We start from the raw sequence: 52909 nt of genomic DNA, 5'->3' as shown, positions 1-52909 counted from the left end.
TCAGCAGCAGAGAAGCGAGATTATGAACCGTGTTTCGCAGCTCGTCAACAACTTTTTTACTACATCGTTGCGACTGCGGGGCTCAACTTCCTGTACCGCCGAGGCCGCTACTACCGGACCTCAACAGCACCGCTTCCCTTCCCTCCCGCGCCGCGTTTCCGTTAGCGCGAAAGAGGCGTGATTCTATGCAGCTCCTGACAATCGCGCAAGGGGTTCGACGCAACTTTTTTACGAACGCTGCAAATTCGGCCGCCCTGCCTTGCCCGGGCACGAGACCGCTTATGGTGCAAAGAACGGACTAGAATGTGAGGTTCTTCGCCTCCTTCTATATACGTCTTTAATATGCGCCAGCGAATCGCCAAACGCCTCCCCCCCGATGCCGACAAACTAGTCGGTCTGTCGCTTGCGCTCTTCGCCTCGGGCAGCCGCATCGAGGATCGCTTCTGGGAAGCGAAGCTCGATGCGCTGCTCGCCAAGATTGTCCGCAACGGCAACCAGACCACGCTCGACGCAGCGCTCGACCATCTTCAGCAGAATCATCCCGATGCCTATGGCGCACTCGCCGACATGGCGGAAACGCACAGCGAGTCGCTGGTGATCGAGCACGACGGCCAACCGTACGATGCACTGCTGGTCGCCGTTCCGGTTCTGGCCTGGACGCGCTATATGATCCCGTCGGGTCCGCTCAAGGGCGACGTCGCCGACGCGCTGCGCACCCATCTGCAGGCCCACGTGCTTGCGAACGGCACCCTGGTCGGGCTTGCGCCGTTCCTCTACAGCATCGACCAGTTGCCGCGGCACCACGTGGAAACCTACCGGCTTGCCCAGCAGCTCGCGCATGCGGCGATCAGCCAGCACACCCCGAAGCTGAGCTTCGGCGATCTGCCGGAAACCTCGCCGATCCTGGCCGACCCGCGCTTCCTGCTCGCAGTCGTCGCCGCGCCCGCCGGTGCGTCGCTGTTCCGCTGGCAAGAAGAAGAAAACGGCAGCCGGATCGAGCGCGGCCAGTGCCTCGAGCAATGGACGGCGCAGGGCGGCCCGAACCTGTCGATCGCACTGCCCGGCTGCGAGTTCGAATGCCTGCTTCCGGACGCGTACTACTCGGCCTGTCGGGATGCGGACGAGCGCATTCGTCCGCACACCGTTCGAACCGCCATTCGTTATCTTTTCGACACACTTGGTGCGGCGCCGCAGGAGCTGCGCGCGGTGGTCGCCGGCTTCGGCGAACGCCGTATCGACGAGTATCGTGTCGGCTTCACGCGGCGTGCCAGCAACGACGTGATCTACGGTGTCGTGTGGCCGCTCTACGGCCGTGAAAACGGCGACGTCTCGATGGACAGCGCGACGCTCGAGGGCGAAGCGCCGATCGAAGGGCCGCTCGAGGAAATCGTGAGCCTGCTGAAGGAATGCGGCGTAACCGACGTCCGACGGCACGCGGGCCGCTTCGAACCCGAATACTGCGACGACTGCGGCGTGCCGCTCTACGCGGATCCGCTCGGCGAAATCGTCCATGCGGAAATGCCGGAAGACGCATCGCCCGCCCAACCGCACTTCCACTGATCCGCACCGCAGGCCCTGACAGCCTGCCCGCCCGAAGCCGCTTCCGGTTCCTGCCGAAGCGGCTTTTTTCTTGTCCGATCCACCGCCGCGCGAAATTTCGAACATTTCCTAAGCCTTTCAGCCGAGCAGACATCGTGTAAGGTCTTTGTCATTATCGGGGCCAGCACATACCCGACAGCAACTCAATGACTCACCCTTACGGAGGTTGAATATGCGGTTCTTGGTGCTTAACTCAGATGCCGAGCGGCGTGACGGACTGAAGGCCCTGTTGCGGCAGATCGACCGGCACGCCAGCATCAACGATGCGCCGGACAGTTTCCAGGCGCGCCGGCTGCTGCGCACCCAGCGTTTCGACCTCGTCGCGATCGACTGGCTCGACGTGGGCCGGCTCAGCGAGCTTCAGGCGCTCTGCAGTGCGTGCTCGCCGACACCGGTCGCCGTCCTGGTCGACGAGGTGTCGCCTGAAGCGATTCAGCGCTTCTTCCACTACGGGGTCGCGGGCGTGATTCCGCATTCCACGCGGCCACACCTGATCGTGCGCGCGCTCGAGATCGTGCTGCTGGGTGGGCACTACATTCCGCCAGGCGCGCTCAGCCTGTTGCCCTCGGCGGCTGCGGCGCGACACGATGCCCATTTCCAGACGCTCGCCGGCTCGCTTCCCCGTCGCCCGCCGAGCGGCCTCCTGTCGCCGCGGCAAGCGCAGATCATGCGGTTCGTTCACATGGGCAGCACGAACAAGATGATCGCCCGTACGCTCGGCATCAGCGAAGGCACCGTGAAGATCCATCTCGCCAGCATCTTCCAGCAGCTTGGCGCCGCAAACCGCGCCGCCGCGGTCGCGATCTACAACGGCTGGCTGTCGCCCCATCTCGAGGTACTGCTGGCGAACCGCAGCCGAGCCCGCAAGCCGGCCATCGGCGAACACGGCCCGGCTCCGCTGCGTACACAACGGAACGACCGTCCCTATCCGTTGCCTGCCGCCAATACGGGCACGCAGGACTTGCCGCTCGCTGCCGAGCCGCCTGCACGATTCCGGCGCGGACGCTAGGCAAACAGTCTCGATATTGCGACGGTCGGCAAGTGCGGATTCCCACCTTTGATGCTCAACGAGTAATATGAACGCATGGGTTTTCTTTTCACACCGCTTCCGCTCTGGGTTGGCATCGGTGGCTGGATCGCTGCCGTGGCCTTGCTCGCGCTCGCGATCTGGAATCGTCCCTTCGTACGCCTGCAAGACGCCACGCTCCAGCACGTGTGGCTCGCGCTCGTCACCGCGATCGCGGTCCTCTGGGCCTCGAATGCGTGGCTCGAAGATGGCATCGTCATGCATCTGCTTGGCGCAACGCTGCTCGTCACGCTATTCGACTGGACGCTCGCACTGATCGCAATGGGCGCCGTCACGGCGGTTGCCGCGATCATCTTCGACGCGCCGTGGCAAGGCATTGGCCTGACCTATCTGATCTACGGCGCACTGCCTGTCGCTGTGTCGGCGTTGCTGCAGCGCGCCGCGCTCGCATGGCTGCCGCACAACCTCGCGTCATTCATCACCGGCCAGGGCTTCCTGTCGCCGGCCATCGCGATCGTCACAGTCGCCGCCGCGGCTGCCGGTGTTCAGCTCGCGCTCGCGGATGGCGTGCCCGTCGTGATCCCGGCCGGCTATCTGCTGAACACCGCGCTGCTCGCACTCGGCGAAGCGTGGTTCACCGGCATGGCAACGGCACTCATCGCCGTCTATCGCCCCGCCTGGGTCACGACCTTCGACGTCCGACGCTATCGCCTCGGCGGCCCGCGCGCCTGAATTTCCCTCCCGATCGGGGCACCGTCGACGCACGCCCCTTCGACGCATTCCGCAGCGCGGCAGAATACGTGATCTACTGCCGCACAACTTTTTTACGCTAAGATTGAACTCCTGTTCTTCATCGGGCATCTATACGTGCCCGATGTCTCCTTCGCTCCTCACCAATAACCAGATGGACAGCTCTCCTGCCTCGCTCCGGATTTTCCGGGCGCTCGGCAAGCTGGCAGCCTGTATCGCGGGCCTGTCGCTTGCGCTTCCCACACCGGCACTCGCCGACCTGCTCGACCAGCGCTCCGAACTGATCAACAAATTCGTCAACGAGATGCATGCCGATCCGCTCGCCGCCGATTGTGCCGCGCACGGCAGCTTCATCGCCAGCACGTCGACGGCATTCGATCGCGTCGACTTCGCACCGAACGCATTCGACAGCGGCAACGCGACGATCACGCCATGGAACGACTCGTTCGACCAGGGCAAGCAGCGCGTGAAGGTCGACAACATCGTCACGGTCGACGGGCTCGGCATCCACACCGATGGCAGCGATCCGACGCCGCTGAAATTCCGCTGCGGCTATGTCGGCCAGCAAATGCTTGCGTTCAGCTGGAACGACCCCGTTCCGCCGCTGAAGCCGCGCGTCGAGCGCTCGTCGTCGTCGAAGAAGTTCAAGGGCAAGTCGCATCGCGGCAAGGCCAAGGCGAAGGCATCGGGCCGCACGAGCAAGAAGGCCGTCGCCACGAAGAAGTCGAGCGGCCAGAAGAAAGCCGTCAAGAAAAAAACCGCGAAGAAGTCCTGATACGACGGAGCGGCAACGACAGCCGCAAAAAAGAAAGCCGGAGCATCCTGAGATGCCCCGGCTTTTTTTCATGCGCCAACGGATGCGCTTACGCGAACGTGTCGACGTGCACCAGGATCGCCGCCAGCATCGCCGCGCCGAGCGCTGCGCTACGCTCACCGTTCCAGCCGACGCGCTCGTCGGGCAGGTTCGCGTTGTCCTTGAACGGCATCTCGAGCGTCAGCGACAGGCAACCGAACTGATGGCCGATGTACTTCGACGCGAGCTTGAGCGCATCTTCCTTGTACTTGCTCGCTGCGTAGCCATGCTCGGTCTGGAAGTCGGGGCTCGCGACCTTGAACGCGTCGATGAATGCGGTCTGCTCCTTGCCCTGCTGCTCGGTGAAGCTCGGCAACATCTCCGAACCGGCGACGAACACGTACGGCAGATCCTCGTCGCCGTGAATGTCGAAGAACATGTCGCAGCCGATCGCATGGATCGCATCGCGCACGGCCAGCACTTCGGGGCTGCGCTCGGCATCGGGCGCCATCCACTCGCGGTTCAGGTTCGCACCTGCCGCATTAGTGCGCAGGTTGCCGTGCACGCTGCCGTCCGGGTTCATGTTCGGAACGATGTAGAACGTCACGTGATCGTAGAGCTTGCGCGCGACCGGATCGCCGGCCCAGCCCCCCCATCCGGCCAGCCGCTTGACGAGCCCCTCGACGAACCACTCTGCCATCGACTCGCCCGGATGCTGACGCGCGATGATCCACACCTTCTTCTTCGACGCACCATCGGCTTCCGGCGTGCCGAGCGTCAGCAGCGACATCGGGCGGCCTTCGACCGTGCGGCCGAGCTCGACGACGCTCGCCTGCGGCAACTGCTGCACCGCACCGAGAAACGCTGCGTGACGCTCCTCCGAATACGGTTCGAAATACGCGTAGTAGATGCTGTCGAACTCCGGCGTATGGTCGATGGTCATCGTCTTGCCGTCGAACGTCGTCGGCACGCGGAACCAGTCGACCCGATCATAGCTCGCCACCGCGTGGTAGTTGCGCCAGCCCGACGGATACGCGCATTCGGCCGCGTTCTCGAACGTCATCACGCATCGCTCGCCGCGCGCGCCCGTCAAGCGGTAGTAAAACCATTGCGCGAATTCCGAGCGATTGTCGCCGCGCACGCGCAGGCGGATCGCGTCGGGGCTGTCGCACGACACGACGTCGATTGCGCCTGCGTCGAAATTGCTGGTGATCGAAAGGGTCATCTGTCTCTCCTTGGGCGACCGGTTCGGGCGGTGTGCCGCCTGCCCGGCCTCATGCATGCGCCGGCCGTCTCGTGAACGGCCGGCTGGGTCACTCGCCGACGCGCCGGCGATATACGTAAGTCGAATCGTTCGACGCAGCCGCATCGAACGCATAGCCTTCCGTCGCGAATTCCTTCAGCGCCTTCGGGTCGGTAATCCGGTTCTCGACGACGAAACGCGCCATCAGGCCGCGCGCGCGTTTCGCGTGGAAGCTGATGATCTTGTAGCGGCCGCCCTTCCAGTCCTCGAACACCGGCGTGATGACCGGCGCGGCCAGCAGCTTCGGCTTGACCGACTTGAAGTATTCGGTCGACGCGCAGTTGACCAGCACGCGTGCCGCGCCGCTGCGCGTCTCGAGCTGCTCGTTCAGCGCCCGCGTGATGCGGTCGCCCCAGAACGCGTACAGATCCTTGCCGCGCGCGTTCGCGAAACGCGTGCCCATCTCGAGCCGGTACGGCTGCAGCAGGTCGAGCGGACGCAGCAGCCCGTACAGGCCCGACAGCACGCGCACGTGCTGCTGCGCGTAGTCGAGATCGGTGGACGACAGCGTTTTTGCGTCGAACCCCTCATAGACGTCGCCGTTGAACGCGAGCACGGCCTGCTTCGCATTGGCCGGCGTAAAGGTACGCGACCAGTCGGCGTAGCGCTGGAAATTCAGGCGTGCGAGCGGATCGGAAATATCCATCAGCGTCGCGATGTCCTGCGGTGAAAGCTTGCGCAGGCCGTCGATCAGCTCCGACGCGTCGTCGACGAATGCAGGCTTCGTGTAAGACTGGACGTGCGCGGGCGTATCGTAGTCGAGGGATTTGGCTGGAGAGAGAACGATTATCATAGAGGCTCGCTGGCACGCCGTGCCTTGCGGTCAGACGAAAACCACCGATTGTAACGAATGACCCGCTCTCTCGCCCCGCATGCCGCACACCGCGTCGTGCTCGACTCGAACGTCTGGATCGACATCCTCGTATTCGACGACCCCGCTACACGCCCGATCCGCGCTGCGCTGGAGCGCGGTACGCTGGCTGCCGTGATCGACAGCCGCTGCCTGACCGAACTCGAGTACGTGCTCGATTATCCGCAATTCCAGTCGCGCGCGATCGACAAGGCGGCCGCCCTCGCGACCGTTGCCCGCCTCGCAAGCCTCGTCGAACCGCCGCCCGTCGACGCAGACGCGCCGCCGCTGCCGAAGTGCAAGGACCGCGACGACCAGAAGTTTCTCGAACTCGCCCGTGCCGCGCAGGCCGAGTGGCTCGTGTCGAAAGACCGCGCGCTGCTGAAGCTCGCGAAGCGCACCGCACGCGACTTCGGCTTCCGGATCGCGCAGCCTGCGCCGTTTACCGAGGCCTGCGCACTCGACACCACGCCGGCCTGACGCATACCAACCGATTTCGACCGTATCGATGAACGCTCCTTCAGACATGCCAACGACTCCCGTTTTCCCCTCGCGCCTGCCGAACGTCGGCACGACGATCTTCTCGGTCATGAGCGCGCTTGCCGCCGAAAAAGGGGCGGTGAACCTCGGCCAGGGCTTCCCGGATTTCGATTGCGACCCGCGCATCGTCGACGCGGTCGCGGCCGCGATGCGCAACGGGCACAACCAGTATCCGCCGATGGCCGGCGTCGCGCCGCTGCGCGATGCGATCGCCGACAAGATCGCGCAGGTCTACGGCCGGCGTTACGATCCGGCTACCGAAATCACGGTGACGGCCGGCGCCACGCAGGCGCTGCTAACGGCGATCCTGTGCGCGGTGCATCCGGGCGATGAAGTGGTCGTCGTCGAGCCGACCTACGACAGCTACCTGCCGTCGATCGAACTCGCGGGCGGCAAGCCCGTGTTCGTCACGCTGGAAGCACCCGACTACGCGATCCCGTTCGACCGTCTCGCGGCCGCGATCACGCCGAAGACGCGGATGATTTTGATCAACACGCCGCACAACCCGACAGGTACCGTGTGGCGCGAGGCGGACATGCGCAAGCTCGAGGACATCGTGCGCGGCACCAACGTGCTGATCCTGTCGGACGAGGTGTACGAGCACATGGTCTACGACGGCGCGCGCCACGAGAGTGTCGCGCGCTACCCGGAACTCGCCGCACGCAGCTTCATCGTGTCGAGCTTCGGCAAGACCTATCACGTGACGGGTTGGAAGGTCGGCTACGTCGCGGCGCCTGCCGCGCTGACCGCGGAATTCCGCAAGGTCCACCAGTTCAACGTGTTCACGGTGAACACGCCGATGCAGATCGGGCTCGCCGACTACCTGCGCGACCCGGCGCCATACCTGTCGCTGGCCGGCTTCTACCAGAAGAAACGCGACTTCTTCCGGGCCGGCCTCGAGCGCTCGCGCTTCAAGCTGCTGCCGTGCCCGGGCACGTACTTCCAGTGTGTCGATTACTCGGCGATCAGCGACCTGCCCGAAGCGGAATTCTCGAAGTGGCTCACGTCGGAGATCGGCGTGGCTGCCATTCCGGTCTCGGCGTTCTATCACGAGCCGCACGAGTCGGGCGTCGTGCGCTTCTGCTTCGCGAAGCAGGAAAGCACGCTCGCGTCCGCGCTCGAACGACTCGCCCGCCTGTAAGGCCCGCACGGGCGGCCGCACGCCGCCCTGCGGAAACCGCGCTTACGAACGCGCGACGCTCGTCGCTTCGATGTACGCCTTGCGCTCGGCGGCCACGCGCTGCGCGGCCGGACGCTCGGCAACCTGCTTCGCATGCGCCTTCCAGTCGATGCCGGCGTCGAGCAGGAAATCGCGCCCGAATATGGCCTTCGTCGCCATCCCGATGACCGGCAGATGGACCCACGCGGCGATGTCCGCGAGGCCGAACGAGCCGCCGAGAACATACGGCGAAAACTGCGTCATCTGCTTGAACGCATCGATCGCACGCGGCAGGCGCTTCTCGACGTGCGCCTTCATCCCGTCGCTGACCTTGCCGCCGAAAAACGCTTCGGTATAGACCTCGCGCGCCATCCATTCGAGATACAGCTCGAGCGTCTCGACCAGTTCGCGCACCTTCGCGGCCGCGAACGGGCTCGCCGGGAAAATGCCTTTCTCGGGATAGCGCGCCGCCAGGTATTCGATGATCACCTGCGACTCGAACAGCGCGCCTTCTTCGGTCTTCAGAAAGGGAATCTTGCCGAGCGGCGAATCGGCGAGCTGCGCCGCGTCGCTGATCGGCAAACCGCATACCGCTTCCTCGAACGGAATGTCGTGCTCGAGCAGGACGAACTTCACCTTGTTGTAGTAGTTGGACAACGGAATACCGCACAGCTGTAGCATCGGAGTCTCCTTCCTTGCTGAAGCGCAGCCGCAACGGTGCCGGCCGCATCGGGATTCATCGCGCTGAAAAGCACGTTCGTGCTAGTCTAAAGCAAGTTTTGCGTTCGTCACGACAACATTACATCCGCTGCGGCTGCAGCTCCGCCTGCCCGTGCAACACACCCGGCGCCGCAGCCCCGCCATCCGATGGAGACACACTCGCATGAGTGCTGAACTGCTGGCCTCGCGTCCGCCCGAGAGCGAATCGACGCTCGTCCTCACGCTATCCAATCCCGGCGCGCGCAACGCGCTGCATCCCGACATGTACGCGGCCGGCATCGAAGCGCTCGCCACCGCCGAGCGCGATCCGGCGATTCGCGCCGTCGTACTGACCGGGGCCGATCGCTTCTTCTGCGCAGGCGGCAACCTGAACCGGCTGCTCGAGAACCGCTCGAAAGACCCGTCCTACCAGGCCGACAGCATCGACCAGCTCGCCGCATGGGTCACGGCGATCCGCGCATCGACGAAACCGGTGATCGCGGCCGTCGAAGGCGCCGCGGCCGGCGCGGGCTTCTCGCTCGCGCTCGCGTGCGACCTGATCGTCGCCGCGCACGACGCGAAATTCGTGATGTCGTATGCGCGCGTGGGCCTCACGCCGGACGGCGGCGGTTCGTGGTTCCTCGCGCGCACACTGCCGCGCGCGATGGCAGCCGAGATCCTGTTCGAAGGCAAGCCGGTCACGGCCGAACGCCTGCATGCACTCGGCGTCGTCAACCGGCTCGCCGTGCCCGGCACGGCACTGAACGACGCGCTCGCCTGGGCCGACGCACTCGCCGGCATCTCGCCGAATGCGCTCACGCGCATCAAGTCGCTGCTCGACGACGCGACGGCGCAACCGCTCGATGCGCACCTCGGCACCGAGCGCGATCATTTCGTCGCCTCGCTGCATCATGCGGACGGCCTCGAAGGCATCACCGCCTTTCTCGAGAAGCGTCAGCCGCACTACAAACGCTGATCCGCCCCACCGCCCATCGCAACGACGCAACGCCGCCGCATCCGGACGATGGGGCGCGCAGCGTCGACAGCGACCTTCCGCTGCGGCTGCACGCACCCGTCTGCCCGCTCGTTCCGGTCGCCAGCAGCCCGCGTCGATCCATGCTCTAATGGCCGCCTGTCGCGGCGCTGCCGGCGCCGTTTTCGCGCATGCCACCAAGGAGTTGACGATGATCGACGTCTATAGCTGGGCGACCCCGAACGGCCACAAGGTGCACATCATGCTCGAGGAAACTGGCCTCGCGTATCGTGCCCATCCGGTCGATATCGGTGCAGGCGACCAGTTCCAGCCCGAGTTCCTGAAGATCAGCCCGAACAACAAGATCCCCGCGATCGTCGATCCGGACGGCCCCGGCGGCCGGCCGATCTCGCTGTTCGAATCGGGCGCGATCCTGATCTACCTCGCGGAGAAAACCGGCAAGTTCCTGCCGGCCGATCCGGCCGCGCGCTATGCGACGCTCGAATGGCTGATGTTCCAGATGGGCGGTGTCGGCCCGATGCTCGGGCAGGCGCACCACTTCCGCCTGTATGCACCGGAGAAGATCGAGTACGCGGTCAACCGCTACACGAACGAAGCGAAGCGTCTGTACAACGTGATGGAGAAGCGCCTCGGCGAATCCGAATATCTCGCAGACGACACGTACACGATCGCGGACATTGCGACGTTCCCGTGGACGCGCTCGTGGCAAAACCAGGGCATCGTGCTCGACGAATTGCCGAACGTGAAGCGCTGGCACGACGCGATCGCCGCGCGACCGGCCGTGCAACGCGGCGTCGAGGTACTCGCATCGATGCGCAAGCCGCTGCAGGACGACAAGGCACGCGAGGTGCTGTTCGGCGCAACGCAATACGCGAAGCACTGACACGCGCGTGACGCGCGGAGCGGCAGCCGTACCTGCCGCTCCGCCCTTCAGAAGTAGTGCAGCGTGATGAACTCCGCCGCGCATACCGGCCGCGGCGCGTCGGGATGCTCGACCTCGATCGACACCGACCACGTCACCTGTATGCCGCCCCGCGCGGCCTCGGCCGTTTCCTTCACCGCGAACAGCGCGCGCACGCGCGCACCGACCGGCACCGGCTTCAGAAACCGCACGCGGTTCAGCCCGTAGTTCACCCCCATCTTCTGCTCGAAGCGCATCGCGTCGGTCATCAACGCGGGAATCAGCGACAGCGTCAGGAACCCGTGCGCGATCGGCCCGCCGAATGGCGACTCGCGCCGCGCGCGTTCGGGATCGACGTGAATCCATTGATGATCGCCGGTCGCATCGGCAAAGCCGTCGACGCGCGGCTGGTCGATCTCGATCCAGTTGCTCGCGAGCGGCGCCGCACCGACTCGCGCCTGCAGCGCCTGCGCCGACGCGATCAGTGGCAAGGTCGCATCGGTCATGCGTTCGCCCGTCCCGGATGGCGCAGCCCGAAGAGCACCTTCGTGTGCACGCTGATCACCGTCTCGCCGGCTTCGTTCACGCCGACCCACTCCGTCGACACGATGCCGCGGTCGGGCTTGCTCTCCGACACGCGCTTGTCGTGGACCTTCTGGTACATCGTGATCGTGTCGCCGGCTCGCACCGGCTTGAGCCAGCGGATCGAGTCGATGCCCGGCGAACCCATGCTGGTCGAATCCGGCCCGAGCTTCTTGATGAGCAGGCTCATGAACACCGAGCACGTATGCCAGCCGCTCGCGACGAGCCCGCCGAAGTGCGATGCCTTCCCGGCTTCCTCGTCGAGATGGAACGGCTGCGGGTCATAGCGTTTCGCGAACGCCTTGATGTCGTCGGGCTCGAACGTGTAGCTGCCCACTTCGGTGGTGCTGCCGACCACCAGGTCTTCGTAACTGATACCCACTTGCAATTCTCCTTGTCTGGCGCGCTCGCGCGTCGCCGTCATGCCGCGTCGGCCTGCGCGAAATCGGACAGCGCCGCGATGCGGGCCAGATGATGATCGGTATCGCCGAGCGTCGTCTCGATGATCGTCAGCCGCTTGAACAAATGCGCGGCGGCGACCTCGTTGGTCACGCCCATGCCGCCGTGCAACTGGACGGCCTGCTGGCCGACGAAGCGCGCGGCCGCACCGACACGCGCCTTCGCGGCCGACACGGCCTTGCGCCGCGCGTCGGCGTCGCCGCTCGCGTAGCGCACCGCCGCCAGATAGGTCAGCGAACGCGCCTGCTCGGCGTGAATCAGCATGTCGACCATCCGGTGCTGCAACGCCTGGAAACGCGCGATCGGCACGCCGAACTGCTCGCGCGTCTTCGTGTATTCGACCGTCGCGCGATTCAGCTCGTCGAGCGCGCCGACTGCTTCCGCGCACAGCAGGAACGTCGCGTAATCGGCAATCTGCTCGAGCGCCGCCGCGTCGCGTGCACCGCCCGACAGCAGCCGGGCCGGCGTTTCGTCGAATTCGAGCGTCGCGGCACGCTGGCCGTCGATCGTCCGGTAGTCGGCCACCTTCGCGTTCGCTGCGTCGCGTTCGACGACGAAGAGGCCGATGCCGCCGCTGTCGACACGCGCCGGCACGATCCACGCGTGCGCCTGTGCGCCATGCTGGACGACCGACTTGGTACCGGTCAGCCGGTACGTGCCGCCCTGCTCGCGTGCGTGCGTGTCGAGTTCGTACAGGTCGTAGCGCGCGCGCGGTTCGTGGAATGCAACCGCGACACGCTTCTGCCCTTGCGCGACCGCCTCCAGCAGCGCGGCATCCTCGCCTGCGCCGGAGCCGGCAACGCGCAATGCCTCGACGCCGACCGCCGTGGCCCAGTACGGCTCGATCACGAGCGCTCGGCCCAGCTCCTGCATCACGACCAGCATGTCGACCGGGCCGCCGCCGAAGCCGCCCTGTGCGTCGGGCACGGGCAACGCGGTCAACCCCAGTTCGGTGAAGGCGCTCCACTGCGTGTCCGATACGCCCGCGTCGCTGCGCACGATCGCCTGGCGCGCTTCGAAGCCGTATTGCTCGCCGAGATAACGACGCAGCGCGTCCGTGAACTGCTGCTGCTCATCGGTAAAGCTGAAATCCATGGTTGTCTCCGTTGCCTGATCACAGCCCCAGAATCATCTGCGCGATGATGTTTTTCTGGATCTCGTTCGAGCCGCCGTAGATCGACGTCTTCCGGTAATTGAAGTAGTACGCGGCAAGCGGCGCCGCATCGTCGTCGCCCGCGATGCTGTGCTCGCGCTCGCCGTCGAGGAACGGCACGTCGAACGGTGCAGCGAGCGGGCCGATCGCTTCGACCATCAGTTCGGTCAGCGCCTGCTGCACCTCGGTGCCCTTGATCTTCAGCATCGATGCTTCGGGGCCGGGCCCCTTGCCGCTCGTCTCGCGACTGACGACGCGCAGCACCGTCACCTCGAGCGCCATCAGCTCGACTTCGAGCGCCGCGACCTTCGCGGCGAACACCGGATCGGCGAGCAACGGCTTGCCGTTCTTGCGGTGGTTCGACGCCACGCGCTTCAGGAACGCGAGTTCGCGCTTCGACGCGCCGACGCGCGCGATGCCGGTGCGTTCATGACCGAGCAGGTATTTCGCGTAGGTCCAGCCGCGGTTCTCGTCGCCGACGAGATTCTCGACCGGCACCTTCACGTCCTCGAAGAACACCTCGTTGACCTCGTGGTCTTCGTCGAGCATGACGATCGGGCGCACCGTGATGCCGGGCGTCTTCATGTCGATCAGCAGGAACGAGATGCCCTCCTGCTTCTTCGCGGCCGGATCGGTGCGCACGAGACAGAACATCATGTCCGCGTACTGGCCGAGCGTGGTCCAGGTCTTCTGGCCGTTGACGACGTAGTGGTCGCCGTGGCGCTCGGCGCGCGTGCGCAGCGACGCGAGATCGGAGCCGGAACCCGGCTCCGAGTAGCCCTGGCACCACCAGTCCGAGCCGTCGAGAATGCGCGGCAGGTAATGGCGCTTCTGCGCTTCGCTGCCGTATTTCATCAGTACCGGCGCGACCATCGATACGCCGAACGGCAGCACGGTCGGCGCACCGATCCGTGCGCACTCCTCGTCCCAGATGTGCCGCTGCGTCGCATTCCAGCCCGGGCCGCCGTATTCGACGGGCCAGGCAGGCGCGGACCAGCCGCGCTGGCCGAGAATCCGGTGCCAGCTCGCGAAATCCTCGCGGTCGAGTCGTTTGTGATCGAGTACTTTGGCGCGCAGTGCGTGAGGCAGGTTGGCCTCGAGCCAGGCGCGAACGTCAACGCGGAACGCGTCGTCGGCGGGGGAATAATCCAGATCCATGCGCAGTGTCTCCTGTCGACCGGAGTTCGCGCTTTAGCGGTTACTCCGGTCCCATGCAGACGCTCGCCGCGGTCGTTCAGCCGGGCAAGGACCCACTGCGTACGTCATTGCAGCGGTTCTTTCAGCGCGGCGGGAATCGGCAGCGGCATCACGTCGATGCCTTCTTCGGCCAGGGATTGCGCATCTTCAGGCGTCGTGACGCCACGAATGCTGCGCGCGGGCGCCTCGTTGTAATGGATGCGCCGCGCTTCCTCGGCGAAGCGCTCGCCCACGTTCTCGGTCTTCTCCAGCACCTCGCGCAGTGCGCGCATCACCTGCGCCTGCAGCGCACGCGGATCGGCCGGCTGGGCCTGCGACGCGCCCGACAGGTTCAGGCGCGGCGCCGACGGCAGACGGTTGACCTCGGTCGTCCCGCACACCGGACATTCGACCAGCTTGCGGGACAACTGCGCTTCGAATTCATCGGCGGAAGCGAACCAGCCTTCGAACCGATGACCGTGCGGGCACTGTAAATCGAGGACCTTCATGTTGAATCAGGGCGTGTGACGAGTGTAGCGCAAAATGCGGTTTTGTGAACGATCGTGCTAAATCCAGATCGTGCGACGCGAACGCGCCGCATCGAGGGATTGTAACGCCGCGCCCCACCCGCCGCTGACGCGACGCTCAGGGCGTCTGGATCGGCCCGAGCGGCCACGTGCCGGACAGCACCTTGTCGAGCCACATCGTGCCGATGATCGTCTTCACGTCCGAGATCTGGCCCGTGCGCACCCATTCCTGCAGGTCGGCCAGCGTCGCGGTGAAGGTTTCGAGGAATTCGCCCTCGTCGAGCTTGCGCTCGCCGGCCGTCAGCCCGCGCGCAAGGTACAGGTCGATGAATTCGGTCGAGTAGGAAATGATCGGGTGAATGCGGGCCAAAAACACGTACTCGCGTGCCGTGTAACCCGTTTCCTCGCGCAGTTCGCGCACCGCGCATGCGAGTGCGCCTTCGTTCGGATCGAGCTTGCCGGCCGGGAATTCGGCCATCACCTTGCCGATCGGATAGCGAAACTGGCTTTCCATCAGCACGCGGCCGTCGTCGAACAGCGGGATCACCATCACCGCGCCCGGGTGCTGGACGTATTCGCGCACGGCCTTCTTGCCGTCCGGCAGACGGACGGTATCGCGCTTGAGCTTGAGGAACGCGCCTTCGAAAATCGCCTCGCTCTCGAGGCAGGTTTCGGTCAATGCGGCGTCGTGATTGGGTAGTTCGGCCATCGGCGGCTCCAAAATTGAGCGCGACGGCCAAGGGCCTGTCCGCGCTAATAACGAGCTTGCGCTGGCCGCCAGAAGGGCCGAGCGCAAGGATTGCGACGAAGCGGATACTCGACGTATTCGCAAGGAGCATGACGCCGCGATCGGCCCTTCTGGCGGCCAGCCCCGCGAATGATTTTTCCCAATCAGGGGAACGCGCCTTGCCGGCCGCCCTGCGGCGTCGATCGTCGCTTGTTTGGCGCGGCCAAACGGCGCTCACCACTCCTTGCATTGCAGCCGGCAAGGCGCATTCGCAAGCTCGTTATTAGCGCGAACAGGCCCTTGTCAGCGTCGTTTGACGAGATACTGGAACGTGAAGCCGGGGAACGCGAACACGATGAAGAGACTGAACGTGATCGCGTAAAACTGCCAGCCCTGTTCGAAGCGGTTGCCGGCGCGCGACTCGAGCCAGAAGCCGAGCGCACCGACGATGAAGTACAGCACGATCAGCTCGCCGATCCGCACCCACGCGCTCTTCTTCGCCGCGCCGAACGGCACGACGGCGAAGAGGCGTTGGTTCACGAACGGCAGGTTGGCGCACACGAGCGCCAACAGCACGATAAACCAGCCGGCTGCCGACATTACAGCGGCAACGTGTTACGGATTGCCTGCAGGCAGGCCGTCAGCAGCGGGCTCGGGATCAGGCCGAGCACGACGACCGCCAGGCCGTTCAGCACGAGAATCGTGCGCTTGCAGAAGTCACCCGAGATCGGCGTCGCATCCTGCGGCGCATCGAAGTACATCAGCTTCACGATGCGCAGGTAGTAGAACGCGCCGAACAGCGACGTGATCACGGCCAGCACGGCCAGCCACGTCAGGCCCGCGTTGACGGTAGCCTCGAGCACGGCCAGCTTCGCGTAGAAGCCGACGGTCGGCGGGATGCCGGCCAGCGAGAACATCATGACCATCATCACGAACGCGAACACCGGGCTGCGCTTGTTGAGGCCCTTGAAGTCGTCGATCGTTTCCGCTTCGAAATCGCGGCGTGCGAGCAGCATCACCACGCCGAACGAGCCGAGCGTCGTGATCAGGTAGACGATCGCGTAGAACATCGCCGAGCTGTAGGCGTTCGCCGGTGCCGACGCGTCGCCCTTCACGATGCCCGCGAGCAGGCCGAGCAGCACGAAGCCCATGTTCGAGATCGCCGAGTACGCGAGCATCCGCTTGATGTTGCGCTGGACGATACCGGTGATGTTACCGACGATCAGCGACAGCGCAGCGAGGATCACGAGCGCGGTCTGCCAGTTCTGTGCGAGCGGCAGCAGGCCCATCACCAGGAAGCGCAGGCCCCACGCGAACGCGGCAACCTTCGGACCGCCGCCGACGAACAGCGTCATCGCGGTCGGTGCGCCCTGGTAGACGTCCGGCACCCACATGTGGAACGGCACGGCGCCGAGCTTGAACGCGATACCGGCGACGATGAAGATCACGCCGAACATCAGCACGGCTGCGTCGGTATTGCCGCCGACTGCCTTGTACACCTCGCCCAGCTCGAGCGAGCCGGTCGCGCCGTAGAGCATCGAGATGCCGTACAGCACGAAGCCCGACGCGAGCGCGCCCAGCACGTAGTACTTCATCGCTGCTTCGCTCGACTGCGCGGCGTCCTGGCGCAGCGCGATGACCGCGTACAGCGACAGCGACATCAGTTCGAGACCGAGGTACAGCGTCAGGAAGTTGTTGCCCGACACCATGACCAGCTGACCGAGCAGCGAGAACATGCCGAGCAGGAACACGTCGCCGCGGAACATGTCGCGATCTTCGAGGTACTTGCGCGAGTAGACGAGCGAGACCGCGAAGCCGAACGACACGACCGCCTTCATCGTGCTCGCGAACGAGTCGACGACGATCATCTTCGAGAAGAAGTAGTACTGATGCGGGTCGAGCGCCTGCACCGAGAACCACACGCCGGCGACGACCGACGAAACGACCGCGATCAGATAGGTCAGGCGGCGGCCGGAAGCACCGGTAAAGGTATCGTTCAGCCATGCGACGACGATGGCGGCCATCACCAGCGCGTCAGGCAACAGGACATTCATAGGAGCGTTCATGATCTTGAGTTCCTCCGCTCGCGATTACTGGGCCAGCGGCAGCTTCGACTGCGCGACGTGGGAGAGGAGGTTTTCCACGGAAACGTGCATCACGTCGGTGAAAGGCTTCGGATACAGGCCCATCAGCATCGTGAACGCGGCAAGCACGGCCAGCATCAGGAATTCGCGACGGCCGATGTCCTTCAGCTTGGCAACGTGATCGTTCGCCACCGCGCCGAAGTACACGCGCTTGTACATCCACAACGTGTAAGCCGCGCCGAGGATCAGCGTGAACGCCGCGCCGAAGGCGATCCAGAAGTTGTACTGGACGGCCGCGAGAATCACCATGAACTCGCCGACGAAACCCGAGGTACCCGGAAGGCCGCAGTTGGCCATCGAGAACAGCATCGCGAACGCCGCGAACTTCGGCATCACGTTGACGACGCCACCGTAATCGGCGATCTGGCGCGAGTGCACGCGGTCGTACAGCACGCCGATGCAGAGGAACATCGCGCCCGACACGAAGCCGTGCGAGATCATCTGGATGATCGCGCCTTCGACGCCGAGCTGGTTGAAGATGAAGAAACCCAGCGTGACGAAGCCCATGTGCGCGATCGACGAATACGCGACCAGCTTCTTCATGTCGGACTGCACCATCGCGACGAGGCCGATGTAGATCACCGCGATCAGCGACAGCGTGATCACGACCGGTGCCAGGAAGTGGCTCGCGTCAGGCGTGATCGGCAGCGAGAAGCGCAGGAAACCGTACGCGCCGAGCTTCAGCATGATCGCGGCCAGCACGACCGAGCCGCCCGTCGGCGCTTCCACGTGCGCGTCCGGCAACCACGTGTGCACCGGCCACATCGGCACCTTCACCGCGAAGGCGAGGAAGAATGCGATGAACAGCAGGATCTGCGGCGTCATCGCGATCTTCGCGTTCTGCCACGTCGCGAGGTCGAACGAGTGCGTTTCCGTGTACAGGTAGATCAGCGCGACCAGCATCAGCAGCGAGCCGGCCAGCGTGTACAGGAAGAACTTGAACGCCGCATACACGCGGTTCGGGCCACCCCACACGCCGATGATGATGTACATCGGGATCAGGGTCGCTTCGAAGAACACGTAGAACAGCAGGCCGTCGGCCGACGAGAACACGCCGATCATGATCCCGGACAGGATCAGGAAGGCCGCGAGGTATTGCGCGACGTTCTCGGTGATCACCTCCCACGCGGCGATCACGACGATCACCGTGATCAGCGCGGTCAGCACGACGAACCACATCGAGATGCCGTCGACGCCGAGGTGATACGCGATGTCGAAACGTTCGATCCAGGTCGACTTCTCGACGAACTGCAGCGCAGCCGTGCTCGAGTCGAAGCCCGTGATCAGCGGGATCGTGACCGCAAGACCGAGCAGCGAGCCGATCAGCGCGACCCAGCGGGCCGTCCCCGGATTTTTGTCGTTACCCACCGCAAGCACGAGGAGGCCGAAAACGATCGGCAGCCAGATCGCGGTACTGAGAATCGGAAAAGCGTGCATTAGTTGTCCCCCGCCTTATTTGCCGCCGAGCGTTACAAACAGGGTCAGGAGCCCCAGCATGCCGATGATCATGGCGAACGCGTAGTGATAGATGTAACCGGATTGGAGGAAGCGGATCACGCCGGCGAACCAGCCGATGAACCGGGCGCTGCCGTTGACGAGGCCGTCGATCACGACGACGTCGCCTTCCTTCCACAGGCCGCGGCCGATCGCCACCGAACCACGGGCGAACACCACTTCGTTGATCTTGTCCATGTAGTACTTGTTGTCCAGCAGCGTGTAGATCGGGCCGAACGCGCGGCGGATCGACGCCGGCAGTTCCGGACGCTTCAGGTACAGGAACCAGGCGACGACGACACCGGCGAGCGCGAGCCAGACCGGCAAGCCCGACACCGAGTGCAGGCCCATGCCCACCCAGCCGTGGAACTCTTCGGCCATCTCGGCCAGCGCCGGATGGTTTTCGCCGATGAAGATCACCTTGTCGAACGCGACGCCGTGCTGGAAGAAATCGCCGAACAGCATCGGGCTGATCGCGAACGCACCGATGATCACCGACGGGATCGCCAGCAGGACCAGCGGCACCCACACGACCCACGGGGTCTCGTGCGGCTCGTGCGCGTGGTCGTCATGACCGTGGCCATGGCCGTGGTCGTCGTGGCCGTGTGCGGCCGCCATGCCCATCGGCGATTCCGGATGCTTCGGCTTGCGGAACCGCTCTTCGCCGTGGAACACCAGGAAGTACATGCGGAACGAATACAGCGCCGTGACGAACACGCTCGCGACGACCGCGAAGTACGCGAAGCCCGAACCCGGCAGGTGCGACAGCTTCACCGCGTCGATGATCGAGTCCTTCGAGTAGAAGCCCGAGAAGAACGGCGTACCGATCAGCGCCAGCGAACCGACGAGCGACGTGATCCACGTGATCGGCATGTACTTGCGCAGGCCGCCCATGTTGCGCATGTCCTGGTCGTGGTGCATGCCCATGATGACCGAGCCGGCGCCAAGGAACAGCAGCGCCTTGAAGAACGCGTGCGTCATCAGGTGGAACACGGCGACCGGGTAAGCGGACACGCCGAGCGCGACGGTCATGTAGCCGAGCTGCGACAGCGTCGAGTACGCGACCACGCGCTTGATGTCGTTCTGGACGATGCCGAGGAAGCCCATGAAGAGCGCCGTGATCGCGCCGATCACCGTGATGAACGACAGCGCGGTGTCCGACAGCTCGAACAGCGGCGACATGCGCGACACCATGAAGATACCGGCCGTCACCATCGTCGCCGCGTGAATCAGCGCCGAGATCGGGGTCGGGCCTTCCATCGAGTCCGGCAGCCACACGTGCAGCGGGAACTGCGCCGACTTGCCCATCGCGCCGATGAACAGGCAGATACAGGCAACCGTCAGCAGGCCCCAGTCGGTACCCGGGAAGTGCAGGCTGGCGAGTTCCGCGCGCTTCGCGAACACTTCGCCGTAGTTCATCGAGCCGGCGAACGCGAGCAGCAGGCCGATGCCGAGCAGGAAGCCGAAGTCGCCCACGCGGTTCACGAGGAACGCCTTCATGTTCGCGTAGATCGCGCTCTCACGCGTGAAGTAGAAGCCGATCAGCAGGTACGACACCAGACCCACCGCTTCCCAGCCGAAGAACAGCTGCAGGAAGTTGTTGCTCATCACGAGCATCAGCATCGAGAACGTGAACAGCGAGATGTACGAGAAGAAGCGCTGGTAGCCGTCTTCTTCCGCCATGTAGCCGATCGTGTACACGTGCACCATCAGCGAGACGAAGGTCACGACGACCATCATCATCGCGGTCAGCGAATCGACGAGGAAGCCGACTTCGAGTTTCAGCGAACCGACGTTCATCCATTCGTAGACGGTCGCGTTGAAGCTTGCGCCGCCCATCACGTCGAAGAAGACTTTCGCCGACAGGAGGAACGCGATCATTACGCCGAGGATCGTGATCCGGTGTGCGCCCTTGCGCCCGACTGCGTTCCCGAACAGCCCCGCAATCAGCGAGCCGGCCAGCGGAGCGAGCGGAATCGCCAGCAGCAGGTTTTCATTGAGTGTCGTTGACATAACAGCGTTGCCTGAAATTAACCTTTGAGCTGATCGAGATCCTCGACATTGATCGTGTCGAGCTTACGGAACAGGGTCACCAGAATCGCGAGACCGATCGCGGCTTCCGCTGCGGCGACCGTCAGCACGAAGAACACGAAGATCTGGCCGTGCACATCGCCGAGGTAATGCGAGAACGCGACGAAATTGGTATTCACCGCCAGCAGCATCAGTTCGATCGACATCAGGATGATGATGATGTTGCGGCGGTTCAGGAAGATCCCGACGATCGCGATCGCAAACAGGATCGCGCCGAGCACGAGGTAGTGAGCAAGAGTCAGCATGATTTTCTTTTCCTCCGCTTAGCCGTTGGTGCCCGAACCGGCTTCGCTCTGCGCCGCTTCCGGCTGCGGCTTTTCCGCTTCCATCTTCACGAGGCGCACGCGGTCGTTGCGTTGCACCTTGACCTGATCCGACACGCGCTGGCGCTTGCTGTCCTTGCCCTTGCGCTCGGTCAGCCCGATCGCGGCAATGATCGCGACCAGCAGCACGAGGCCGGCGATTTCAAACGCGAAGATGTAGTCGGTGTAGATCACCTTGCCGATCAGGCGCGTGTTCGACCAGTTGGCCATCTCGCCCGTCGCCATCGCGTGCACCGTGTGCGTGTCGCCGTAGCCGCGCCACAGGATCAGCGCGGTCTCGATCACGATGATCGCGCCCACCACGGTCGCCATCGGTACGAAGCGCTTGAAGTCGCGGCGCAGGTAGTCGATGTTGATGTCCAGCATCATCACGACGAACAGGAACAGCACCATCACGGCGCCCACGTAGACCAGCACCAGCAGGATCGCGAGGAACTCCGCTTCCAGCAGCATCCAGATCGCGGCGGCGTTGAAGAACGCCAGCACAAGGAAAAGCGCAGACGCCACCGGGTTGCGCGAAGTGATCACCTTCAGCCCTGATACCACCAGGAGCAGCGCGAAGATGTAGAACAGTACGGTCGTGAATTCCATGATTACCGGTTCATCGTTAGGCCATAGTCAGGCGCGGCTTGCGGGACGCTCTCGCGTGCCGCACCCGTCGCGGCGGCTCGGCCCGTGCTTCGGGCCGGCACTGCAAACACAATCAACGATACGGCGCGTCGGCGGCCTTCGCCGCGGCGATGTCCTTCTCGTAGCGATCGCCCACCGCGAGCAGCATTTCCTTCGTGAAATACAGGTCGCCGCGCTTCTCGCCGTGGTACTCGAGAATCTGCGTCTCGACGATCGAATCGACCGGGCAGCTCTCTTCGCAGAAACCGCAGAAGATGCACTTCGTCAGGTCGATGTCGTAGCGCGTCGTGCGGCGCGTGTTGTCCGCGCGCGTTTCCGATTCGATCGTGATCGCCATGGCGGGGCACACGGCCTCGCACAGCTTGCACGCGATGCAGCGCTCCTCGCCGTTTTCATAGCGGCGCAGTGCATGCAGCCCGCGAAAACGCGGCGAGATCGGGGTCTTCTCTTCCGGGAACTGCACGGTGACCTTGCGCTTGAACGTATAACGACCGGTCAGCGCGAGTCCTTTCAGCAGCTCGGTCAGGAAGAAAGTCTTAAAGAAGTGTTGGATAGCCGTCATGATTTCGTCCTTACTTCACCCAGATGTTCAGCGGCGACATCATCCAGAAGCCGACCACGATCACCCAGATCACGGTGACGGGGAGGAACACCTTCCAGCCCAGACGCATGATCTGGTCGTAACGGTAGCGCGGGAACGTCGCGCGGACCCAGATGAACACCGACAGCAGCGCGAAGACCTTCAGCACCAGCCAGAAGATGCCCGGGATGAACGACAGGAATTCAAACGGTGCATCCCAGCCGCCGAGGAACAGCGTCGCAGCCAGCGCCGAGATCACGATCATGTTGATGTACTCGGCGAGGAAGAACAGCGCGAACGCCATACCCGAGTAATCGATCATGTGACCCGCGACGATCTCCGACTCCCCTTCCACCACGTCGAACGGGTGGCGGTTCGTTTCGGCGATGCCCGAGATGAAGTACACGACGAACGCCGGCAGCAGCGGCAGCCAGTTCCACGACAGGAAGTTCACGCCGTGGCCCGCGAAGAAGCCGTGCTGTTGCGAACCGACGATTTCCGACAGGTTCAGGCTGCCGGCCGTCATCAGCACCAGCACCAGCGCGAAGCCCATCGAGATTTCGTACGACACCATCTGTGCCGCCGCGCGCATCGCGCCGAGGAATGCGTACTTCGAGTTCGATGCCCAGCCCGCGAGAATCACCGCGTACACGCCGATCGACGAGATCGCCATCGCGTACAGCAGGCCCGCGTTCACGTTCGCGAGGACCGCTTCGGCCTGGAACGGGATCACGGCCCACACGGCGAACGCCGGCACGACGGTCATCACCGGCGCAATCAGGTACAGCCAGCGGCTGGCGGCGCTCGGCTGAATGACTTCCTTCAGCAGCAGCTTCAGCACGTCGGCGATCGGCTGCAGCAGGCCGCCGGGGCCGACGCGGTTCGGGCCGAGACGCACGTGCATCCAGCCGATCAGCTTGCGCTCCCACAGAATCAGGTACGCGACGCACAGCAGGATGACGACGGAGACGACGAGGATGCGCACGACTGCCCACACCGTCGGCCATGCGAAGCCGAGAAGCTCGGCCCCGCCCGCGTTGATCGTATCGAACAAGCTCATTTACGCCTTCTCCACCACCAGTTCACCGGACAGGCTGCCGAGCGCTGCGCCGGCAGGCGTCGCCGCCGACACGCGAACGACCGTCTCCGCAAGATTCGCGTCGCGCACGGCCGGCAACTGCACCGCACGCTCGCCCTGGCGCACGCGCACGGCGTCGCCTTCCTTCAAGCCCAGCTTGTCGAACAGCGCGGCCGGCAGGGCTGCGGCATTCGCCGCCTTCGCAGCGGTCGTCAGGTGCAGCGCACCTGCACGGCGCACGAGCGCGTCGGCGTGATAGATCGGCACATCGGCCAGGCGCTCGAAGCCGCCGTTCGCGGCATTCGCCGCGGCACGCACCGGGGCGACCGACGTCTGGTTCGACAGGCGGCCTGCAACGCCGGCGTCGCCGAGCGCGGCGAGACGCACTTCTTCCGAGGTCTCGTATTCGAAGTTCGGCAGGCCCAGCAGGCTGCCGAGCACGCGCAGCACCTTCCAGCCCGGACGCGTGTCGCCGAGCGGGCGCACGACGCCGTTGAAGCTCTGCACGGTGCCTTCGGCGTTGACGTACGTACCGGCCGTTTCCGTGAACGGCGCAACCGGCAGCAGCACGTCGGCGTAGTCGAAGCCGTGCTTGAACGGCGACATCACGACGACCATTTCCGCCTGGTTCAGCGCAGCCAGGGCCTGTGCCGGATCGGCGGTATCGAATTCCGGTTCGACGTTCAGCAGCACATAGCCCTTGCGCGGCTGCGCGAACACTTCGCGTGCGTTCAGGCCGCCTTCGCCCGGCAGTGCGCCGACGACGTGCGCGCCTACCGTGTTCGCCGCTTCCGTCAGGAAGCCGAACGTGGCGCCGGTGTTGTCGGCGATCCACTTGGCGACGGCATGCAGCTTCGCGAATGCCGGATGGCGGACCGCGACGTTGCCGAGCAGCACCGCGCGGCGTTCGCCGTTCGACAGCGACTGCGCGACAGCCTGCGCGGCCGGCGATGCGGTGACGCCTGCCAGTGCGTCGGGCAGCGCGACGCCGCGCAGCTGCGCGACGGCCGCGGCGATGCCGGCGAGTTCGTCGAGCCATGCGGACGGTGCAGCGACGATGCGCTGCGCGGTCGGGATCAGTGCGTCGTCACCGGTCGCGTGCAAGAAGTGCAGCTTCGCGCCGTTCTTCGCAGCCTGACGCAGGCGCGACGCAAACAGCGGGTGGTCGCGACGCAGGAACGAACCGACGACGAACGCGGCGTCCACGTTCGACAGGTCGGCGATCGGCATGCCGAGCCACGGTGCGCCCTGGACCGGCGCCGAGAAATCCTGCTGACGCAGACGGAAGTCGACGTTCGGCGTCTTCAGCTCATTGGCGAGCTGCTTCACGAGGAACAGCTCTTCAGCGGTGCTGTGCGCGCTCGCGAGCATCGCCAGCGCGTTCGCGCCGTGATCCGCGGCGATGCCCTTCAGGCCCTTCGCGACGTATTCGAGCGCGGTCTGCCAGTCGGTTTCGATCCACTGGCCGCCCTGCTTCAGCATCGGCTTCGTCAGGCGCTCGTCGCTGTTGAGGCCTTCATACGAGAAGCGGTCCTTGTCCGAGATCCAGCATTCGTTGATCGCTTCGTTCTCGAACGGCAGCACGCGCATCACGCGGTTGTTCTTCACCTGCACGACGAGGTTCGCGCCGACGGAATCGTGCGGGCTCACCGACTTGCGGCGCGACAGTTCCCACGTCCGGGCGCTGTAGCGGAACGGCTTGCTGGTCAGCGCGCCGACCGGGCACAGGTCGATCATGTTGCCCGACATTTCGGAATCGACCGTCTTGCCGACGAACGTCGTGATTTCCGAGTGCTCGCCGCGGCCCAGCATGCCGAACTCCATCACGCCGGCGATTTCCTGGCCGAAGCGGACGCAGCGCGTGCAGTGGATGCAACGCGACATTTCTTCCATCGAAATCAGCGGGCCCACGTTCTTGTGGAACACCACGCGCTTTTCTTCCGAGTAGCGCGACGACGACTTGCCGTAGCCGACCGCCAGATCCTGCAGCTGGCATTCGCCGCCCTGATCGCAGATCGGGCAATCGAGCGGGTGATTGATGAGGAGGAATTCCATCACCGACTGCTGCGCCTTCACGGCCTTGTCGGACTGCGTGTGGACGATCATGCCGGCCGACACGGGGGTCGCGCAGGCAGGCACGGCCTTCGGCATCTTCTCGACTTCGACGAGACACATCCGGCAGTTGGCCGCAACCGACAGTTTCTTGTGATAGCAGAAGTGAGGAATGTACGTATCCGCCTTGTGCGCAGCCTGGATCACCATGCTGCCTTCGGGCACCTCGACCTTCTTGCCGTCTATTTCAAGTTCAACCATGATGGTGAATGGTCCTTAACCTATTTCCGCCCGTTCGCGCCTTCGCCCGACCGTGCGCTCAAATTCCGCAACCGGGTTCGCTTCAGGCCGCCGCCGCGTGCGCGTGGCCGCCGACCATGCAGTGCTTGTGCTCGACGTGGTACGCGAATTCGTCCCAGTAGTGCTTGAGCATCCCGCGTACCGGCATCGCCGCCGCATCGCCGAGTGCACAGATCGTACGGCCCATGATGTTCTCGGCAACCGAGTTCAGCAGGTCCAGATCTTCCTGGCGCCCTTCGCCGTGCTCGATACGATTCACGACGCGATACAGCCAGCCGGTGCCTTCGCGGCACGGCGTGCACTGACCGCACGATTCCTCGTAATAGAAGTACGACAGGCGCAGCAGCGAGCGCACCATGCAACGCGTCTCATCCATCACGATCACCGCGCCGGAGCCGAGCATCGAGCCGGCCTTCGCGATCGAATCGTAGTCGAGATCCGTCTGCATCATGATGTCGCCCGGGATCACCGGCGCCGACGAACCGCCCGGGATCACGGCCTTGATCTTCTTGCCGCCGCGCATCCCGCCGGCGAGCTCCATCAGCGTCGCGAACGGCGTGCCGAGCGGCACTTCGTAGTTGCCCGGACGCTCGACGTCGCCCGATACCGAGAAAATCTTCGTGCCGCCGTTGTTCGGCTTGCCGATCTCGAGGTAATTCTGCGGCCCGATGGACAGCAGGAACGGCACCGCGGCGAACGTCTCGGTGTTGTTGATCGTGGTCGGCTTGCCGTACACGCCGAAGCTCGCCGGGAACGGCGGCTTGAAGCGCGGCTGGCCCTTCTTGCCTTCGAGCGACTCGAGCAGCGCCGTTTCCTCGCCGCAGATGTACGCGCCGTAACCGTGGTGCGCGTGCAGCTGGAACGAGAATTCCGAGCCCATGATGTTGTCGCCGAGGAACCCGGCTGCGCGCGCTTCATCGAGCGCGGCTTCGAAGCGTCGATACACTTCGAAGATTTCGCCGTGGATGTAGTTGTAGCCGACGGTGATGCCCATCGCGTACGCGCCGATGGCCATGCCTTCGATCAACGCGTGCGGGTTCCAGCGCAGGATGTCGCGATCCTTGAACGTGCCCGGCTCGCCTTCGTCCGAGTTGCAGACGAGGTACTTCTGCCCCGGGAACTGGCGCGGCATGAAGCTCCACTTCAGGCCGGTCGGGAAGCCCGCACCGCCCCGGCCACGCAGGCCCGACGCCTTCACGTCGGCGATCACCTGCTCGGGCGGAATCTTTTCTTCGAGAATGCGGCGCAGCTGCTTGTAGCCGCCGCGCGCAACGTAATCTTCGAGATGCCAGTTCTCGCCGTTCAGACCAGCGAGGATCAGCGGTTTGATGTGACGGTCGTGGAGGGACGTCATTTCGAGAGCTCCTCAAGCAGCTGGTCGATCTTCTCGCGGCTCATGAAGCTGCACATTCTGTGATTGTTCACCAGCAGCACCGGCGCATCGCCGCACGAGCCCATGCATTCGCCTTCCTTCAGCGTGAACTTGCCGTCGGGCGTGGTCTCGCCGAAGCCGATGCCGAGCTTCTGTTTCAGGTAGTCGGCAGTCGCTTCCGCGCCACCGTGCGGGCCAAGCTGGCACGGCAGGTTCGTACAGAGCGTGATCTTGTGCTTGCCGACCGGGTTGAGCTCGTACATCGTGTAGAACGTCGCGACTTCCTGCACGGCAACGGCCGGCATGCCGAGATAGTCCGCGACGAACTGCATCAGTTCGGGCGACAGCCAGCCGTGCTCTTCCTGAGCAACGGCCAACGCCGACATCACGGCGGACTGTTTCTGATCGGCGGGATACTTCGTCAACGCTCGATCGATTTCCTTCAGGCCTTCAGCTGAGATCATTTTCAGACACGACTCTTTCAATTCCTACCGAACGAACAACCTGCCGCACACTGGGGTGCATGGACGGCAGACCTGGCGCTCACTCTGTTGACAGCTTGCGAAGCCGCGCCGGTTCAGCGCGCATCGCGTGTGATTGACTGCTCACCGCCCGCTCGCGCGGGCGGCGCAACCATTAGCGATCGATCTCGCCGAACACGATGTCCTGCGTACCGATGATCGTGACGGCGTCGGCGATCATGTGACCGCGCGCCATTTCGTCGAGGGACGCCAGGTGAGCGAAACCCGGTGCGCGAATCTTGAGGCGATACGGCTTGTTGGCACCGTCCGACACGAGGTAGATGCCGAACTCGCCTTTCGGATGCTCGACCGCCGCGTACGCTTCGCCTTCCGGCACATGGAAACCTTCGGTGAAGAGCTTGAAGTGGTGAATCAAGTCTTCCATGTTGGTCTTCATGCCGACGCGCGACGGCGGGGCAACCTTGTGATTGTCCGTCATCACCGGGCCCTGATTCTTGCGGAGCCACTCAATACACTGTTTCGCGATGCGGATCGACTGGCGCATTTCTTCGACGCGCACCAGATAGCGGTCGTAGCAATCGCCGTTCACGCCGACCGGCACGTCGAAATCCATGCGATCGTACACTTCGTACGGCTGCTTCTTGCGCAGATCCCATGCGATACCCGAGCCGCGCAGCATCGGGCCCGTCAGGCCCATCTGCAGCGCACGTTCGGGGCTGACCACGCCGATCCCGACCAGACGCTGTTTCCAGATCCGGTTGTCGGTGAGCAGCGTTTCGTATTCGTCGACGCACTTCGGGAAGCGCGTGAAGAAGTCGTCGATGAAGTCGAGCACCGAGCCGCTGCGCGCTTCGTTCATCTTCGCGAGCGCCTTCTCGTTGCGAATCTTCGACGCCTTGTATTGCGGCATTGCGTCAGGCAGGTCGCGGTAGACGCCGCCCGGACGGTAGTACGCGGCGTGCATCCGGGCGCCGGACACCGCTTCGTACACGTCCATCAGGTCTTCGCGTTCGCGGAAGGCGTACAGGAACACCGCCATCGCGCCGACGTCGAGTGCGTGCGCGCCGATCCACATCAGGTGGTTCAGCACGCGCGTGATCTCGTCGAACAGCACGCGGATGTACTGCGCGCGCTCGGGCACTTCGATGCCGAGCAGCTTCTCGATCGCAAGCACGTAGCCGTGCTCGTTGACCATCATCGACACGTAGTCGAGACGATCCATGTAGGGCACGGACTGGATGAACGTTTTGGATTCCGCGAGCTTTTCCGTCGCGCGGTGCAGCAGGCCGATGTGCGGATCGGCACGCTGGATGACTTCGCCGTCGAGCTCGAGCACGAGGCGCAGCACGCCGTGCGCTGCCGGGTGCTGCGGGCCGAAGTTGAGCGTGTAGTTCTTGATTTCTGCCATGACGCCCCCTTAATGTTTCAGACCGCCATAGCGATCCTCGCGGATCACGCGCGGCGTGATTTCGCGCGGCTCGATCGTCACCGGCTGGTACACCACCCGCTTCTCTTCCGGGTCGTAACGCATTTCGACGTAGCCCGACACCGGGAAGTCCTTGCGGAACGGGTGGCCGATGAAGCCGTAGTCGGTGAGGATGCGGCGCAGGTCGGGGTGGCCTTCGAACACGATGCCGTACAGGTCGAACGCTTCGCGCTCGTACCAGTTCGCGGAGGTCCAGATGTCGACCAGCGATGCAACGATCGGCAGGTCGTCGTCCGGCGCGAATGCGCGCAGGCGCAGACGCCAGTTGTTCGTGACCGACAGCAGATGCGACACGGCCGCGAAGCGCGGGCCGTCGTAGGCACCGTCGCCGAAGGTCTGGTAGTCGACGCCGCAGAGATCGAGCAGCTGCTCGAAGCGGAGCTTCGGATCGTCGCGCAGCGTCTTTGCGACTTCGAGGTAATCGCTCGCCTTCACGACGAGCGTCAGTTCACCGATTGCTTCGGTGAGGCTCACCACGCGCGCGCCGAGCGCGGCTTCGAGGTTTGCCTTGAGGGTCTCGATTTTGCTTGCCATATTGAGGGGACGCTCGGGGCTTTATTGACGGGCGATGGTATTGGTGCGGCGGATCTTCGCCTGAAGCTGGATCACGCCATAGACCAGCGCCTCGGCCGTGGGCGGACAGCCCGGCACGTAGACGTCGACCGGCACGATCCGGTCGCAGCCGCGGACCACCGAGTACGAGTAGTGGTAGTAGCCACCGCCGTTCGCGCACGACCCCATCGAGATCACCCAGCGCGGCTCGGCCATCTGGTCGTACACGCGGCGCAGCGCGGGCGCCATCTTGTTGCACAGCGTGCCGGCGACGATCATCACGTCCGACTGACGCGGACTCGGACGAAACACGACGCCGAACCGGTCCAGGTCATAACGGGCCGCGCCCGCATGCATCATCTCGACGGCACAACACGCGAGCCCGAACGTCATCGGCCACAGCGAGCCGGTACGCGTCCAGTTGATCAGCTTGTCAGCCGTCGTGGTGACAAACCCTTCCTTCAAGACCCCTTCGATACTCATTTGCTTTCCACTCCAGACGAGCGACCGAGCGTGGCCGCCCATGCAAACCGGCGATTAACCCATCACTCCCAGTCGAGCCCGCCCTTCTTCCAGATATAGGCAAAGCCCAGCAGGAATTCGAGCAGAAAAATCATCATTGCGATGAAACCCGGCCAGCCGATGTCCCGGAGCGCGACGCCCCACGGAAACAGGAATGCGGTTTCGAGATCGAAGATGATGAACAGGATGGCGACGAGGTAATACCGGACGTCGAATTTCATCCGGGCGTCTTCAAAGGCTTCGAAGCCGCACTCGTACGGTGCGTTCTTCTCGACGTCCGGCTTGTTGGGACCAAGGAGCTTGCCGATGCTGACCAGCGCTATACCTAAACCAGTGCCCACGAGGAGGAACAACAAGACGGGGTAATAGGCTGCGAGGTTCAAGGCAATCCTCTATCGGTTGGTTCTGAGCGTCCGGAGAATACCACTATCCGGCGGAAGGGATCATTTCGGAGTGCAGGCGATCGCAAGACAACCGCAAGCACACCCCAGAAATGAAAAATGCCAGCCACTAGAAGCGGCTGGCATTGAGTAACTTTGGTGCCGACGGCGAGACTCGAACTCGCACAGCTTTCGCCACTACCCCCTCAAGATAGCGTGTCTACCAATTTCACCACGTCGGCACTGCATGCAACTCGGGTTGTGTTGCTTGTTTCCCGCGAATCGCTTCAAGAATTAAATTCTAACCCGAGTTCCAGATTTGTTCAACGCACAAACGCGAAAAATTTAACTTTTTATTTCGGGACGTCCTGGCCCGGCGCGCTCGCAGCCGAGCCCGCAGCGGCACCGGATGCCGCGACAGCCGGTGCCGATGCTGCAGGCGCCGATGCCGGTGCGGTCGCTGCCGCGCCGAGCACGCCGGCCGACGGCGTCGACTTGTACGAACCGAGGTAGGTCAGCGCGAGCGTCGCGACGAAGAAGATCGTCGCGAGAATGCCCGTCGTACGCGACAGGAAGTTCGCCGAGCCCGTCGCACCGAACAGGCTGCCCGACGCGCCGCTGCCGAACGCAGCGCCCATGTCGGCACCCTTGCCGTGCTGCAGCAGCACGAGACCAATCACACCGAGCGCAGACAACACCTGCACCACAATAATCAGCGTCTTGAATAACAGCATCACACCCACCCGATTGGATCGGGCGACCGGACCGTCCGGCCGCCGTCATGGTTCAATTCGATCTCGGACCGCTTATCGCGCGGCCCGGCAGATCGCCAGGAAATCTTCCGCCTTCAGCGACGCGCCGCCGATCAGGCCACCGTCGATGTCCGGTTGCGCGAACAGCTCTTCCGCGTTGTCCGGCTTCACGCTGCCGCCGTACAGCACGGACACGTCCGCCGCCCCCTTCGCCGCGAGACGCGTGCGCAGGAACGCGTGCACGTCCTGTGCCTGCGCGGAGGTCGCGCTCTTGCCCGTACCGATCGCCCAGACCGGCTCGTACGCGACGACGATGCGTACAGCCTCGTCGGCCGTCAGCGCGGCCAGTACCGCATCCAGTTGCGCACCGACGACCTGCTCGGTCGCACCCGACTCGCGCTCGTCGAGCGTCTCGCCGACGCACACGACCGGCGTGAGGCCGGCTGCGAGCGCGCGCTGCGTCTTCGCCGCGACCGTCTCGTTGCTTTCGCCGTGATACGCGCGACGCTCCGAGTGACCGACGATCGCATAGCGTGCGCCGAACTCCGCAACCATCGCGGCCGCCACTTCGCCGGTGAACGCGCCCTGTTCGTGCGCGGACACGTCCTGCGCGCCCCAGGCGACACGGCCGCCGTCGAGCTGCGCGTGAACCTGCGCGAGATACGGGAACGGCACGCACACGCCGACCGACGTTTCGGCCGCCACCGCGCCCGCGCCCAGCACCACTTCGTTCAGCAACGCCTGGTTGCCGGCCAGCCGGCCGTGCATCTTCCAGTTGCCGATCACCCGCTTAGTTCTCTGTTTCGACATCGTGTCTGTCTCGTCACCGCTGTGTCATTAACGCGCCGGAAACCGGCCGTCAGGTTTGATCTGGCGAAGCAAACCCGCGATTTTACTGCGCACGGCTTGAACCGGTCAAACCGCGCATGTCAAGCCCGGCCACACGGGCCGTCACGCGTTCGTACCCCAATCGAGGACGATCTTGCCGGTGTGCTCGCTGCTTTCCATCAGCGCATGGGCCTGCGCGGCGTCCGCGGCCGGCAGCACGCGATAGATCACCGGCTTGATGCGGCCTTCGGCGATCAGCGGCCACACGCGCGCCTTCAGTTGCGCAGCGATGCGCGCCTTGAACTCGACCGGACGCGGGCGCAGCGTCGAACCCGTGATCGTCAGCCGGCGGCGCAGGATCTCGCCGAGGTTGACGTCGGCCTTCGCACCGCCGAGCAGTGCGATCAGCACGAGACGGCCGCCGTCCGCGAGCGCGGACAGCTCGCGCGGCACGTACGAACCGGCCACCATGTCGAGAATCACGTCGACGCCGCGATCGTGCGTCAGCGACTTCACGACCTCGACGAAGTCTTCGGTCTTGTAGTTGATCGCGCGCTCGGCGCCAAGCGCCTCGCACGCGCGGCACTTGTCGGCGGTGCCGGCCGTCGCGAACACGCGAAAGCCGAGCGCATGCGCGATCTGGATCGCCGTCACGCCGATGCCGCTCGAGCCGCCCTGCACGAGCAGCGTCTCCTGCTCGCCGCCCTCGCCCGCGCCGAGCTGCGCACGGTCGAACACGTTGCTCCACACGGTGAAGAACGTTTCGGGCAGCGACGCGGCCTCGATGTCGGTGAGCCCGTCGGGCACCGGCAGGCACTGCGGCAGCGGCGCAACTGCGTATTCGGCATAGCCGCCGCCTGCGAGCAGCGCGCACACGCGATCGCCCAGCTTCAGGCCGAACGGGTTCAGCGCGGCATCGGACAAATCGCCGCCGACGATCTCGCCCGCCACCTCGAGCCCCGGCAGATCCGACGCCCCCGGCGGCGGCGCATAGGCGCCCTTGCGCTGGAACACGTCGGGCCGGTTCACGCCGGAAGCCGCCACCTTGATCAGTACCTCGCCGCGCTTCGGTTCGGGGCGCGAACGCTCCGCAAGCTTCAGCACGTCGGGGGCGCCGAATTCGGTGATTTCGATGGCTTTCATGGTGAGGTGGGCTCCAGGAACGGAATCGGATGGTACGCACGCACGCGCGCGCACGGCGCGGGCGCGTCGCCGGCGCTGCTGCGCCGCACAACGATGCTACAGAAAAAACGGCCGGCACGCTTTCGCACTGCCGGCCGTTGGTCCGCCTGTCCGCTTACTGCTGCGGCGGCGTATCCGACTGCGTTGCCGCGGCTGCTTCGTTCAGCAGCGCCTTGGCGGACAGTCGCACACGACCCTTCTCGTCCGTCTGAATGACCTTGACCTTAACCTGCTGACCTTCCTTCAGGTAGTCGTTGATGTCCTTCACACGCTCGTTGACGATTTCCGAGATGTGCAGCAGGCCGTCCTTGCCCGGCAGCAGGTTCACGATCGCGCCGAAATCGAGCAGCTTGAGCACCGTGCCTTCGTACACCTGGCCGACTTCGATCTCGGCCGTGATTTGCTCGATGCGCTTCTTCGCTTCGGCCATGCCGTCGCTGTTCGTGCTCGCGATCGTCACGACGCCGTCGTCCGAGATGTCGATGGTCGTGCCCGTTTCTTCCGTCAGCGCGCGGATCACCGAACCGCCCTTGCCGATCACGTCGCGGATCTTTTCCGGGTTGATCTTGATCGTGATCATGCGCGGCGCGAATTCCGACAGTTGCGTGTTCGCACCCGAGACTGCCGACGTCATCTTGCCAAGGATGTGCATGCGGCCTTCCTTCGCCTGCGCGAGCGCGACCTGCATGATTTCCTTCGTGATGCCCTGGATCTTGATGTCCATCTGCAGCGCCGTCACGCCTTGTTCCGTGCCGGCCACCTTGAAGTCCATGTCGCCGAGGTGATCTTCGTCGCCGAGGATGTCGGTCAGCACCGCGAACTTGTTGCCTTCGAGGATCAGGCCCATCGCGATACCCGCGACGTGCGCCTTCATCGGCACGCCGGCGTCCATCAGTGCGAGGCAGCCGCCGCACACCGATGCCATCGACGACGAACCGTTCGATTCGGTGATTTCCGACACGACGCGGATCGAGTAGCCGAATTCGTCGGCGCTCGGCAGGCACTTGACCAGCGCGCGCTTCGCGAGACGGCCGTGGCCGATTTCGCGGCGCTTCGGCGAGCCGACGCGGCCCGTTTCGCCGGTCGCGAACGGGGGCATGTTGTAGTGGAGCATGAAGCGCTCGCGGTATTCGCCTTCGAGCGCATCGATGATCTGCTCGTCACCCTTCGTGCCGAGCGTCGCGACGACCAGCGCCTGCGTCTCGCCGCGCGTGAACAGCGCCGAGCCGTGGGTACGCGGCAGCACGCCGGTGCGGATTTCGATCGGGCGCACGGTGCGCGTGTCGCGGCCGTCGATACGCGGCTCGCCGTTCAGGATCTGCGAACGGACGATCTTTGCTTCGATGTCGAACAGCACGTTGCCGACGGTGGCCTTGTCGGCCGCGACCGTACCGGCCGCCTGTGCGTCTTCCTCGAGCTTCGCCGACGTTGCCGAGTAGACTTCCTTCAGCTTCGCCGAACGCGCTTGCTTGTCGCGGAGTTGGTAAGCGGCGAGCAGGTCGTTCTGCGCCAGCTCGGTCACGCGTGCGATCAGCGGCTCGTTCTTCGGCGCCGGCTGCCAGTCCCACTCGGGCTTGCCGCCTTCGCGCACCAGTTCGTGGATCGCGTCGATCGCGATCTGCATCTGCTCGTGGCCGAACACCACGGCGCCCAGCATCACTTCTTCCGACAGCTGGTCGGCTTCCGATTCGACCATCAGCACGGCGCGTTCCGTACCCGCGACGACGAGGTCGAGGCTCGATGCCTTGATCTGGTCACGCGTCGGGTTCAGCACGTATGCGTTGTCGATGTACGCCACGCGTGCGGCACCGACCGGGCCGTTGAACGGCAGGCCCGACACGGCGAGCGCAGCCGATGCGCCGATCAGCGCGGGGATGTCCGCCGGGACTTCCGGGTTCACGGACAGCACGTGGATCACGACCTGGACTTCGTTGTAGAAGCCTTCCGGGAACAGCGGGCGCAGCGGACGGTCGATCAGGCGCGACGTCAGCGTCTCATGCTCCGACGGACGGCCTTCGCGGCGGAAGAAGCCGCCCGGGATCTTGCCGGCCGAGTAGGTCTTCTCGAGGTAGTCGACGGTCAGCGGGAAGAAATCCTGGCCCGGCTTTGCCGACTTCGCGCCGACGACGGTTGCCAGCACGACGGTATCTTCGACGTCGACGATCACCGCACCGCTCGCCTGGCGAGCGACTTCACCGGTTTCGAGGCGCACCTTGTGCTGGCCCCACTGGAATTCCTTCACGACCTTGTTGAACATGGACATGGTTGCTCCTTTGAATTCATGCATTTCATTCGCCGCGCCGGCCATCCGGCACGGCGGCGTCCCGACCGAATCACCCGGAGCAAGGTGTGTTTTTTATGCCATTCCAGCGCGGCGCTCATGCAGCGACGCGCTGGAATGACACAAATCCTGCCCCGGTATCAGTCGTTGCGGCAGCCCCGCACAAACGTGCCGGACAGCCTGCGATGCGCGTGACGCTACGCACCGCGCAAAAACAAAATGCCTGTATCAGCGGACTGACACAGGCATCTTGCTGGCGGCAATCGCCTCGATTACTTACGCAGACCCAGCTTCTCGATCAGTGCGCGGTAACGGTCGGCATCCTTGCCCTTGAGGTAGTCGAGCAGCTTGCGGCGGCGGCTCACCATGCGCAGCAGGCCGCGGCGGCTGTGGTGATCCTTCGCGTGGGTCTTGAAGTGACCCGTCAGTTCGACGATACGTGCGGTCAGCAGTGCGACCTGGACTTCGGGCGACCCCGTGTCGTTGGTAGCGCGGGCGAACTGGGCAACGACTTCCGACTTCTTGATATCTGCAACAGACATGTGATTTCCTTTCTAACTGAACAGGCGGACACGGAAGAATGGCCGTGCCGTGACTTACAACCGGCGGGCATTGTAGCACAACTCCGCGCCGTACTTACCGCCCCCTGTCACGGGCGCGTCATCGAGCACGTCGACGGCATTTCCGTACGCGGCGCCGGCACCGCCAGCACCGTCCGGAAGCCATAGCCCGACCCCTCGTTGTCGAAGCGCACGCCGGGCGTGCCGGCCTTGTCCATCTCCATCACGTAAAGGGGTTGGATCAGCTGATGATCCTGCGCGCGCATCCGCGACGCATGGAAGCCGTCGTCGAACGACAAACCCTCGAGCGCTCGTGCAACCGCAACGGGGTCGGCCGAACCCGCGCGGCTCATCGCCGCGGCCAGCATGTCGATCATCAGGCTCATCCGCCGCACCGGATAGTCGTCCTGCGCGGCCGGGAAACGGGTCCGGAACGCGCGGTAGAACGCGTCCGATTTCGCGCCGCCCGCATTCGGGTGCCAGTCGGCCACGGCCACGACGCGTCCGACACCGGCGTCGCCGAGGGCCGCCGGCGCGCCGAGGCTGTTGCCGTAGAACGTATAGAACTTCGCGTTCAGCCCCTGTTCGCGCGCGGCCTTCACGAGCAGCGTGAGGTCGTTGCCCCAGTTGCCGGTCACGACGGCGTCAGCGCCGCTCGCACGGATCTTCGCGATATACGGCGCGAAATCCTTGATCCGGCCGATCGGGTGGAATTCGTCGCCGGCGATCGTCACGTCCGGGCGCCGCGCCGCCAGCGCCTGTCGCGCGAGCGTGCTGACGTCGTGGCCGAAGCTGTAGTCCTGGTTCAGCAGATAGACCTTGCGCAGCGCGCGATCGCGCGCCATCACGTCCGCGAGCGCGGCCATCCGCATGCCGGCATGCGCATCGAAACGGAAATGCCAGAAGCTGCAGCGCGCGCCGGTCAGCGCCGGATCGTCGGCCGAATAGTTCAGGAACAGCATCCGGTTGTCCGGGTCGCGTGCGTTCAGCTTGTCGAGCGCCGCGACGAGCGCGGCCGCGACGGCCGAGCTGTTGCCTTGCGCAACGAAGCCGATATGCCGGTCGGCGGCCGCGCGCAACTGCACGAGCGCCTCCTCCGGGCTGCCCTTGCTGTCGAGCACGACGAGTTCGAGCGGGTGCGCGCCGTCGCGCAGCTTCACGCCGCCCGCCGCGTTGACCTGCTCGACGCCGAAGCGCAGGTTGCGCTCGACGGCCGCGCCCGCATTCGCGAACGGGCCCGACATCCCTTCGATCAGCGCGATCCGCACCGGCTCGCCGCCGGCAAACGCGGACGACACCAGCATCCACCCTGCGCTCAGCGCGAGCGCGCACCGCTTCCAGCCCTGCATCGGCCACCTGCCCTTCAATCTGCCCGAGAAGCGCGGATCATAGGCCGGCGCACCCGTCGCCCGCAAGCGTGGCCATGCCGGCGATCCGCACCGATTTTTTCCGCACAATGCGCCGTCGCGCGCCGTCCGTGATAAAACGGGACTTGTTTCCGTGTTCTGGAGAATCCCCATGCGCATTCGCATTTCCGCGCGCCTGCCGGTGCTGGCCGCCTGCGCCGCCGCGCTGCTGGCCGGTTGCGCGCAACCGTGGCAGCAATACCAGGCCGGCCAGGACGAGTCGGCGATCGTCGCGCGCATGGGCCCGCCGCGCGAGATCTACGACCTGCCCGGCGGCGGCAAGCGCCTGATGTGGCCGACCCAGCCGATGGGTGAAGTCACGGTCGCAGCCGACGTCGACGCGGCCCACAAGATCGTCAACGTGCGCCAGGTGCTGCAGCCGAGCGAGTTCTATCGCGCCGAGATCGGCAAGTGGACGAAGACTGACGTGCTCGTCAATTTCGGACGCCCCGTCGAGACGTCCTACTTCCCGCTGATGAAGCGCGAGGTGTGGACGTACCGGTATCTCGAGGACAACGTCTGGTACATGATGTACAGCTTCTACTTCGATCCGCAGGGCATCCTGCGCATCACGCAGAAAACGCCGGATCCGCTGCACGACCCCGATCGCCGCAACCTGTTCTGACCGATTACGCATTTACGCGCAATGTTCACAATGGCCATTCACGAATTATTGCGTGAATGGCCATTTCTTTTTTTCCGTTTAATTATTTAACCCGTGAAATAAGACGGAAAAGTTTTCCGGTCGATGACAGCCCGATGGCAATTCGCTGAGCGCCCCGTCATGCGGGCCTTTACGCGGAAACAGGCACGCGCAGCGCATGTCATGCGTCGGCTTGGTGCATGCAATGCACTCTGCCAAATCAATTTGAAACAATTTGTTTCAACACCCCCGGAGTGCTAGGGCATACCCCTAATATCAGTCCAAATCGAACCTTTCAATTTAGAAAGATTGCAATTGCGTCATTTCGGCCGATATTTATTTGCCTTCATCACAAAGGAGTCCTCATGAATCGCCCCAAGAGCATGCTGGTTGCCAACATCGCCTGGGCCCGCGAAACGCGTGAACACACGCCCGGCTTCTTCGACGCGCTCGCGCGCGGCCAGAATCCGCGCGTCCTGTGGATCGGCTGTGCGGACAGCCGCGTGCCGGCCGAAACCATCACGCACTGCGCGCCCGGCGAACTGTTCGTCCATCGCAACATCGCGAACCTGTTCCACCCTGACGACGACAACTCCGCCAGCGTGCTCGAGTACGCAGTGCGCGTGCTGAAGGTCGACCACGTGATCGTGTGCGGGCACTACGGCTGCGGCGGCGTGCGCGCATCGCTGCTGCCGCCGCCGGCCGACCTGCCGCACGTCGCGCGCCGCATCGCGCCGCTTTGCGCGCTCGCGCGCCGCCATCGCGACACACTCGACGGGCTCGACGACACGGCCGCCGCCGACCGCCTCGCCGAGCTTAACGTGCTCGAACAGGTTCGGCTGCTGCGCGCGTCGCCGATCGTGCGCGGCCGCGAACGGCCGCCGCTCGTGCACGGCTGGATCTTTTCGCTCGCCGACGGCCGTCTTCTGGAGCTCGATTCCGGCTACGCGGCGCCGCCCGCCGACGTCGAACCCGCGCTGGCCGCCGCCGCGCTCGGCTGATTCATCCCCCGCCCCAACGCCAATGAAATCGCCCCAACCATGAAACTGAACGAGCGCCTGTCCACCCTGCCGCGCGACATCGTCGCCGGCATCGTCGTTTTCCTCGTCGCGCTGCCGCTCTGTCTCGGCATCGCCAATGCCTCCGGCGTCGAGCCGTTCGCCGGGCTCGTGTCCGGCATCGTCGGCGGCATCGTCGTCGCGCTGCTGAGCGGCTCGTCGCTATCCGTCAGCGGGCCGGCCGCCGGCCTCGTCGTGATCGTCGTCGAAGGGATCGCACAACTCGGCAGCTTCTCCGCGTTCCTGCTCGCGGTGCTGCTGTCCGGCGTGCTGCAGTTCGGGTTCGGCATGCTGCGCGCCGGCCGCTTCGCCGCCTACGTGCCGTCGCCCGTCATCAAGGGCATGCTCGCCGCGATCGGCCTGCTGCTGATCGTGAAGCAGATTCCGTTCGCGTTCGGCATCGGCGGCTCGGCCGCGCAATCGTTTGCGAACTGGCCGAACCTGCCGGTCGCATGGGCTGCCACGGCCATCGCGCTCGCGTCGCTCGCCCTGCTGATCGCGTGGGACACGCCTGCACTGCGCCGCTTCGCGCTAGTACGCTCGGTGCCCGCGCCGCTCGCGGTCGTCGTGCTCGGGATCGGCGCGACGCTCGTGCTGGGCTTCGTCGCGCCAGCCGTTGCGCCGGGCGCCGCCCATCGCGTGACGCTGCCCGAACTCGGATCGTTCGCGGCGTTCGCCGCTTCGCTCAAGCACGCGGAGCTCGGGCCGAACTTCGCGCAGCTGGTCAATCCGGACGTGTGGCGCGTCGCGATCACGCTCGCGGTCGTCGCAAGCCTGGAAACGCTGCTGAGCCTCGAAGCGGTCGAGCAGATCGACCCGAAGCGCCGGCCGACCCAGCCCGACCGCGAACTGAAGGCCCAGGGTGTCGGCAATCTGGTCGCGGGTGCGGTCGGCGGCCTGCCGATCACGTCGGTGATCGTGCGCAGCTCGGTGAACGTCAATGCGGGCGCGCAAAGCCGGATGTCGGCCATCGTGCACGGGATGCTGCTGCTCGCGAGCGTGTTCGCGCTCACCGGCCTCATCAACCTGATCCCGCTCGCGAGCCTGGCCGCGATCCTGATCCACACCGGCTTCAAGCTCGCGAAACCGGCGCTGTTCCGCTCGGTGATGAAACAGGGGCCGGCGGCATTCGTGCCGTTCGCCGCGACGATCGTCGGCGTGCTCTCGGTCGACCTGCTGTTCGGCATCGCGCTCGGCCTCGCGTGCAGTGTGCTGGCGGTCGCCGTCGCGAACCTGAAGAGTCCCGTCACGCTCGCGCAGCATGACGACCACTTCCTGCTGTCGTTCCGCAAGGACGTGTCGTTTCTCGGCAAGGTGCAGGTCAAGCATCACTTGCGGCACATTCCGGACCGCGCGGCGGTGATCATCGACGCAACGCGCGCCGACTACATCGATCACGACGTGCTCGAATTGCTCGAGGCGTTCGTCGCCGATGCGCCGCGGCGCGGGATCGCGGTCGAGTTCCGCCGGCGCAGCCCGGCGCCGCGCCCGGCTACGCGCCGCTGGCTGTTCCGCGCGCCGGCCGCCGAATGAGCGACAGATGAAAAAACGCCCCGGCGGCGCAGGGCCGCACGGGGCGTTCCGGTCATGCGCAGCGCGCGGCGCTTACGAGCGCTGCGGGTTGAGTTTGTCGTCCTTCGAATGCAGCTTGTTGAGCGCGGAGATGTACGCCTTCGCCGATGCGGCAACGATGTCCGGATCGGTGCCGACGCCATTGACGATCCGCCCGCTCTTCGACAGCCGGACGGTCACTTCGCCCTGTGCCTGCGTGCCGGTCGTGATCGCGTTCACCGAATACAGCAGCAGTTCGGAACCGCTGCCGACTTCGCCCTCGATCGCGTTGAAGGTCGCGTCGACCGGGCCGTTGCCGCGCGCCTCGCCGGTCACTTCCTTGCCTTCGACCGCGAACACGATCTTCGCCTGCGGCTGCTCGCCCGTTTCCGAACGCTGCGACAGCGACACGAACTTGAAGTGTTCCTGCTCGTGCGCGAGCGCCGATTCCTCGGACACGATCGCGATGATGTCCTCGTCGAAGATCTCCGCCTTGCGGTCGGCCAGATCCTTGAAACGCATGAACGCGGCGTTCAGTTCGGTTTCGCTGTCGAGCGACACGCCGAGCTCCTGCAGGCGCTGCTTGAACGCGTTGCGGCCCGACAGCTTGCCGAGCACGATCTTGTTCGCGGTCCAGCCCACGTCTTCCGCGCGCATGATCTCGTAAGTGTCGCGCGCCTTCAGCACGCCGTCCTGGTGGATACCCGACGCATGCGCGAACGCATTCGCGCCGACCACCGCCTTGTTCGGCTGCACGACGAAACCGGTGATCTGCGACACGAGCTTCGACGTCGGCACGATCTGCGTCGTGTCGATGCCGACGTCGAGGCCGAAGTAGTCCTTGCGCGTCTTCACGGCCATCACGATTTCTTCCAGCGACGTGTTGCCCGCGCGCTCGCCGAGACCGTTGATCGTGCATTCGATCTGACGCGCGCCGCCGATCTTCACGCCGGCGAGCGAGTTCGCGACGGCCATCCCGAGGTCGTTGTGGCAGTGCACCGAGAAAATCGCCTTGTCCGAGTTCGGAATGCGCTCGCGCAGCGTCTTCACGAGGTTGCCGTAGAGCTCCGGCACGCCGTAGCCGACGGTGTCGGCAATGTTGATCGTGGTCGCACCTTCGGCGATCACGGCTTCCAGCACGCGGCACAGGAAGTCGAGATCGGAGCGGCTGCCGTCTTCCGGCGAGAACTCGACGTTGTCCGTGAACTTGCGCGCGAAACGCACTGCGAGGCGCGCCTGCTCGAACACCTGGTCGGGCGTCATCCGCAGCTTCTTTTCCATGTGCAGCGGCGACGTCGCGATGAACGTGTGGATCCGGAAGCTGTTGGCCGGCTTCAGCGCGTCGGCCGCGCGCTGGATGTCCTTGTCGTTGGCCCGCGCCAGCGAACAGATCGTGCTGTCCTTCACGAGACCGGCGATCGTGTGGATCGCGTCGAAATCGCCGTTCGAGCTGGCCGCGAAGCCGGCTTCGATCACGTCGACCTTCATCCGCTCGAGATGCTTCGCGATGCGGATTTTCTCTTCCTTCGTCATCGACGCGCCGGGCGATTGTTCGCCGTCACGCAACGTCGTATCGAAAATGATCAGCTTGTCTGTCATGGGGGGCTCCAGGGCTCTTTATACGGAAGTCAAACGTAATGAGATCGCGCCACCGCTGGCGACGCTCAACAACAGACGAGGCTTGAGACGGGGGGCGAGAACGGTCAGCGCGGCAGGCGCGCCAAAGCTAGCGCGCGTAGCGGCGCACCGGCTAGAAGGAGGGAGAGGCGGGACAATGCAGTCATGCCGAAGACTATAGCGGCATTCCGTTGGGTGCGCAATCGGACGGCACCCGGGAATTCCGGCGCTCGGGCCGAATAAGGGGCAAATGAAAACGGCGGCCCCGAGGCCGCCGTTTCCGCGCAGATCGCGCGTCAGTGATCGCGTTGCGACGAGCGCGCCGGATTCGCGCGCCCGCGGATCGCCATGTAGGCCCAGAACACGTAGCCCGACAGCCCGTACAGCACGAACAGGCAGAACAGCATCAGCGGCGGATCGGACGACACGAGCACGAACGCGACGACGACCAGCAGGATCGCCGCGAACGGCACGCGGTGCCGCACGTCGAGCGCCTTGCCGCTGTAGAACGGCGCGTTCGACACCATCGTCACGCCCGCGTAGATCGTCAGCACGAACGCGACCCACGGCAGCCAGCCGAGCTTCATCGGCACGCGGTTGTCGGTCGCGAGCCACACGAAGCCCGCGATCAGCGCGGCGGCGGCCGGGCTCGGCAGCCCCTGGAAGAAGCGCTTGTCGACCACGCCGATGTTCGTGTTGAAGCGCGCGAGACGCAGCGCGGCGCCCGAGCAGTAGACGAACGCGGCGAGCCAGCCCCAGCGGCCGAGATCCTTCAGCACCCACTCGTACATCACGAGCGCGGGCGCGACGCCGAACGAGACCATGTCCGACAGGCTGTCGAACTGCTCGCCGAACGCGCTCTGCGTATGCGTCATGCGTGCGACGCGCCCGTCCATCCCGTCGAGCACCATCGCGACGAAAATCGCGATCGCGGCAATTTCGAAACGGACGTTCATCGCCTGCACGACCGCGAAGAAGCCGCAGAACAGCGCGGCGGTCGTGAACGCGTTCGGCAACAGGTAAATGCCGCGCGTCTTCAGGAACCGCTGGCGCGCGGCGCGGCGGCTCTCGAGCGGCGCCGGATCGGGCGCCATCACCTTGTTGCGGCGAAACGGACGTGGCGTCTGGCCGGAGCCGTTACGCGGCCGACGCGGTTTGAATGCGGCCATCGTGCGCCCCGCCGCTTACTGCTCGAGCTCGGCGAGGATCGTCGACGACGCGTAGACCTTCTCGCCGATCGACACCTTCGCGCGGCTGCCGAGCGGCAGGTACACGTCGACGCGCGAACCGAAGCGGATGAAACCGTAGCGCTGGCCGCGCGACAGCGGCTCGCCGGCACGGACGTAGCAGAGAATCCGGCGGGCCACGAGGCCTGCGATCTGCACGGCGGTGACGGTCTTGCCGCTTGCCGTCTGGATCACGACCGCATTGCGCTCGTTCTCGGTCGACGCCTTGTCGATCGCCGCGTTCAGGAATGCGCCCGGGAAGTACTCGACCTTGGTGATCGCGCCATCGACCGGGGAGCGCTGCGAATGGACATTGAATACATTCATGAACACGCTGATCTTCAGCGCTTCACGGTTCGCGTACGGGTCTTGTGCGGTCTCGACCGCGACGATGCGGCCGTCTGCCGGGCACAGCACCGCATTCGGCTGCGCGGGGATCGGGCGCTGCGGATCGCGGAAGAACTGGACGACGAAGACGAGCAGCAGCCAGAACGGCCACGCGAAGCCGAAGCCCCCGACGGCGTGGATCAACAGCGCGATGACGGCAGCAATCGCGATGAACGGCCAGCCTTCGCGCGCGATGATCGGATGAGGATAGTTCATGGATTCGTTCTGTGTTCGGTGAATTGCAAAGCCCGTAGGATAGCAAAAGCCGCCCGGGGCACTGCTGCCTTCGGACGGCTTTTTGATACCGACCCTCCTCTCGAAGGGCCGGAACAGCACGCGGTGCTTAGTTCTTCGTCTGGTCGACGAGCTTGTTCTTCGCGATCCACGGCATCATCGCACGCAGCTTCGCACCGACCTGTTCGATCTGGTGCTCGGCCGTCAGGCGACGGCGCGACTGCAGCGTCGGTGCGCCTGCCTTGTTCTCGAGAATGAAGCTCTTGGCGTACTCGCCCGTCTGGATGTCGGTCAGGCACTGCTTCATCGCCTTCTTCGTCTCTTCCGTGACGACGCGCGGGCCCGTCACGTACTCGCCGTACTCGGCGTTGTTCGAGATCGAGTAGTTCATGTTCGCGATGCCGCCTTCGTAGATCAGGTCGACGATCAGCTTCAGTTCGTGCAGGCACTCGAAGTACGCCATTTCCGGCGCGTAGCCTGCTTCGACCAGCGTTTCGAAGCCAGCCTTGATCAGCTCGACGGTACCGCCGCACAGCACGGCCTGCTCGCCGAACAGGTCGGTTTCGGTTTCTTCACGGAAGTTCGTCTCGATGATGCCGGCACGGCCGCCGCCGTTCGCTGCCGCGTACGACAGCGCGATGTCGCGTGCCGCGCCCGACTTGTTCTGCGCAACCGCGATCAGGTGCGGCACGCCGCCACCTTGCGAGTACGTGCCGCGCACGGTGTGGCCCGGTGCCTTCGGCGCGATCATGATCACGTCGAGGTCGGCGCGCGGGATCACCGCGCCGTAGTGGACGTTGAAGCCGTGCGCGAACGCCAGCGCTGCGCCCTGCTTGATGTTCTCGTGAACTTCCTTCGCGTACACGTCGGCGATCTGCTCGTCCGGCAGCAGCATCATGACGACGTCTGCGCCCTTCACCGCTTCCGCGACTTCCTTGACCGACAGGCCGGCGTTTTCGGCCTTGCTCCACGACGCGCCGCCCTTGCGCAGGCCGACCGTCACGTTCACGCCGCTGTCCTTCAGGTTCAGCGCGTGTGCATGGCCTTGCGAGCCGTAGCCGATGATCGTGACTTGCTTGCCCTTGATGAGGGAGAGGTCAGCGTCTTTGTCGTAGAAAACGTTCATGATGGTTCCTTCGCTAATTCAAAAATTCAACAATTCGTTCGGATGGAGTACTGCGGGCCGGGACATGACGGCGCACCCGGCGTGCCTTTGGGCATCACACCTTCAGGATGCGCTCGCCGCGTCCGATGCCGGAGCTGCCGGTGCGCACGGTCTCCAGGATCGCGCCCGCGTCCAGCCCCTGGATGAATGCGTCGAGCTTGTCGCTCGCGCCCGTCAATTCGATCGTGTAGGTCTTTTCGGTCACGTCGATGATGCGGCCGCGGAAAATATCCGACATCCGCTTCATTTCTTCACGCTCCTTGCCCACTGCACGTACCTTGATCAGCATCAGCTCGCGTTCGATGTGTGCACCGTCGGTCAGGTCCACCACTTTCACCACCTCGATAAGGCGGTTCAGATGCTTCGTGATCTGTTCGATCACGTCGTCGGAGCCAATGGAAACGATGGTGAGCCGCGACAGCGATTGGTCTTCGGTCGGCGCCACCGTCAAGGTTTCGATGTTGTAGCCGCGTGCGGAAAACAGGCCGACCACGCGCGACAGCGCGCCCGGTTCGTTCTCCAGCAGGACGGAAATGATGTGTCTCATGTTCGCTTCTTCCAGAATGTGTCCGTGTCGATTCACTCGCGCCGCGCGCCGCCGCGTGCCGCACCGCCCTTCGTGAAGGCGGCCGCATCCGGGCCCAAGCGCGCGTCGCGCCGTTACAGATCTTCCGATCCGAGCAGCATCTCGGTGATGCCCTTGCCGGCCTGTACCATCGGCCAGACGTTTTCGGTCGGATCGGTCTGGAAGTCGAGAAACACGGTGCGATCCTTCAGGCGCAGCGCTTCCTTCAGCGCCGGCTCCACATCCGAAGTCTTTTCGATTCGCATCCCGACATGGCCGTACGCTTCGGCGAGCTTCACGAAATCCGGCAGCGCATCCATGTACGAATGCGAATAGCGCTTGCTGTATTCGATCTGCTGCCACTGGCGAACCATGCCGAGGTAGCGGTTGTTCAGCGAAATGATCTTCACGGGCGTGTCGTACTGCAGGCAGGTCGACAGTTCCTGGATGCACATCTGGATCGAGCCTTCGCCCGTGATGCACAGCACGTCGTCGTCCGGGTGCGCCATCTTGACGCCCATCGCTGCCGGTAGGCCGAAGCCCATCGTGCCGAGGCCGCCGGAGTTGATCCAGCGACGCGGCTTGTTGAAACGGTAGAACTGCGCAGCCCACATCTGGTGCTGGCCGACGTCCGAGCACACGAACGCATTGCCGTCCGTCAGCTCCCACGCCTTCTCCACCACGTACTGCGGCTTGATGATCTCGCTTTCGCGATCGAACTTCAGGCAGTCCTTCGAGCGCCAGCCCTCGATGTCCTTCCACCATTGCGCGAGCGCCTCGGTGTCGGGGCCATGCTCGGCCGTCTGCAGCTGTTCGATCAGCTCCTTCAGCACCTCCTTCACGTCGCCGACGATCGGGATGTCGACCTTCACACGCTTCGAGATCGACGACGGGTCGATGTCGATGTGGATGATCTTGCGCGGACGCGACGCGAAGTGCGCCGGGTCGCCGATCACGCGGTCGTCGAAGCGGGCACCGATCGCGATCAGCACGTCGCAGTGCTGCATCGCCATGTTCGCTTCGTAGGTGCCGTGCATGCCGAGCATGCCGAGGAATTTCTTGTCCGACGCGCGATAGCCGCCGAGGCCCATCAGCGTGTTCGTGACCGGGTAGCCGAGCAGGTCCGCGAACTGGTTCAGTTCACGCGACGCGTCGGCGAGGATGATGCCGCCACCCGTATAGATGTAAGGACGCTTCGCCGTCAGCAGCAGCGACACGGCCTTGCGGATCTGGCCCGAATGGCCCTTCGTGACGGGGTTGTACGAACGCAGCGACACGCTCTTGACGGGCTCGTACTGGCACGGCGTCTTCGAGATGTCCTTCGGGATGTCGATCAGCACCGGGCCCGGACGGCCGGTACGGGCGATGTAGAACGCCTTCTTGACGGTTTCCGCGAGGTCGCGCACGTCCTTCACGAGGAAGTTGTGCTTCACGCACGGACGCGTGATGCCGACGGTGTCGCATTCCTGGAAAGCGTCCTGGCCGATCGCGGCAGTCGGCACCTGGCCGCTGATCACGACCATCGGGATCGAATCCATGTAGGCCGTTGCGATGCCGGTCACCGCGTTGGTGACACCGGGGCCCGACGTCACGAGGCAGACGCCGACATTGCCGGTGGAGCGCGCATACGCATCGGCTGCGTGCACGGCCGCCTGTTCATGGCGCACCAGCACGTGCTGAATCTTGTCTTGCTTGTACAGCTCGTCGTAGATGTAGAGAACCGAGCCGCCGGGGTAGCCCCAGATGAATTCGACGTTTTCGTCGGCCAGTGCCTTCATGAGCACGGTACCGCCGATGGAGTCGCTATCGGGAGGGGAAAGGGGTTCCGACGTGGAGAATTCCGCGCTGGGCATGTTCATTTTGACCTTTCGAATTTTCGGCAAAAAATTGATCGGGTGCTCTCTGCCGGGCTTGTGGCTCGGGTTCAAGCGGCGCGTCCAGTTTGAAGGGCGGGCTTCTTGGGCCAGCCTCAAATGAGACCATCACTTCATGTTGCGAATCATTGACGATAGCGGGTCGCGATGGGGTCGTCAAGCAAAATATCCCGCACCGCATCATGCGCGCCGCCCGGCGCCCCGCCGCCGCGGCTCGCGCGCAACGTGCCGACCCCAACCCGGTGCCAAGCGGCACGAAAATTTGATAGCATCCGCGGGTTTTACGAAATTTTTCGACCTTTTACACCACGCAGCGGCCCGCAGCGCATACCTTCACGGAATGGCATCAGACAAGGAACTCGCCGACTTTCTGGCGGGCGTCGAAAGGCGCGCGTTCAAGCAGGCTGCGTACGCCGTGCGTGACGACGATGCGTCGCTCGACATCGTGCAGGACGCGATGATCAAGCTCGCAGAGAAGTACGGCGACCGGCCGGCGGCCGAATTGCCGCTGCTTTTTCAGCGGATCCTGCAGAACGCGATCCACGACTGGTTCCGCCGGCAGAAAGTCCGCAATACGTGGGTGACGCTCTTCTCGTCGCTGAACAATACCGACGACGACGACTTCGACCCGCTCGAAACGCTCGAATCCGCGGACGACAACGCGGGCGTCGAGAGCAGCGAGCACCGCCTCGAAAGAGAGCAGGTTCTGGCCCTGATCGACGAAGAAATCCAGAAACTTCCAGCGCGTCAACGGGAAGCGTTCCTGATGCGTTATTGGGAAGATATGGATGTCGCCGAGACTGCCGCCGCAATGGGGTGCTCCGAAGGCAGTGTGAAAACGCACTGCTCTCGCGCCACTCACACGCTGGCGCACGCGCTCAAGGCCAAAGGAATCACGCTATGAGCTCCGCTCCCGAAAACCGAGAACACGAATTCGCGCTGAAGGTGCGCCGCGCGCTGGACGAGCGCGCGACCGCCCTGCCGGCCGCGACCACCGACCGTCTGGCCGCCGCCCGCCGGGCTGCGCTCGCGCGCAAGAAGCCCGAAGCCGCGACCGCGCCGGTGTTCGTGCCGGCCTTCGCCGGCGCGGCCGGTGCGTACGGCACGGCGCCCGTGAACCGCCCGCAAGGGTCGTTCGCGCGCCGCCTGCTGCGCGCGTGGCCGCTCGCGCTGCTGCTCGCGGGGCTCGTCGGCATCGCCTACTGGGAAGACATGCAGCGCACCGCCGAACTCGCCGACATCGACGCGGCGATGCTCAGCGACGACCTGCCGCTCAACGCGTATCTCGACCACGGGTTCAACGCGTATCTTTCGCGCGCCCACTAACAGACAAGAACGAGGGGATCGCACGGGTGAGTCAGAAGCGCGGCCTGGCCGTATTTTTCGGATGCGTGATCGCAATCGCCGTTTCCTACGTCGCCACCTATCCCCGATTCCACCCGGCCCCCGCGACGACCACCGTCGCGGCCAACAGCCCTGCCGCGCCCGCTTCGGCCGCGACCGGGCTGACCACCGAACTCCCTGCGCTGCCCCTGCCCCTGCCGCTGCCGGCCGCCAACGGCCCGCTGTCGTGGGCGCGCCTCACGCCGGCGCAGCGCGCGGCACTCGCGCCGTTCGCCGACCAGTGGGACGGCTTCAGCGACGCCCGCAAGCGCAAATGGCTGAAGATCGCATCGCGTTTCGCGAAGTTGTCGCCCGATGACCAAAAGCGCCTGCAGGACCGGATGGCCGAATGGGCCAAGATGACGCCCGAGCAGCGCCGCGTCGCGCGCGAGAACTACCAGAGCGCGAAGGAGCTGTCCGCGCAGGCACGCGAGCGCGCGTGGAAGGCCTACCAGCAACTCCCCGAGGAGCAGAAGGAACGTCTCGCGGCCGCCGAGCGCCGTCGCAAGCCGAGCGTCGTCAGCGCACCGCCGACCGTCGCCGACCGTGACGTCCGCCGCCTCGTCAATTCGCACGAACACCCGGCAAGCGGCGCGACCACCGCACCGGCGCCCGCCTCGGCCGGCGCCGCCGCGCAGCCGGTGCCCGCGTCGTCGACCTCTGGCGCGGCGTCCGCGCCGGCCGCCGTGGCGCCGGTATCGCCCGCCGACGCGCCTTCGCTGTTCAAGGGCTCCTGAGCGGCCGTGGCAGACGCCCGCGCATCCGGGACCCCGACCGCCGCGCCGTCCGTGCGGCGGCGCCTCGCTGCGCTGCTCTACGAAGGCGTGCTGCTGTTCGGCGTCGTGTTCTTCGCCGGGCTCGCATTCAGCCTCGCGACCCAGCAACGCAACGGCCTCGTCCATCACAACCTGCTTGCCGCGTGGATCGCGCTCGTCGTCGGCGCGTACTTCGTGTGGTTCTGGACGCATGGCGGCCAGACGCTGCCGATGAAGACCTGGCGGCTGCGCCTCGAATCGTCGAGCGGCCGGCCGCTGAGCGCCGGCCACGCGCTCGTCCGCTATGCGCTCGGCTGGCTGTGGTTCCTGCCGCCGCTCGCGCTGCACCCGCTCCTCGGCCTGTCGGTGCCCGTCACGCTCGCGCTCACGGCCGCGTGGATCGTCGTCTGGGCCGGCGCCGCCCGGCTCCATGCCGGCCGCCAGTTCCCGCACGACCGGATCGCGCGCACGCGCGTCGTCGCGATACCGCGCTGACGCACCGCATTCGCCAGACGAAAACCGCTCGTCCCGCCCTCCGTCACCCGGCCCGGCGGCCTTGCCGGACAACCACCAACCGTTCCGTGCGGCAGGTTACGCAACGCCGTTTCATTCACTGCTAAACACCCTACAACGGTCGTAATAAGAACGTCTCGTGACTGTCACGGCACAGTCACGCCCGCATGGCGGAATGCCGGTAATGTCAACCGGCGCGAGTCATGCATGGGCCAGAAAACGTCCGCGACCTCACTGTTCCGTCACCCCATCGGCGCCCGCGCCGCCACTGCCTTCCTGTCCGGCTCGGCTGCAAGCGACAGCCTGGCGTCGCAAGAACCGCCTGCCGCGCATTCCACGCAGCACGAGGACCCCGACGCGCCCGCCCATCGCTACCGCACCATCTGGCTGTCCGACATCCACCTCGGCTCGAGCGGTTGCCAGGCGCCGTACCTGCTCGACTTCCTGCGCCACAACGATTCGGAATACCTGTACCTCGTCGGCGACATCATCGACGGCTGGCAGCTGAAGAAGGGCTGGTACTGGCCGCAGGCGCACAACGACGTCGTGCAGAAGATCCTGCGCAAGGCGCGCAAGGGCACGCAGGTCGTCTACATCCCCGGCAACCACGACGAAGGCGCGCGGCAGTTCTGCGACCTCGCGTTCGGCGACATCCAGGTGCGCGGCGAGGCGTTCCACACGACGCTTGCGGGCAAACGTTTGTGGATCGTGCACGGCGACCTGTTCGACGGCGTGATCCAGCACGCGAAATGGCTCGCGTATCTCGGCGACACGCTCTACACGCTGATCCTCGTGCTGAACCGCTGGTTCAACCGGATCCGCAGCCGGCTCGGCTTCCAGTACTGGTCGCTGTCGCAGTACCTGAAGCACCAGGTCAAGAACGCGGTCAACTTCATCTCGCAGTTCGAGACCGTGATGACCGACGAGGCGCGCCGCCGCGGCTGCGACGGTGTCGTGTGCGGCCACATCCACAAGGCCGAGATCCGCGACATCGACGGCGTGCTGTATTGCAACGACGGCGACTGGGTCGAAAGCCTGTCCGCGCTCGTCGAAACGATGGAAGGCGAACTGAAGATCGTCTACTGGACGGTGATGCGCACCGCGCCGTCGGAGACCACGTCGCGCAAGGCCAAGGCCACTGCCTGACACAACCCTACTTACAGGACACATGCCGCGATGAAGATCATGATCGTCACCGACGCGTGGGAACCGCAGGTCAACGGCGTCGTGCGCACGCTGAAGAGCACGTCGCGCGAACTCACGGCGCTCGGCCACCGCGTCGAAATGCTGACGCCGCTGGAATTCCGCACGGTGCCCTGCCCGACCTACCCCGAGATCCGCCTGTCGATCCTGCCGTACCGCAAGCTGCGCGCGCGGATCGATGCGTTCGCACCCGACGCGCTGCACATCGCGACCGAAGGCCCGCTCGGCCTCGCCGCGCGACGCTATGCGCGCGCCCGCAAGCTGCCGTACACGACCGCGTACCACACGCGCTTTCCGGAATACGTGCAGGCGCGCTTCGGCATCCCGCTCGCCGCGACCTACCGCTTCCTGCACTGGTTCCACGGCCCGTCGCTCGCCGTGATGGCGCCGACGCCGGTCGTCAAGCAGGACCTCGAGAAATTCGGCTTCACGAACGTCGTGCTGTGGACCCGCGGCGTCGACCTCGACGTGTTCCGGCCGATGGAATCGAAGGTGCTCAACACGGCGCGGCCGATCTTCCTGTACGTGGGCCGCGTCGCGATCGAGAAGAACGTCGAGGCGTTCCTGCGCCTCGACCTGCCGGGCTCGAAGTGGGTCGCGGGCGAAGGCCCCGCGCTCGCGGAACTGAAGTCGCGCTATCCGGAGGCGAACTATCTCGGCGTGCTGTCACAGGCCGAGCTTGCGAAGGTGTATGCTGCGGCCGACGTGTTCGTGTTTCCGAGTCGCACCGACACGTTCGGCCTCGTGCTGCTCGAGGCGCTCGCCTGCGGCACGCCGGTGGCCGCGTATCCCGTCACGGGCCCGATCGACGTGCTCGGCGGAGGCGATGCCGGCGCGATGCACGAGGACCTGCAGGAAGCCTGCCTCGAGGCGCTGAAGATCGAACGCACGACTGCGCGCGCGTGGGCCGAACGCTTCTCGTGGCGCGCGGCATCCGAGCAGTTCGCGTCGCATCTGAAGCCGCTGCCGAAGACCGCGTACTCGCCAGCCGAAGGTGCCGC

At 64.8% G+C, this 52909-nt stretch carries 53 protein-coding genes and 1 tRNA gene (1 of these 54 cut by a window edge); 17 read left to right on the top strand and 37 right to left on the bottom strand.

All coding sequences use genetic code 11. From position 1 onward, the window contains the following. Positions 1-342: 342 nt before the first annotated feature. From BLA15945_RS27385 to BLA15945_RS27370, 4 genes are all read left to right on the top strand, one after another. Positions 343-1560 (top strand): DUF2863 family protein, encoded by a 1218-nt coding sequence (locus BLA15945_RS27385; RefSeq protein WP_059233624.1) that lies wholly within the window; start codon positions 343-345, stop codon positions 1558-1560. A 211-nt stretch (positions 1561-1771) separates the two neighbouring features. After that, positions 1772-2608: a response regulator transcription factor gene (locus tag BLA15945_RS27380; RefSeq protein WP_059233623.1), complete on the top strand. Its 837-nt coding sequence runs from the start codon at positions 1772-1774 to the stop codon at positions 2606-2608. A 75-nt stretch (positions 2609-2683) separates the two neighbouring features. Next, a complete protein-coding gene (locus BLA15945_RS27375) occupies positions 2684-3358 on the top strand; it encodes an energy-coupling factor ABC transporter permease (RefSeq protein WP_059233622.1) in 675 nt (224 codons plus the stop codon). 142 nt (positions 3359-3500) lie between these two features. Continuing rightward, the gene (locus BLA15945_RS27370; protein WP_174993831.1) at positions 3501-4151 is read left to right on the top strand and encodes a BspC domain-containing protein; all 651 of its coding nucleotides are present in this window, start codon (positions 3501-3503) and stop codon (positions 4149-4151) included. 88 nt (positions 4152-4239) lie between these two features. Here the strand turns inward: BLA15945_RS27370 and BLA15945_RS27365 are convergent, their stop codons facing one another. After that, positions 4240-5394 (bottom strand): M14 family metallopeptidase, encoded by a 1155-nt coding sequence (locus BLA15945_RS27365; RefSeq protein WP_174993830.1) that lies wholly within the window; start codon positions 5392-5394, stop codon positions 4240-4242. A gap of 88 nt (positions 5395-5482) precedes the next feature. Further along, complete coding sequence (gene yaaA / locus BLA15945_RS27360) at positions 5483-6265, bottom strand: peroxide stress protein YaaA (RefSeq protein WP_059233619.1); 783 nt, start codon at positions 6263-6265, stop codon at positions 5483-5485. 57 nt (positions 6266-6322) lie between these two features. On the opposite strand from yaaA, the gene BLA15945_RS27355 reads away from it, so the two are divergent. Beyond that, positions 6323-6802, top strand: coding sequence for a putative toxin-antitoxin system toxin component, PIN family (locus BLA15945_RS27355; protein ID WP_059233618.1), 480 nt, complete (start codon positions 6323-6325; stop codon positions 6800-6802). A gap of 28 nt (positions 6803-6830) precedes the next feature. Beyond that, positions 6831-8003 (top strand): pyridoxal phosphate-dependent aminotransferase, encoded by a 1173-nt coding sequence (locus BLA15945_RS27350; protein ID WP_174993829.1) that lies wholly within the window; start codon positions 6831-6833, stop codon positions 8001-8003. A gap of 42 nt (positions 8004-8045) precedes the next feature. On the opposite strand, the gene BLA15945_RS27345 is transcribed toward BLA15945_RS27350, so the two are convergent. Next, positions 8046-8702, bottom strand: a complete 657-nt coding sequence (locus BLA15945_RS27345) for a glutathione S-transferase family protein (RefSeq protein WP_174993828.1) — start codon at positions 8700-8702, stop codon at positions 8046-8048. Positions 8703-8904: 202 nt separating this feature from the next. On the opposite strand from BLA15945_RS27345, the gene BLA15945_RS27340 reads away from it, so the two are divergent. Further along, positions 8905-9696: an oxepin-CoA hydrolase, alternative type gene (locus tag BLA15945_RS27340; protein WP_059233615.1), complete on the top strand. Its 792-nt coding sequence runs from the start codon at positions 8905-8907 to the stop codon at positions 9694-9696. Between the two features lie 208 nt (positions 9697-9904). Continuing rightward, the gene (locus tag BLA15945_RS27335; protein ID WP_174993827.1) at positions 9905-10597 is read left to right on the top strand and encodes a glutathione binding-like protein; all 693 of its coding nucleotides are present in this window, start codon (positions 9905-9907) and stop codon (positions 10595-10597) included. Between the two features lie 47 nt (positions 10598-10644). Here BLA15945_RS27335 and BLA15945_RS27330 read toward each other — a convergent pair whose 3' ends face one another. The 28 genes from BLA15945_RS27330 to BLA15945_RS27195 form a co-directional block, all read right to left on the bottom strand. Then, positions 10645-11121 (bottom strand): MaoC family dehydratase, encoded by a 477-nt coding sequence (locus BLA15945_RS27330; protein ID WP_059233614.1) that lies wholly within the window; start codon positions 11119-11121, stop codon positions 10645-10647. Then, positions 11118-11579 (bottom strand): MaoC family dehydratase, encoded by a 462-nt coding sequence (locus BLA15945_RS27325; protein ID WP_059236673.1) that lies wholly within the window; start codon positions 11577-11579, stop codon positions 11118-11120. The genes BLA15945_RS27330 and BLA15945_RS27325 overlap by 4 nt, the downstream gene beginning before the upstream one ends. 38 nt (positions 11580-11617) lie before the next feature. Next, positions 11618-12751 carry an acyl-CoA dehydrogenase family protein gene (locus BLA15945_RS27320; protein ID WP_174993826.1) on the bottom strand — a complete coding sequence of 378 codons (1134 nt, stop codon included), beginning with the start codon at positions 12749-12751 and terminating at the stop codon, positions 11618-11620. Positions 12752-12770: 19 nt separating this feature from the next. Beyond that, positions 12771-13967, bottom strand: a complete 1197-nt coding sequence (locus BLA15945_RS27315) for an acyl-CoA dehydrogenase family protein (protein ID WP_174993825.1) — start codon at positions 13965-13967, stop codon at positions 12771-12773. A gap of 104 nt (positions 13968-14071) precedes the next feature. Next, on the bottom strand, positions 14072-14494 hold the full coding sequence (locus tag BLA15945_RS27310) for a DUF1178 family protein (protein ID WP_059233611.1): 423 nt from the start codon (positions 14492-14494) through the stop codon (positions 14072-14074). Positions 14495-14630: 136 nt separating this feature from the next. After that, positions 14631-15221, bottom strand: coding sequence for an NUDIX domain-containing protein (locus BLA15945_RS27305; protein ID WP_174993824.1), 591 nt, complete (start codon positions 15219-15221; stop codon positions 14631-14633). A gap of 321 nt (positions 15222-15542) precedes the next feature. Continuing rightward, positions 15543-15839 carry a DUF2818 family protein gene (locus BLA15945_RS27300; RefSeq protein ID WP_174993823.1) on the bottom strand — a complete coding sequence of 99 codons (297 nt, stop codon included), beginning with the start codon at positions 15837-15839 and terminating at the stop codon, positions 15543-15545. Then, positions 15839-17293 (bottom strand): NADH-quinone oxidoreductase subunit NuoN, encoded by a 1455-nt coding sequence (nuoN, locus tag BLA15945_RS27295; protein WP_174993833.1) that lies wholly within the window; start codon positions 17291-17293, stop codon positions 15839-15841. The genes BLA15945_RS27300 and nuoN overlap by 1 nt, the downstream gene beginning before the upstream one ends. A gap of 36 nt (positions 17294-17329) precedes the next feature. Next, the gene (locus BLA15945_RS27290) at positions 17330-18820 is read right to left on the bottom strand and encodes an NADH-quinone oxidoreductase subunit M (protein WP_059233608.1); all 1491 of its coding nucleotides are present in this window, start codon (positions 18818-18820) and stop codon (positions 17330-17332) included. Positions 18821-18835: 15 nt separating this feature from the next. Next, positions 18836-20890 carry an NADH-quinone oxidoreductase subunit L gene (gene nuoL, locus BLA15945_RS27285; protein WP_011352693.1) on the bottom strand — a complete coding sequence of 685 codons (2055 nt, stop codon included), beginning with the start codon at positions 20888-20890 and terminating at the stop codon, positions 18836-18838. A 17-nt stretch (positions 20891-20907) separates the two neighbouring features. Next, complete coding sequence (nuoK, locus tag BLA15945_RS27280; RefSeq protein ID WP_059233607.1) at positions 20908-21213, bottom strand: NADH-quinone oxidoreductase subunit NuoK; 306 nt, start codon at positions 21211-21213, stop codon at positions 20908-20910. A gap of 18 nt (positions 21214-21231) precedes the next feature. Next, positions 21232-21882 (bottom strand): NADH-quinone oxidoreductase subunit J, encoded by a 651-nt coding sequence (locus BLA15945_RS27275; RefSeq protein ID WP_059233606.1) that lies wholly within the window; start codon positions 21880-21882, stop codon positions 21232-21234. A 112-nt stretch (positions 21883-21994) separates the two neighbouring features. Then, positions 21995-22483 carry an NADH-quinone oxidoreductase subunit NuoI gene (nuoI, locus tag BLA15945_RS27270; RefSeq protein ID WP_014896508.1) on the bottom strand — a complete coding sequence of 163 codons (489 nt, stop codon included), beginning with the start codon at positions 22481-22483 and terminating at the stop codon, positions 21995-21997. 10 nt (positions 22484-22493) lie between these two features. Then, positions 22494-23561: an NADH-quinone oxidoreductase subunit NuoH gene (gene nuoH, locus BLA15945_RS27265; RefSeq protein WP_059233605.1), complete on the bottom strand. Its 1068-nt coding sequence runs from the start codon at positions 23559-23561 to the stop codon at positions 22494-22496. Then, a complete protein-coding gene (gene nuoG / locus BLA15945_RS27260) occupies positions 23562-25892 on the bottom strand; it encodes an NADH-quinone oxidoreductase subunit NuoG (RefSeq protein ID WP_174993822.1) in 2331 nt (776 codons plus the stop codon). Positions 25893-25974: 82 nt separating this feature from the next. Next, positions 25975-27285 (bottom strand): NADH-quinone oxidoreductase subunit NuoF, encoded by a 1311-nt coding sequence (nuoF, locus tag BLA15945_RS27255; RefSeq protein WP_006478267.1) that lies wholly within the window; start codon positions 27283-27285, stop codon positions 25975-25977. After that, on the bottom strand, positions 27282-27767 hold the full coding sequence (gene nuoE / locus BLA15945_RS27250) for an NADH-quinone oxidoreductase subunit NuoE (protein WP_006756903.1): 486 nt from the start codon (positions 27765-27767) through the stop codon (positions 27282-27284). Before nuoE ends, nuoF begins: the two co-directional genes overlap by 4 nt. A 172-nt stretch (positions 27768-27939) precedes the next feature. Then, positions 27940-29193, bottom strand: coding sequence for an NADH-quinone oxidoreductase subunit D (locus tag BLA15945_RS27245; protein WP_043188847.1), 1254 nt, complete (start codon positions 29191-29193; stop codon positions 27940-27942). Between the two features lie 9 nt (positions 29194-29202). After that, positions 29203-29805, bottom strand: a complete 603-nt coding sequence (locus BLA15945_RS27240; RefSeq protein ID WP_059233603.1) for an NADH-quinone oxidoreductase subunit C — start codon at positions 29803-29805, stop codon at positions 29203-29205. Between the two features lie 21 nt (positions 29806-29826). Continuing rightward, complete coding sequence (locus tag BLA15945_RS27235; protein ID WP_006398799.1) at positions 29827-30306, bottom strand: NuoB/complex I 20 kDa subunit family protein; 480 nt, start codon at positions 30304-30306, stop codon at positions 29827-29829. A gap of 62 nt (positions 30307-30368) precedes the next feature. Then, positions 30369-30728 (bottom strand): NADH-quinone oxidoreductase subunit A, encoded by a 360-nt coding sequence (locus BLA15945_RS27230; RefSeq protein ID WP_006398798.1) that lies wholly within the window; start codon positions 30726-30728, stop codon positions 30369-30371. Positions 30729-30882: 154 nt separating this feature from the next. Then, positions 30883-30967, bottom strand: a tRNA-Leu gene (locus BLA15945_RS27225). A 111-nt stretch (positions 30968-31078) separates the two neighbouring features. Further along, on the bottom strand, positions 31079-31459 hold the full coding sequence (gene secG / locus BLA15945_RS27220; protein WP_059233602.1) for a preprotein translocase subunit SecG: 381 nt from the start codon (positions 31457-31459) through the stop codon (positions 31079-31081). A gap of 72 nt (positions 31460-31531) precedes the next feature. Then, positions 31532-32287 (bottom strand): triose-phosphate isomerase, encoded by a 756-nt coding sequence (tpiA, locus tag BLA15945_RS27215; protein WP_174993821.1) that lies wholly within the window; start codon positions 32285-32287, stop codon positions 31532-31534. A gap of 141 nt (positions 32288-32428) precedes the next feature. Further along, positions 32429-33448 (bottom strand): NAD(P)H-quinone oxidoreductase, encoded by a 1020-nt coding sequence (locus BLA15945_RS27210; protein WP_174993820.1) that lies wholly within the window; start codon positions 33446-33448, stop codon positions 32429-32431. A 154-nt stretch (positions 33449-33602) separates the two neighbouring features. Beyond that, on the bottom strand, positions 33603-35750 hold the full coding sequence (gene pnp / locus BLA15945_RS27205; RefSeq protein WP_059236671.1) for a polyribonucleotide nucleotidyltransferase: 2148 nt from the start codon (positions 35748-35750) through the stop codon (positions 33603-33605). Between the two features lie 290 nt (positions 35751-36040). Continuing rightward, positions 36041-36310, bottom strand: coding sequence for a 30S ribosomal protein S15 (rpsO, locus tag BLA15945_RS27200; RefSeq protein WP_043188860.1), 270 nt, complete (start codon positions 36308-36310; stop codon positions 36041-36043). 107 nt (positions 36311-36417) lie between these two features. Then, on the bottom strand, positions 36418-37677 hold the full coding sequence (locus tag BLA15945_RS27195; RefSeq protein WP_059233599.1) for a branched-chain amino acid ABC transporter substrate-binding protein: 1260 nt from the start codon (positions 37675-37677) through the stop codon (positions 36418-36420). Between the two features lie 169 nt (positions 37678-37846). Here BLA15945_RS27195 and BLA15945_RS27190 point away from each other — a divergent pair, with 169 nt between their 5' ends. From BLA15945_RS27190 to BLA15945_RS27180, 3 genes are all read left to right on the top strand, one after another. Next, complete coding sequence (locus BLA15945_RS27190; protein WP_174993819.1) at positions 37847-38359, top strand: hypothetical protein; 513 nt, start codon at positions 37847-37849, stop codon at positions 38357-38359. A gap of 383 nt (positions 38360-38742) precedes the next feature. Continuing rightward, positions 38743-39378 (top strand): carbonic anhydrase, encoded by a 636-nt coding sequence (locus tag BLA15945_RS27185; RefSeq protein WP_059233597.1) that lies wholly within the window; start codon positions 38743-38745, stop codon positions 39376-39378. A gap of 39 nt (positions 39379-39417) precedes the next feature. Beyond that, positions 39418-40968, top strand: coding sequence for a SulP family inorganic anion transporter (locus tag BLA15945_RS27180; protein ID WP_059233596.1), 1551 nt, complete (start codon positions 39418-39420; stop codon positions 40966-40968). Between the two features lie 72 nt (positions 40969-41040). On the opposite strand, the gene BLA15945_RS27175 is transcribed toward BLA15945_RS27180, so the two are convergent. The 6 genes from BLA15945_RS27175 to BLA15945_RS27150 all read right to left on the bottom strand — a co-directional run bounded on the left by BLA15945_RS27175 (position 41041) and on the right by BLA15945_RS27150 (position 48039). Next, positions 41041-42585, bottom strand: a complete 1545-nt coding sequence (locus BLA15945_RS27175; protein WP_059233595.1) for a 2-isopropylmalate synthase — start codon at positions 42583-42585, stop codon at positions 41041-41043. Positions 42586-42899: 314 nt separating this feature from the next. Continuing rightward, the gene (pssA, locus tag BLA15945_RS27170) at positions 42900-43772 is read right to left on the bottom strand and encodes a CDP-diacylglycerol--serine O-phosphatidyltransferase (RefSeq protein ID WP_059233594.1); all 873 of its coding nucleotides are present in this window, start codon (positions 43770-43772) and stop codon (positions 42900-42902) included. Between the two features lie 15 nt (positions 43773-43787). Continuing rightward, positions 43788-44432 carry a phosphatidylserine decarboxylase gene (locus tag BLA15945_RS27165; protein ID WP_031401923.1) on the bottom strand — a complete coding sequence of 215 codons (645 nt, stop codon included), beginning with the start codon at positions 44430-44432 and terminating at the stop codon, positions 43788-43790. A 127-nt stretch (positions 44433-44559) separates the two neighbouring features. After that, positions 44560-45576, bottom strand: a complete 1017-nt coding sequence (gene ilvC / locus BLA15945_RS27160; RefSeq protein ID WP_014896490.1) for a ketol-acid reductoisomerase — start codon at positions 45574-45576, stop codon at positions 44560-44562. Between the two features lie 94 nt (positions 45577-45670). Beyond that, on the bottom strand, positions 45671-46162 hold the full coding sequence (ilvN, locus tag BLA15945_RS27155) for an acetolactate synthase small subunit (RefSeq protein ID WP_006398781.1): 492 nt from the start codon (positions 46160-46162) through the stop codon (positions 45671-45673). A gap of 113 nt (positions 46163-46275) precedes the next feature. After that, the gene (locus BLA15945_RS27150; RefSeq protein ID WP_059233593.1) at positions 46276-48039 is read right to left on the bottom strand and encodes an acetolactate synthase 3 catalytic subunit; all 1764 of its coding nucleotides are present in this window, start codon (positions 48037-48039) and stop codon (positions 46276-46278) included. A 355-nt stretch (positions 48040-48394) separates the two neighbouring features. Between BLA15945_RS27150 and BLA15945_RS27145 the strand changes: the two genes are divergently transcribed. The 6 genes from BLA15945_RS27145 to BLA15945_RS27120 form a co-directional block, all read left to right on the top strand. After that, positions 48395-48958, top strand: a complete 564-nt coding sequence (locus tag BLA15945_RS27145) for an RNA polymerase sigma factor (RefSeq protein WP_048249338.1) — start codon at positions 48395-48397, stop codon at positions 48956-48958. Continuing rightward, positions 48955-49380 carry a DUF3619 family protein gene (locus BLA15945_RS27140; protein ID WP_059233592.1) on the top strand — a complete coding sequence of 142 codons (426 nt, stop codon included), beginning with the start codon at positions 48955-48957 and terminating at the stop codon, positions 49378-49380. The genes BLA15945_RS27145 and BLA15945_RS27140 overlap by 4 nt, the downstream gene beginning before the upstream one ends. Positions 49381-49406: 26 nt before the next feature. Further along, complete coding sequence (locus BLA15945_RS27135; protein ID WP_174993818.1) at positions 49407-50174, top strand: DUF3106 domain-containing protein; 768 nt, start codon at positions 49407-49409, stop codon at positions 50172-50174. A 6-nt stretch (positions 50175-50180) separates the two neighbouring features. Then, complete coding sequence (locus BLA15945_RS27130) at positions 50181-50687, top strand: RDD family protein (protein WP_059233590.1); 507 nt, start codon at positions 50181-50183, stop codon at positions 50685-50687. A 225-nt stretch (positions 50688-50912) separates the two neighbouring features. Continuing rightward, positions 50913-51851, top strand: coding sequence for a UDP-2,3-diacylglucosamine diphosphatase (locus BLA15945_RS27125; RefSeq protein WP_059233589.1), 939 nt, complete (start codon positions 50913-50915; stop codon positions 51849-51851). A gap of 30 nt (positions 51852-51881) precedes the next feature. Continuing rightward, positions 51882-52909: the 5' portion of a glycosyltransferase family 4 protein gene (locus BLA15945_RS27120; protein ID WP_059233588.1), read on the top strand. 7 nt of this gene lie beyond the right edge of the window; 1028 of the gene's 1035 nt are visible here — the first part of the coding sequence; its start codon is at positions 51882-51884; its stop codon lies off the right edge, out of view.

Origin of the sequence: Burkholderia arboris (assembly GCF_902499125.1) — a bacterium.
GTDB classification, from domain to species: domain Bacteria; phylum Pseudomonadota; class Gammaproteobacteria; order Burkholderiales; family Burkholderiaceae; genus Burkholderia; species Burkholderia arboris.
This window is presented reverse-complemented; position numbering and strand designations above follow the sequence as displayed.

Excerpts from the sequence above, each read along its gene's own strand:
- nuoG (WP_174993822.1), bottom strand. The coding sequence starts at position 25,892 with ATGGTTGAACTTGAAATAGACGGCAAGAAGGTCGAGGTGCCCGAAGGC.
- BLA15945_RS27195 (WP_059233599.1), bottom strand. The coding sequence starts at position 37,677 with ATGCAGGGCTGGAAGCGGTGCGCGCTCGCGCTGAGCGCAGGGTGGATG.
- ilvN (WP_006398781.1), bottom strand. The coding sequence starts at position 46,162 with ATGAGACACATCATTTCCGTCCTGCTGGAGAACGAACCGGGCGCGCTG.
- BLA15945_RS27210 (WP_174993820.1), bottom strand. The coding sequence starts at position 33,448 with ATGAAAGCCATCGAAATCACCGAATTCGGCGCCCCCGACGTGCTGAAG.
- BLA15945_RS27240 (WP_059233603.1), bottom strand. The coding sequence starts at position 29,805 with ATGGCAAGCAAAATCGAGACCCTCAAGGCAAACCTCGAAGCCGCGCTC.
- BLA15945_RS27180 (WP_059233596.1), top strand. The coding sequence starts at position 39,418 with ATGAAACTGAACGAGCGCCTGTCCACCCTGCCGCGCGACATCGTCGCC.
- BLA15945_RS27125 (WP_059233589.1), top strand. The coding sequence starts at position 50,913 with ATGGGCCAGAAAACGTCCGCGACCTCACTGTTCCGTCACCCCATCGGC.
- BLA15945_RS27385 (WP_059233624.1), top strand. The coding sequence starts at position 343 with ATGCGCCAGCGAATCGCCAAACGCCTCCCCCCCGATGCCGACAAACTA.
- BLA15945_RS27310 (WP_059233611.1), bottom strand. The coding sequence starts at position 14,494 with ATGAAGGTCCTCGATTTACAGTGCCCGCACGGTCATCGGTTCGAAGGC.
- BLA15945_RS27150 (WP_059233593.1), bottom strand. The coding sequence starts at position 48,039 with ATGAACATGCCCAGCGCGGAATTCTCCACGTCGGAACCCCTTTCCCCT.
- nuoF (WP_006478267.1), bottom strand. The coding sequence starts at position 27,285 with ATGACGTCCCTCCACGACCGTCACATCAAACCGCTGATCCTCGCTGGT.
- pnp (WP_059236671.1), bottom strand. The coding sequence starts at position 35,750 with ATGTCCATGTTCAACAAGGTCGTGAAGGAATTCCAGTGGGGCCAGCAC.
- BLA15945_RS27235 (WP_006398799.1), bottom strand. The coding sequence starts at position 30,306 with ATGAGTATCGAAGGGGTCTTGAAGGAAGGGTTTGTCACCACGACGGCT.
- nuoI (WP_014896508.1), bottom strand. The coding sequence starts at position 22,483 with ATGACGGCTATCCAACACTTCTTTAAGACTTTCTTCCTGACCGAGCTG.
- nuoK (WP_059233607.1), bottom strand. The coding sequence starts at position 21,213 with ATGCTGACTCTTGCTCACTACCTCGTGCTCGGCGCGATCCTGTTTGCG.
- BLA15945_RS27175 (WP_059233595.1), bottom strand. The coding sequence starts at position 42,585 with ATGACAGACAAGCTGATCATTTTCGATACGACGTTGCGTGACGGCGAA.
- BLA15945_RS27350 (WP_174993829.1), top strand. The coding sequence starts at position 6,831 with ATGAACGCTCCTTCAGACATGCCAACGACTCCCGTTTTCCCCTCGCGC.
- secG (WP_059233602.1), bottom strand. The coding sequence starts at position 31,459 with ATGCTGTTATTCAAGACGCTGATTATTGTGGTGCAGGTGTTGTCTGCG.
- nuoH (WP_059233605.1), bottom strand. The coding sequence starts at position 23,561 with ATGAGCTTGTTCGATACGATCAACGCGGGCGGGGCCGAGCTTCTCGGC.
- BLA15945_RS27300 (WP_174993823.1), bottom strand. The coding sequence starts at position 15,839 with ATGTCGGCAGCCGGCTGGTTTATCGTGCTGTTGGCGCTCGTGTGCGCC.
- pssA (WP_059233594.1), bottom strand. The coding sequence starts at position 43,772 with ATGGCCGCATTCAAACCGCGTCGGCCGCGTAACGGCTCCGGCCAGACG.
- BLA15945_RS27355 (WP_059233618.1), top strand. The coding sequence starts at position 6,323 with ATGACCCGCTCTCTCGCCCCGCATGCCGCACACCGCGTCGTGCTCGAC.
- BLA15945_RS27380 (WP_059233623.1), top strand. The coding sequence starts at position 1,772 with ATGCGGTTCTTGGTGCTTAACTCAGATGCCGAGCGGCGTGACGGACTG.
- yaaA (WP_059233619.1), bottom strand. The coding sequence starts at position 6,265 with ATGATAATCGTTCTCTCTCCAGCCAAATCCCTCGACTACGATACGCCC.
- BLA15945_RS27340 (WP_059233615.1), top strand. The coding sequence starts at position 8,905 with ATGAGTGCTGAACTGCTGGCCTCGCGTCCGCCCGAGAGCGAATCGACG.
- tpiA (WP_174993821.1), bottom strand. The coding sequence starts at position 32,287 with ATGTCGAAACAGAGAACTAAGCGGGTGATCGGCAACTGGAAGATGCAC.
- BLA15945_RS27375 (WP_059233622.1), top strand. The coding sequence starts at position 2,684 with ATGGGTTTTCTTTTCACACCGCTTCCGCTCTGGGTTGGCATCGGTGGC.
- BLA15945_RS27185 (WP_059233597.1), top strand. The coding sequence starts at position 38,743 with ATGAATCGCCCCAAGAGCATGCTGGTTGCCAACATCGCCTGGGCCCGC.
- nuoE (WP_006756903.1), bottom strand. The coding sequence starts at position 27,767 with ATGATCTCAGCTGAAGGCCTGAAGGAAATCGATCGAGCGTTGACGAAG.
- BLA15945_RS27330 (WP_059233614.1), bottom strand. The coding sequence starts at position 11,121 with ATGACCGATGCGACCTTGCCACTGATCGCGTCGGCGCAGGCGCTGCAG.
- BLA15945_RS27245 (WP_043188847.1), bottom strand. The coding sequence starts at position 29,193 with ATGGCAGAAATCAAGAACTACACGCTCAACTTCGGCCCGCAGCACCCG.
- nuoL (WP_011352693.1), bottom strand. The coding sequence starts at position 20,890 with ATGTCAACGACACTCAATGAAAACCTGCTGCTGGCGATTCCGCTCGCT.
- BLA15945_RS27320 (WP_174993826.1), bottom strand. The coding sequence starts at position 12,751 with ATGGATTTCAGCTTTACCGATGAGCAGCAGCAGTTCACGGACGCGCTG.
- BLA15945_RS27275 (WP_059233606.1), bottom strand. The coding sequence starts at position 21,882 with ATGGAATTCACGACCGTACTGTTCTACATCTTCGCGCTGCTCCTGGTG.
- BLA15945_RS27165 (WP_031401923.1), bottom strand. The coding sequence starts at position 44,432 with ATGAACTATCCTCATCCGATCATCGCGCGCGAAGGCTGGCCGTTCATC.
- BLA15945_RS27335 (WP_174993827.1), top strand. The coding sequence starts at position 9,905 with ATGATCGACGTCTATAGCTGGGCGACCCCGAACGGCCACAAGGTGCAC.
- BLA15945_RS27345 (WP_174993828.1), bottom strand. The coding sequence starts at position 8,702 with ATGCTACAGCTGTGCGGTATTCCGTTGTCCAACTACTACAACAAGGTG.
- BLA15945_RS27190 (WP_174993819.1), top strand. The coding sequence starts at position 37,847 with ATGCGCATTCGCATTTCCGCGCGCCTGCCGGTGCTGGCCGCCTGCGCC.
- BLA15945_RS27145 (WP_048249338.1), top strand. The coding sequence starts at position 48,395 with ATGGCATCAGACAAGGAACTCGCCGACTTTCTGGCGGGCGTCGAAAGG.
- BLA15945_RS27365 (WP_174993830.1), bottom strand. The coding sequence starts at position 5,394 with ATGACCCTTTCGATCACCAGCAATTTCGACGCAGGCGCAATCGACGTC.
- BLA15945_RS27370 (WP_174993831.1), top strand. The coding sequence starts at position 3,501 with ATGTCTCCTTCGCTCCTCACCAATAACCAGATGGACAGCTCTCCTGCC.
- ilvC (WP_014896490.1), bottom strand. The coding sequence starts at position 45,576 with ATGAACGTTTTCTACGACAAAGACGCTGACCTCTCCCTCATCAAGGGC.
- BLA15945_RS27315 (WP_174993825.1), bottom strand. The coding sequence starts at position 13,967 with ATGGATCTGGATTATTCCCCCGCCGACGACGCGTTCCGCGTTGACGTT.
- rpsO (WP_043188860.1), bottom strand. The coding sequence starts at position 36,310 with ATGTCTGTTGCAGATATCAAGAAGTCGGAAGTCGTTGCCCAGTTCGCC.
- BLA15945_RS27140 (WP_059233592.1), top strand. The coding sequence starts at position 48,955 with ATGAGCTCCGCTCCCGAAAACCGAGAACACGAATTCGCGCTGAAGGTG.
- BLA15945_RS27305 (WP_174993824.1), bottom strand. The coding sequence starts at position 15,221 with ATGGCCGAACTACCCAATCACGACGCCGCATTGACCGAAACCTGCCTC.
- nuoN (WP_174993833.1), bottom strand. The coding sequence starts at position 17,293 with ATGAATGTCCTGTTGCCTGACGCGCTGGTGATGGCCGCCATCGTCGTC.
- BLA15945_RS27290 (WP_059233608.1), bottom strand. The coding sequence starts at position 18,820 with ATGCACGCTTTTCCGATTCTCAGTACCGCGATCTGGCTGCCGATCGTT.